Annotated in this window: 55 protein-coding genes and 1 tRNA gene (2 of these 56 cut by a window edge); 18 read left to right on the forward strand and 38 right to left on the reverse strand. The window is 63.8% G+C overall.

Annotated features, from left to right (window positions below; translation table 11 throughout):
• Window positions 1-377, reverse strand: the beginning of a protein-coding gene (locus tag SxD43FB_RS04355) for an acyltransferase (RefSeq protein ID WP_096061214.1). Its footprint begins 697 nt before the window's first position; 377 of the gene's 1,074 nt are visible here — the first part of the coding sequence; the start codon lies at window positions 375-377; its stop codon lies beyond the left edge, outside the window.
• Between the two features lie 235 nt (window positions 378-612).
• Here SxD43FB_RS04355 and SxD43FB_RS04360 point away from each other — a divergent pair, with 235 nt between their 5' ends.
• Window positions 613-2,268, forward strand: a complete 1,656-nt coding sequence (locus SxD43FB_RS04360) for an ATP-binding protein (RefSeq protein WP_096061130.1) — start codon at window positions 613-615, stop codon at window positions 2,266-2,268.
• Here the strand turns inward: SxD43FB_RS04360 and SxD43FB_RS04365 are convergent, their stop codons facing one another.
• The 6 genes from SxD43FB_RS04365 to SxD43FB_RS04390 all read right to left on the reverse strand — a co-directional run bounded on the left by SxD43FB_RS04365 (window position 2,269) and on the right by SxD43FB_RS04390 (window position 10,396).
• Window positions 2,269-3,720 carry an MATE family efflux transporter gene (locus SxD43FB_RS04365; protein WP_096061215.1) on the reverse strand — a complete coding sequence of 484 codons (1,452 nt, stop codon included), beginning with the start codon at window positions 3,718-3,720 and terminating at the stop codon, window positions 2,269-2,271.
• Between the two features lie 239 nt (window positions 3,721-3,959).
• Complete coding sequence (locus SxD43FB_RS04370; RefSeq protein ID WP_096061131.1) at window positions 3,960-6,920, reverse strand: valine--tRNA ligase; 2,961 nt, start codon at window positions 6,918-6,920, stop codon at window positions 3,960-3,962.
• Window positions 6,921-6,966: 46 nt separating this feature from the next.
• Complete coding sequence (locus SxD43FB_RS04375; RefSeq protein WP_176482672.1) at window positions 6,967-7,644, reverse strand: NnrU family protein; 678 nt, start codon at window positions 7,642-7,644, stop codon at window positions 6,967-6,969.
• Window positions 7,645-7,730: 86 nt separating this feature from the next.
• Window positions 7,731-8,270: a DUF2497 domain-containing protein gene (locus SxD43FB_RS04380; RefSeq protein WP_096061133.1), complete on the reverse strand. Its 540-nt coding sequence runs from the start codon at window positions 8,268-8,270 to the stop codon at window positions 7,731-7,733.
• A gap of 37 nt (window positions 8,271-8,307) precedes the next feature.
• Complete coding sequence (locus tag SxD43FB_RS04385) at window positions 8,308-9,678, reverse strand: TolC family outer membrane protein (protein ID WP_096061216.1); 1,371 nt, start codon at window positions 9,676-9,678, stop codon at window positions 8,308-8,310.
• A gap of 91 nt (window positions 9,679-9,769) precedes the next feature.
• The gene (locus SxD43FB_RS04390) at window positions 9,770-10,396 is read right to left on the reverse strand and encodes a protein-L-isoaspartate O-methyltransferase (RefSeq protein ID WP_096061134.1); all 627 of its coding nucleotides are present in this window, start codon (window positions 10,394-10,396) and stop codon (window positions 9,770-9,772) included.
• Window positions 10,397-10,601: 205 nt separating this feature from the next.
• On the opposite strand from SxD43FB_RS04390, the gene SxD43FB_RS04395 reads away from it, so the two are divergent.
• From SxD43FB_RS04395 to SxD43FB_RS04405, 3 genes are all read left to right on the forward strand, one after another.
• Window positions 10,602-10,675, forward strand: a tRNA-Cys gene (locus tag SxD43FB_RS04395).
• A 51-nt stretch (window positions 10,676-10,726) separates the two neighbouring features.
• A complete protein-coding gene (locus SxD43FB_RS04400; protein ID WP_096061135.1) occupies window positions 10,727-11,401 on the forward strand; it encodes a glutathione S-transferase family protein in 675 nt (224 codons plus the stop codon).
• Between the two features lie 4 nt (window positions 11,402-11,405).
• Window positions 11,406-12,050: a hypothetical protein gene (locus tag SxD43FB_RS04405; protein ID WP_096061136.1), complete on the forward strand. Its 645-nt coding sequence runs from the start codon at window positions 11,406-11,408 to the stop codon at window positions 12,048-12,050.
• A gap of 70 nt (window positions 12,051-12,120) precedes the next feature.
• Here the strand turns inward: SxD43FB_RS04405 and ndk are convergent, their stop codons facing one another.
• From ndk to SxD43FB_RS04420, 3 genes are all read right to left on the reverse strand, one after another.
• Window positions 12,121-12,543 (reverse strand): nucleoside-diphosphate kinase, encoded by a 423-nt coding sequence (ndk, locus tag SxD43FB_RS04410; RefSeq protein ID WP_096061137.1) that lies wholly within the window; start codon window positions 12,541-12,543, stop codon window positions 12,121-12,123.
• 91 nt (window positions 12,544-12,634) lie between these two features.
• The gene (locus SxD43FB_RS04415) at window positions 12,635-13,072 is read right to left on the reverse strand and encodes a DNA polymerase III subunit chi (RefSeq protein WP_096061138.1); all 438 of its coding nucleotides are present in this window, start codon (window positions 13,070-13,072) and stop codon (window positions 12,635-12,637) included.
• A gap of 97 nt (window positions 13,073-13,169) precedes the next feature.
• On the reverse strand, window positions 13,170-14,615 hold the full coding sequence (locus SxD43FB_RS04420) for a leucyl aminopeptidase (RefSeq protein WP_096061139.1): 1,446 nt from the start codon (window positions 14,613-14,615) through the stop codon (window positions 13,170-13,172).
• Between the two features lie 194 nt (window positions 14,616-14,809).
• Here SxD43FB_RS04420 and lptD point away from each other — a divergent pair, with 194 nt between their 5' ends.
• From lptD to rsmA, 4 genes are all read left to right on the forward strand, one after another.
• Entirely contained in the window at window positions 14,810-17,074 is a 2,265-nt protein-coding gene (lptD, locus tag SxD43FB_RS04425; protein WP_096061140.1) for an LPS assembly protein LptD, read from the forward strand.
• Window positions 17,075-17,159: 85 nt separating this feature from the next.
• A complete protein-coding gene (locus SxD43FB_RS04430; protein ID WP_096061141.1) occupies window positions 17,160-18,545 on the forward strand; it encodes a peptidylprolyl isomerase in 1,386 nt (461 codons plus the stop codon).
• Window positions 18,538-19,545, forward strand: a complete 1,008-nt coding sequence (gene pdxA / locus SxD43FB_RS04435) for a 4-hydroxythreonine-4-phosphate dehydrogenase PdxA (protein WP_255245599.1) — start codon at window positions 18,538-18,540, stop codon at window positions 19,543-19,545. The genes SxD43FB_RS04430 and pdxA overlap by 8 nt, the downstream gene beginning before the upstream one ends.
• Window positions 19,538-20,374, forward strand: coding sequence for a 16S rRNA (adenine(1518)-N(6)/adenine(1519)-N(6))-dimethyltransferase RsmA (gene rsmA / locus SxD43FB_RS04440; RefSeq protein ID WP_096061143.1), 837 nt, complete (start codon window positions 19,538-19,540; stop codon window positions 20,372-20,374). Before pdxA ends, rsmA begins: the two co-directional genes overlap by 8 nt.
• A gap of 10 nt (window positions 20,375-20,384) precedes the next feature.
• Here rsmA and SxD43FB_RS04445 read toward each other — a convergent pair whose 3' ends face one another.
• The 8 genes from SxD43FB_RS04445 to SxD43FB_RS04480 all read right to left on the reverse strand — a co-directional run bounded on the left by SxD43FB_RS04445 (window position 20,385) and on the right by SxD43FB_RS04480 (window position 26,436).
• Entirely contained in the window at window positions 20,385-21,899 is a 1,515-nt protein-coding gene (locus tag SxD43FB_RS04445) for a M56 family metallopeptidase (RefSeq protein ID WP_096061144.1), read from the reverse strand.
• Window positions 21,896-22,264 (reverse strand): BlaI/MecI/CopY family transcriptional regulator, encoded by a 369-nt coding sequence (locus tag SxD43FB_RS04450; RefSeq protein WP_069066995.1) that lies wholly within the window; start codon window positions 22,262-22,264, stop codon window positions 21,896-21,898. Before SxD43FB_RS04450 ends, SxD43FB_RS04445 begins: the two co-directional genes overlap by 4 nt.
• Before the next feature lie 164 nt (window positions 22,265-22,428).
• Window positions 22,429-22,761 carry a Grx4 family monothiol glutaredoxin gene (gene grxD, locus SxD43FB_RS04455; protein ID WP_069066020.1) on the reverse strand — a complete coding sequence of 111 codons (333 nt, stop codon included), beginning with the start codon at window positions 22,759-22,761 and terminating at the stop codon, window positions 22,429-22,431.
• Window positions 22,762-22,821: 60 nt separating this feature from the next.
• Window positions 22,822-23,055 (reverse strand): BolA family transcriptional regulator, encoded by a 234-nt coding sequence (locus SxD43FB_RS04460; RefSeq protein ID WP_096061145.1) that lies wholly within the window; start codon window positions 23,053-23,055, stop codon window positions 22,822-22,824.
• Between the two features lie 10 nt (window positions 23,056-23,065).
• Complete coding sequence (locus SxD43FB_RS04465) at window positions 23,066-23,389, reverse strand: DUF1476 domain-containing protein (protein ID WP_037475734.1); 324 nt, start codon at window positions 23,387-23,389, stop codon at window positions 23,066-23,068.
• 56 nt (window positions 23,390-23,445) lie between these two features.
• Window positions 23,446-24,039 (reverse strand): 3-isopropylmalate dehydratase small subunit, encoded by a 594-nt coding sequence (leuD, locus tag SxD43FB_RS04470; protein WP_096061146.1) that lies wholly within the window; start codon window positions 24,037-24,039, stop codon window positions 23,446-23,448.
• 109 nt (window positions 24,040-24,148) lie between these two features.
• A complete protein-coding gene (gene leuC, locus SxD43FB_RS04475; RefSeq protein WP_096061147.1) occupies window positions 24,149-25,600 on the reverse strand; it encodes a 3-isopropylmalate dehydratase large subunit in 1,452 nt (483 codons plus the stop codon).
• A gap of 149 nt (window positions 25,601-25,749) precedes the next feature.
• On the reverse strand, window positions 25,750-26,436 hold the full coding sequence (locus SxD43FB_RS04480; RefSeq protein WP_096061148.1) for a glutathione S-transferase family protein: 687 nt from the start codon (window positions 26,434-26,436) through the stop codon (window positions 25,750-25,752).
• Between the two features lie 170 nt (window positions 26,437-26,606).
• Between SxD43FB_RS04480 and SxD43FB_RS04485 the strand changes: the two genes are divergently transcribed.
• Window positions 26,607-28,415 (forward strand): DUF885 family protein, encoded by a 1,809-nt coding sequence (locus SxD43FB_RS04485; RefSeq protein WP_096061149.1) that lies wholly within the window; start codon window positions 26,607-26,609, stop codon window positions 28,413-28,415.
• A gap of 280 nt (window positions 28,416-28,695) precedes the next feature.
• On the opposite strand, the gene SxD43FB_RS04490 is transcribed toward SxD43FB_RS04485, so the two are convergent.
• Window positions 28,696-30,291 (reverse strand): isocitrate lyase, encoded by a 1,596-nt coding sequence (locus SxD43FB_RS04490; RefSeq protein WP_096061150.1) that lies wholly within the window; start codon window positions 30,289-30,291, stop codon window positions 28,696-28,698.
• 142 nt (window positions 30,292-30,433) lie between these two features.
• Here SxD43FB_RS04490 and SxD43FB_RS04495 point away from each other — a divergent pair, with 142 nt between their 5' ends.
• A complete protein-coding gene (locus tag SxD43FB_RS04495) occupies window positions 30,434-31,822 on the forward strand; it encodes a helix-turn-helix transcriptional regulator (RefSeq protein ID WP_096061151.1) in 1,389 nt (462 codons plus the stop codon).
• On the opposite strand, the gene SxD43FB_RS04500 is transcribed toward SxD43FB_RS04495, so the two are convergent.
• From SxD43FB_RS04500 to SxD43FB_RS04510, 3 genes are all read right to left on the reverse strand, one after another.
• Complete coding sequence (locus SxD43FB_RS04500) at window positions 31,819-32,013, reverse strand: hypothetical protein (protein WP_096061152.1); 195 nt, start codon at window positions 32,011-32,013, stop codon at window positions 31,819-31,821. The genes SxD43FB_RS04495 and SxD43FB_RS04500 overlap by 4 nt on opposite strands.
• Window positions 32,014-32,044: 31 nt before the next feature.
• On the reverse strand, window positions 32,045-32,983 hold the full coding sequence (locus tag SxD43FB_RS04505; RefSeq protein WP_096061153.1) for a right-handed parallel beta-helix repeat-containing protein: 939 nt from the start codon (window positions 32,981-32,983) through the stop codon (window positions 32,045-32,047).
• A 300-nt stretch (window positions 32,984-33,283) separates the two neighbouring features.
• Entirely contained in the window at window positions 33,284-33,577 is a 294-nt protein-coding gene (locus SxD43FB_RS04510) for a LysR family transcriptional regulator (RefSeq protein ID WP_096061154.1), read from the reverse strand.
• A 139-nt stretch (window positions 33,578-33,716) separates the two neighbouring features.
• On the opposite strand from SxD43FB_RS04510, the gene SxD43FB_RS04515 reads away from it, so the two are divergent.
• The gene (locus tag SxD43FB_RS04515; protein WP_096061155.1) at window positions 33,717-34,058 is read left to right on the forward strand and encodes a hypothetical protein; all 342 of its coding nucleotides are present in this window, start codon (window positions 33,717-33,719) and stop codon (window positions 34,056-34,058) included.
• Complete coding sequence (locus tag SxD43FB_RS04520) at window positions 34,055-34,795, forward strand: zeta toxin family protein (protein ID WP_096061156.1); 741 nt, start codon at window positions 34,055-34,057, stop codon at window positions 34,793-34,795. The genes SxD43FB_RS04515 and SxD43FB_RS04520 overlap by 4 nt, the downstream gene beginning before the upstream one ends.
• A 218-nt stretch (window positions 34,796-35,013) precedes the next feature.
• On the opposite strand, the gene SxD43FB_RS24620 is transcribed toward SxD43FB_RS04520, so the two are convergent.
• The 7 genes from SxD43FB_RS24620 to SxD43FB_RS04550 all read right to left on the reverse strand — a co-directional run bounded on the left by SxD43FB_RS24620 (window position 35,014) and on the right by SxD43FB_RS04550 (window position 42,523).
• Complete coding sequence (locus SxD43FB_RS24620; protein WP_141249455.1) at window positions 35,014-35,397, reverse strand: hypothetical protein; 384 nt, start codon at window positions 35,395-35,397, stop codon at window positions 35,014-35,016.
• 218 nt (window positions 35,398-35,615) lie between these two features.
• On the reverse strand, window positions 35,616-35,987 hold the full coding sequence (locus tag SxD43FB_RS04525; RefSeq protein WP_096061157.1) for a hypothetical protein: 372 nt from the start codon (window positions 35,985-35,987) through the stop codon (window positions 35,616-35,618).
• Between the two features lie 370 nt (window positions 35,988-36,357).
• The gene (locus tag SxD43FB_RS04530) at window positions 36,358-36,717 is read right to left on the reverse strand and encodes an argininosuccinate lyase (protein WP_096061158.1); all 360 of its coding nucleotides are present in this window, start codon (window positions 36,715-36,717) and stop codon (window positions 36,358-36,360) included.
• Window positions 36,718-36,807: 90 nt separating this feature from the next.
• Window positions 36,808-39,408 (reverse strand): methionine synthase, encoded by a 2,601-nt coding sequence (metH, locus tag SxD43FB_RS04535; protein WP_096061159.1) that lies wholly within the window; start codon window positions 39,406-39,408, stop codon window positions 36,808-36,810.
• Window positions 39,409-39,494: 86 nt separating this feature from the next.
• Window positions 39,495-40,541 (reverse strand): homocysteine S-methyltransferase family protein, encoded by a 1,047-nt coding sequence (locus tag SxD43FB_RS04540; RefSeq protein WP_096061160.1) that lies wholly within the window; start codon window positions 40,539-40,541, stop codon window positions 39,495-39,497.
• A 102-nt stretch (window positions 40,542-40,643) separates the two neighbouring features.
• Window positions 40,644-41,555 (reverse strand): methylenetetrahydrofolate reductase, encoded by a 912-nt coding sequence (gene metF, locus SxD43FB_RS04545; protein ID WP_096061161.1) that lies wholly within the window; start codon window positions 41,553-41,555, stop codon window positions 40,644-40,646.
• Window positions 41,552-42,523: a metalloregulator ArsR/SmtB family transcription factor gene (locus tag SxD43FB_RS04550; protein WP_096061162.1), complete on the reverse strand. Its 972-nt coding sequence runs from the start codon at window positions 42,521-42,523 to the stop codon at window positions 41,552-41,554. Before SxD43FB_RS04550 ends, metF begins: the two co-directional genes overlap by 4 nt.
• A 216-nt stretch (window positions 42,524-42,739) precedes the next feature.
• Here SxD43FB_RS04550 and SxD43FB_RS04555 point away from each other — a divergent pair, with 216 nt between their 5' ends.
• Both SxD43FB_RS04555 and SxD43FB_RS04560 read left to right on the forward strand, forming a co-directional pair.
• Window positions 42,740-42,958 carry a hypothetical protein gene (locus SxD43FB_RS04555; RefSeq protein ID WP_037475755.1) on the forward strand — a complete coding sequence of 73 codons (219 nt, stop codon included), beginning with the start codon at window positions 42,740-42,742 and terminating at the stop codon, window positions 42,956-42,958.
• A 266-nt stretch (window positions 42,959-43,224) separates the two neighbouring features.
• A complete protein-coding gene (locus SxD43FB_RS04560; protein WP_096061163.1) occupies window positions 43,225-43,467 on the forward strand; it encodes a hypothetical protein in 243 nt (80 codons plus the stop codon).
• A 49-nt stretch (window positions 43,468-43,516) separates the two neighbouring features.
• Here SxD43FB_RS04560 and SxD43FB_RS04565 read toward each other — a convergent pair whose 3' ends face one another.
• Window positions 43,517-43,945, reverse strand: coding sequence for a glycine zipper 2TM domain-containing protein (locus SxD43FB_RS04565; protein ID WP_096061164.1), 429 nt, complete (start codon window positions 43,943-43,945; stop codon window positions 43,517-43,519).
• A gap of 188 nt (window positions 43,946-44,133) precedes the next feature.
• Here SxD43FB_RS04565 and SxD43FB_RS04570 point away from each other — a divergent pair, with 188 nt between their 5' ends.
• Entirely contained in the window at window positions 44,134-45,117 is a 984-nt protein-coding gene (locus tag SxD43FB_RS04570; protein ID WP_096061217.1) for an esterase-like activity of phytase family protein, read from the forward strand.
• 184 nt (window positions 45,118-45,301) lie between these two features.
• On the opposite strand, the gene rpmB is transcribed toward SxD43FB_RS04570, so the two are convergent.
• Window positions 45,302-45,595: a 50S ribosomal protein L28 gene (gene rpmB, locus SxD43FB_RS04575; RefSeq protein WP_096061165.1), complete on the reverse strand. Its 294-nt coding sequence runs from the start codon at window positions 45,593-45,595 to the stop codon at window positions 45,302-45,304.
• Between the two features lie 142 nt (window positions 45,596-45,737).
• Between rpmB and SxD43FB_RS04580 the strand changes: the two genes are divergently transcribed.
• Both SxD43FB_RS04580 and SxD43FB_RS04585 read left to right on the forward strand, forming a co-directional pair.
• On the forward strand, window positions 45,738-45,959 hold the full coding sequence (locus SxD43FB_RS04580) for a hypothetical protein (protein ID WP_043151936.1): 222 nt from the start codon (window positions 45,738-45,740) through the stop codon (window positions 45,957-45,959).
• Window positions 45,960-45,999: 40 nt separating this feature from the next.
• Window positions 46,000-46,458 (forward strand): nucleoside deaminase, encoded by a 459-nt coding sequence (locus SxD43FB_RS04585; protein WP_096061166.1) that lies wholly within the window; start codon window positions 46,000-46,002, stop codon window positions 46,456-46,458.
• Here SxD43FB_RS04585 and SxD43FB_RS04590 read toward each other — a convergent pair.
• The gene (locus SxD43FB_RS04590; protein ID WP_096061167.1) at window positions 46,420-48,318 is read right to left on the reverse strand and encodes a hypothetical protein; all 1,899 of its coding nucleotides are present in this window, start codon (window positions 48,316-48,318) and stop codon (window positions 46,420-46,422) included. The two genes, SxD43FB_RS04585 and SxD43FB_RS04590, sit on opposite strands and share 39 nt — an antisense overlap.
• A gap of 46 nt (window positions 48,319-48,364) precedes the next feature.
• On the opposite strand from SxD43FB_RS04590, the gene SxD43FB_RS04595 reads away from it, so the two are divergent.
• Window positions 48,365-48,781 (forward strand): GtrA family protein, encoded by a 417-nt coding sequence (locus SxD43FB_RS04595; protein ID WP_096061168.1) that lies wholly within the window; start codon window positions 48,365-48,367, stop codon window positions 48,779-48,781.
• A 110-nt stretch (window positions 48,782-48,891) separates the two neighbouring features.
• Here SxD43FB_RS04595 and fdhD read toward each other — a convergent pair whose 3' ends face one another.
• From fdhD to SxD43FB_RS04625, 6 genes are all read right to left on the reverse strand, one after another.
• The gene (gene fdhD, locus SxD43FB_RS04600) at window positions 48,892-49,695 is read right to left on the reverse strand and encodes a formate dehydrogenase accessory sulfurtransferase FdhD (protein WP_096061169.1); all 804 of its coding nucleotides are present in this window, start codon (window positions 49,693-49,695) and stop codon (window positions 48,892-48,894) included.
• Between the two features lie 19 nt (window positions 49,696-49,714).
• On the reverse strand, window positions 49,715-50,020 hold the full coding sequence (locus SxD43FB_RS04605) for a formate dehydrogenase subunit delta (RefSeq protein ID WP_096061170.1): 306 nt from the start codon (window positions 50,018-50,020) through the stop codon (window positions 49,715-49,717).
• Window positions 50,021-50,030: 10 nt separating this feature from the next.
• Entirely contained in the window at window positions 50,031-52,877 is a 2,847-nt protein-coding gene (gene fdhF / locus SxD43FB_RS04610; protein ID WP_096061171.1) for a formate dehydrogenase subunit alpha, read from the reverse strand.
• On the reverse strand, window positions 52,874-54,508 hold the full coding sequence (locus SxD43FB_RS04615; RefSeq protein ID WP_096061172.1) for a formate dehydrogenase beta subunit: 1,635 nt from the start codon (window positions 54,506-54,508) through the stop codon (window positions 52,874-52,876). Before SxD43FB_RS04615 ends, fdhF begins: the two co-directional genes overlap by 4 nt.
• A complete protein-coding gene (locus SxD43FB_RS04620; protein ID WP_096061173.1) occupies window positions 54,505-54,957 on the reverse strand; it encodes a formate dehydrogenase subunit gamma in 453 nt (150 codons plus the stop codon). Before SxD43FB_RS04620 ends, SxD43FB_RS04615 begins: the two co-directional genes overlap by 4 nt.
• Before the next feature lie 253 nt (window positions 54,958-55,210).
• Window positions 55,211-55,991 carry the 3' portion of a LysR family transcriptional regulator gene (locus SxD43FB_RS04625; protein WP_096061218.1) on the reverse strand. Its footprint extends 122 nt past the window's final position, so 781 of the gene's 903 nt are visible here — the last part of the coding sequence; its start codon lies beyond the right edge, outside the window; the stop codon is at window positions 55,211-55,213.

A 55,991-nucleotide genomic window follows, 5' to 3' on the forward strand; every position in this document is an offset into this window, starting at 1 on the left:
CGCGGCACGGGGGCAGAAAGGCCGAGGGTCAGCGCCGCCCCCGACACCAGCAGGATCGCAATGCCATTCCACAGGATCATGGGCAGCAAGATCGTCCGCGCCTTGCGCCGGACATGCCCGCGCCAATTGCGCACACCGCTCGACCCCGCCACCAGCCAGCCCGATATCAGGCCCAGCAACGGCACGGCGCTACGCCCGAACAATTCCATCAACAGCCAGCGCAGGTTTTCCTGCACCGTCCCGCGCAAGGCATTGAGCGCTTCGCCGTTCAAGCCGGTCCAGGCATGGACATAAACCACGCCGAGGATGCAGATGACACGGGCTATGGCAATCGCGTCGGAGCGCCGCGCTCCATCGTCCGTCATCGTTTCGGGCACGAAAATATCCTGTTGTGGCGCAGGCTCAATGCCCCAAAGCCTGTCCTGTTCCCCGGCCCCGATCCGATCCGATCCGATCCGTTTCGGACCAACCGCTACCTTTTGGAAAGAAGCCATGCCCCAAATTGTCCGATCAAGCGATGATCGACCCATGCATAAGCTAATCTTTACCTTCGCCGCCTAGACGTCATGTGTTTGCCGGAAGTCTTTCCGGGCCAAGGGACGACAAAGGCTCATGACCCATATGCCGGGTGCGCATCACTTCACGCCGACAGCGACGCCCGCGTCCCTGGCCATGGCCCAATCGATGGGCATGGTGTTCCAGATCGCCGGGTCCAGTTCCAAGATCCTGATCGATCCGCAGCGTCTCGCCCTATTGGGGCAGGACATGGACCCTTGCACCGCGATGGCGGGCCAGGTCGGCAGCCAGGTCAAGATGCGCGTCGGCACGGTCTGGCTGGTTGCCAGCGTCCGCGCGATGGTGCTGGACCAGGCGAGCCAGAGCATCGTCGCGGACATCGACTTTCTGGGCGAAGGCGATGAGGAGAAACTGACCGGTCGCATCTTTCACTTCCGGCGCGGCGTCACCCGCTATCCAACACCCGGCACCGAGATTTTCCCGGTGTCGAGCAAGGATATGCAGCAGATCTACGCCGCCGATGACCGGCCGCATGTCCAGATCGGCACCGTCTATCCCACGACCGACACGCGCGCTGCGCTCTATGTCGATCAGATGCTCGGCAAGCATTTCGCGCTGCTTGGCTCCACCGGCACCGGCAAATCGACCAGCGCCGCTCTGATCCTGCACCGCATCTGCGACCTGTCGCCGCAGGGGCATATCGTGATGATCGACCCCCATGGCGAATATGACGCGGCCTTCGCCACCAATGGCGCGGTATTCGACATCAGCAATCTGGCGCTGCCCTATTGGCTGATGAATTTCGAGGAACATTGCGAGGTGTTCGTCACCTCCTCCGGCTCCGAACGCACGGTCGATTGCGACATTCTCGCCAAATGCCTGCTCGCGGCGCGCATGAAGAACAGGCTTGCCGAACAGATTGGTCGCCTGACCGTCGATTCGCCGATCCCCTATCTGCTCTCTGACCTGACCAACATTCTCCAGAATGAGATGGGCAAGCTCGACAAGGGCACCGGGTCGCTGCCCTATATGCGGATCAAGACCAAGATCGACGAGATCAAGGCCGACCCGCGCTACAGCTTCATGTTTTCAGGGATGCTGGTCGCCGACACGATGCAGGACTTCATCGCGAAGATTTTTCGCCTGCCTTCGGACGGCAAGCCGATTTCGATCATCGACGTGTCCGCCATGCCATCGGACATCACCTCGACCGTGGTGTCGGTGCTGTCGCGCCTTGTGTTCGACTATGCAATCTGGGCGCGCGACGAGCCGCAGCGACCGATCCTGCTCGTGTGCGAAGAAGCGCATCGCTACATCCCCAATTCGACCAGCGGTAACGGTCAGGCGGTGCGCAAAATATTGGAGCGGATCGCCAAGGAAGGCCGCAAATATGGCGTTTCGCTGGGCCTCATCACCCAGCGCCCGTCGGATCTGGCCGAAGGCGTGCTGTCGCAATGCGGTACGATCATCGCGATGCGCCTGAACAACGACCGGGATCAGGCCTTCGTCAAGGCCGCCATGCCCGAAGGCGCGCGCGGTTTCCTCGATTCGATCCCCGCGCTGCGCAACCGCGAAGCGATCATCTGCGGCGAAGGCGTCGCCGTGCCGATCCGCGTCGCGCTCGACAATCTGGAAGAACATCGCCGCCCAGCCTCCGGCGACCCCAGCTTCACCCAATTGTGGCGGCAGTCGGGCGATGAGCAAGCCATCCTCGACCGCACCATCACCCGCTGGCGCAACCAGGGGCGGTAATTATCCGGTCGGCGCGATCCGTCCAGCGGGTTCGGCGTCGCTGTTCACGCTCTCGCGGCATTCTTCTTCATGCACCGGCACCAGCAGCTTGGCCTTGCGCCAGCCGCCCTGGGCATAGACCAGATAGGCGAGCAGCAGCGAGACGAACGACCCAGCCGGAAAACTGAACCACAGCGCATCGGCACCGATCCGGGGGTAAGCGAGATAATAGAAGCCGATCCGCACCGCGAACAGGGTGAAGATCAGGATGATCAGCGGCTTTATCACCACGCCATTGGCGCGCATCACGCCGAACAGGATCATGGTGCAGCCAAAGGCGATAAAGCTCCAGCTTACCCGCAATTGCATGTGCCATGCTTCGGCGATCACGGCGTCATTGTCGCCCAGGAACAGCCCCAGCAACGCTTCGTGGAAGGTCAGCATCACCGCGACCATGGTGCCGGTGATCAGCAACTGATAGCCGATGCCATAGCCGGTAATGCGGCTGATCCGGTCCCACCGCCCCGCGCCGATATTCTGCGCCGCCATGGCGCTGACCGCGCCGCCCATCGCCATCGCCGGCATCTGCAGATAGGTCCATAGCTGCTGCGACGCGCCATAGGCCGCCGTCACCAGCAGCCCCTCCCGATTGACGAGGCCGATCATCACCAGCCCCGACGCCGACATAACGATCATCTGAAGACCCATAGGCAGCCCCTTGCCCAGCAGCACGCCCATCTGTTCGGCCACCGGGCGTAGATAGGCGAGTTCCACCCCGCGCAACCGCAGCGGCAGATCCTTGGCATAGGTATAGGCGATGATCCCGATCAGACTAACGAAACCCGCCACAGCGGTCGCTGTCGCCGACCCCGCAATCCCCATGGCCGGGAACGGCCCCAACCCCAGGATCAGCACGGGGTTCAATATCAGGTCCACCGCCACGCTGACGATCATGAAGATGAGCGGCGTGCGCGCATCGCCCACGCCGCGTAGGCCCATCATGATCATGACGGACAAGAGGGTTGCGGGCATGGCGATGAAGATGACGCGCAGATAGACGAGCGCCATGGCATAGGCTTCGACCGGGGTCGAAAGCAGCCGCAGCAGCGCGGGCGCACCCACCCAGCCGAGGGTCGATACGACAAGCGCCAGGCCCATGCAGAAGCCCACAGCCGACCCAAAGGCGCGACGCGCCGCGTCTAAGTCGCGCCGGCCCATGGCTTGGCCGATCATCACCGTGGACGCCATGCCGAAGCCAAAGACGACCGAGAACATGAGGAACATGATGATATTGGCATTGGCCGTCGCCGCCAGCGCCTCCGGCCCCAGAAAACGCCCGACCCAGATGGCGTTGATCGATCCATTGAGCGACTGGAGGATGTTCGACGCCAATGTGGGCATGGCGAACAACATCAGCGTGGACGCGATCGGCCCTTGCGTCAGGTCTTTTGCGCCCGTCTTGCCTGCCGCCATGCTCATTCCCCCGCCCCCAACTACATGACAAACATATTTATTGCAGGCCCGACCCCAAATTCCTCCCCTGTAAGGAGAGGAGAACCGCCGAAGGCGGTGGAGGGGTGTCACCCTATCGATAGGGCGACACCCCTCCGTCAGGCTTCGCCTGCCACCTCCCCTGTCAGGGGAGGATTAGGCTTTTCAACACGCCGCTATCGAATATGATCGCCTGTATCTCAAAACTCGCAGAGACCCACCTACCCCAGCCGGTCGAGCGCCGCCTGCAATCTCTCCGCCTCGGCACTCTTTTCGCCATGGTCCTCGCGTGCCTTGGCGACGGCTTCGGGCTTGGCTTTTTCGACGAAACTGGGGTTGGACAGACGCCCGCCCAGCGCATCGCGCTCCTTCTGCGCCGCGGCCAGCGCCTTGGCGAGCCGGGCCTTTTCCGCCGCGATGTCTATCACGCCTTCCAGCGGCAGGATGAAGGTCGCTTCATCAACAACGATCTGCGCCGCGCCGCCAGTCGGCGCTTCGCCAAAGGTCAGGCTCGCGATGCGACCCAGCCGCGCCAGCGCCGCACCCTGCCGATCGAGGCGACGATGCGTCTCCTCCGACCCGTCGCTCACCACCACCGGCAGCTTCGCGCCCGGCGGCACGTTGAGTTCGGTCCGCGCGGTACGGATGGCGCTCACCAGCCGGATCAACCAGTCGATCTCCGCCTGTGCGTCCGTATCCACCGCCGCCAGCGCCTGCGGCCATTGCGCAACGATCAGTTCGTTCGCGCGCGTACCGGTCAGGTGCCATAACTCTTCGGTGATGAAGGGCATGAAGGGGTGCAGCATCACCAATATCTGGTCGAATGCCCAGCCCGCAACTGCGCGCGTCTCGTCGTCCATCCCGCCTTTGGTCAGTTCGATATACCAGTCGCAAAACTGGTCCCAGACGAAATGATAGATGGCGTTGGCCGCCGCATCGAAACGCAGGTCGGCAAGCGCGCTGTCGATCGCCTGCACGGTCGCGACCGTCTCGGCGATGATCCAGCGGTTGACCGGCAGTTGTGCGGCGGGAGCCTCATGGCTGGTCGAGGCCGTCACGCCGTTCGACTGCAGGAAGCGTGCGGCGTTCCACAGCTTGGTCGCGAAGTTGCGATAGCCCTCGACCCGCTTCTCATCCATCTTCACGTCGCGGCCCTGGCTCTCCATCGCCGCCAGGAAGAAGCGCAGCGCGTCGGCCCCGAACTTGTCGATCAGGCCCAGCGGATCGACCACATTGCCCTTGGACTTGGACATTTTCTGCCCGTCCGCCGCCCGGACAAGGCCGTGGAGATAGAGTTTGCGCCATGGCACGTCACCCATGAACTCCATCCCCTGCATCGCCATCCGCGCGTCCCAGAAGAACAGGATGTCGAAGCCGGAAATCAGCAGGTCGTTGGGGTAGTGCCGGGATACCAAATCCTCCCCGGCACGGGGAGGGGGACCAGCCGAAGGCTGGTGGAGGGGGCTGGCGTCCTGGGGCAAAGTTGCGTCCATAAGCGCGCCCCCTCCGTCAGCGCTACGCGCTGCCACCTCCCCGTGCCGGGGAGGATTGTCGTTCGGCCAGCCCAGCGTCCCGAACGGCCACAGCGCCGAGGAGAACCAGGTGTCGAGGACGTCGGGATCGCGGACTAACGGAATTTTATGGCCATGCTGCTTGCGGAAATCCTCATCAAGCAACGAAAGCGTGAATGACCGCCAATCTTTCCAGCTATACAACTCGACAGGCTCACATTCCCCACCGTAATAATCATTTAGCTGCGGGATCAAATCCTCGACAGACTCAGCCACGAATGCCTTATTCTGACTTGTATCACTAATATTGGATGACAACTTATTGCCATCCTTCGCTGGCCCAAACCAAGCCGGAATCCGATGCCCCCACCAAAGCTGGCGACTCACGCACCAGGGCTGGATATTCTCCATCCAGTTGAAAAACGTCTTTTCCCACGTCTTGGGGACGATCTCGATCCGCCCGTCGCGCACCGCCTGCATCGGCGCGACGGCCAGTTTGGCGGCGTCGACATACCATTGGTCGGTCAGCCAGGGTTCGATCACCACGCCGGAGCGATCCCCGAACGGCGTCTGGATCACGCGCGGCTCGAAGTCGGCGACGACTTCCTCGCCTTCCTTATTCTTGGTGACATGCGGCACCAGGAAATCCGGTTTCAGCGCCTCGACAACCGCCGTGCGTGCCTCAAACCGATCCAGCCCCAGAAACGCCTCCGGCACCAGTCCGTCGGCGGTCTGCACCACCTTCGCATCCGCATCGAACATGTTGAGCATCTGGCCCGCCGCGATTCCCGCCCGCTTGCCGACCTCGAAATCGTTGAAATCATGCCCCGGCGTGATCTTGACCGCGCCGGACCCCAGTTCAGGATCGGCATAATCGTCGCCGACGATCCGCAACCGCCGCCCGGTAATCGGCTGGAGTATCTCCTTGCCGATCACGCTCTGATAGCGCGGATCATCGGGATGGACCGCGACCGCCATGTCCGCCAGCATCGTTTCGGGCCTCGTAGTCGCGACGACGATATGGTCCGCCCCGTCAGCCAGGCGAACGCCATCGGCCAGCGGATAGCGGAAGCGCCAGAAGCCGCCCTGCGTCTCCTTCGTCTCCACCTCCAGGTCGGAAATGGCCGACCGGAAATGCGGGTCCCAGTTCACCAGTCGCTTGTCGCGATAAAGCAGGCCGCGCTGGTGCAGTTCGACAAACACCTTGACCACGGCCTTGCTGAAATGCGGGTCCATGGTGAATTGTTCGCGGCTCCAGTCCATCGAACAGCCCAGCCGCCGCAGCTGGCCCGTGATGGTGCCGCCGCTTTCCTGCTTCCACTCCCAAACCTTGGCGATGAATTCATCGCGGCTATAGTCGGTGCGCTTTTCGCCCTTGGCGTTCATCTGCCGCTCGACCACCATCTGCGTCGCGATGCCCGCATGGTCGGTGCCGACCACCCACAAAGCATCCTTGCCGCGCAGCCGCTCGTAGCGGATCATGATGTCCTGCAACGTATTGTCGAGCGCGTGGCCGATATGCAGGCTGCCGGTGACGTTCGGCGGCGGATTGACGATCGTATAGGGCTGCGCGTCCGGCCGTTCGGGGCGGAACAGGCCTTTTTCTTCCCAATGGGCGTACCAGCGGGTTTCGATTGCGGCGGGGTCGAATGTTTTGGGCAGTTCGGTCATGGCACGGGCCTTAATGCGCCTTGCCGCCCCGTTCCAGCCGAAAAGATCAGCCCAACCAGCGCCATATGCCCGCAGGCCAGCCCGCGAGCGGCATATGCGCCCAGGTCGCCGCCAACCAGACGACCAGCCCGCCCGCCAGCGCATGCATCCCGAACTGCCCGAACCGCGCGCGCCCGGCCAGGATCGCGGCGAAGGGCCAATAGCTTGTCCGCGATTCCCAATGCTGCCAGGCCGCAGGGGTCAGCACTTTCTTCTTGCGGTCCTGCAAGGCGGCGCCGACCAGCGCCAGGAGGATGATCGCCGCCGATACGATGATATTCGCTGCCACGGGATAAACCAAGATATGCGCCAGTCCCCACATCGCGAAAGCCCACATCATCGGATGACGGGTGATGGCGAACACGCCCTTCGCCTCCGCCGGGACCATGATCCCGTCCGGGTTGGGCATGGCTGGATTGCCAACCAATGACCCCAGCAGCAGGATCGAGGCGACAAGCATGATGAGGGTCGCGATCACCCACAATCCATCGCCGACCGGCCACAGCAACGGCGTGACCGGCGCAGCGCGATAGGCGACGATCATCCAGATCAACGTAACCGCCGCAACCAGCGAATAGACGCCAAGAAAGCCCTTCTCCCCAAGGCGCGCCACCAGTGGCGCACGCAAGGGATGAGACAATATGAAATGCGTACCGACAAAGGCCGTCGCTGCGATCAGGACCATCATGCTGCCATCCCCCCAGCCATCAGAACCAGGTGGGATATAGCATGATAAAAGGAATTGCGTCAGCGCTTTGCGCTAGGACAGGATCAGCGCGCGGTAATCCGCGCAATCTCCTTGGCCACCATCTCTTCGACCAAGGCCGGCAACCGGGCGTCCAGCCATTCCTTGAGCATGGGCTTAAGCAGCGAGCGCACCAGCCCGTCGAGCGTATTGTCCCCACCATCCTGCGGCGCGACCAGCATCGACGACAAAGCGGAGAGCGAATGGCGCGCGGCGACTTCGCTTTCGACCGACAGGATCGCTCCTGTGGCCGCAGGCCCTGCGACGGGCGCGGCTGTCGGTTTCTGTGGGGCAGCAGCGGGCTTGGACGAAGCGGCTTTGGGCGCAGGCAAAACTTCCTCCACACCGATCTCCTCGGTCAGTTCCAATATTTCGTCGCCCATTTGCTCGCCTAGGGCGCCTTCATCCAACGCCTGTTCTACCGGTGGAGGAGCAGCAGGCTTGGCAGCTTCGGCGCGAACACGGCGCGGCGCGGCCAAGGCCGCCTCTTCGCCTTCTTCGGCGATGATCCGCTTGATGGACGAGAGTATCTCCTCCATCGACGGCTCCTTACTCATATCGCCCATCACGCCCCCTCGTTCGCCGACCCTCGACCGCTATCGATCAGGGCTGTCGTGCCATTTCAGGACTCACATTGGCGTTTTGGGGCACCGTGTCAACGGTGCGCGTCGCTACAGGCACCGGCGTCGGCCCATAATCCCAGTCGAACCATTTACCCCGCACCGCCTCATAAGGAACGATGGGATCGTATAGCGCGCCACTTGCCAGCCCCAGATCATCAGCTTCGGCATGGCCCATAGCCGCCAGCAAGCTGAACCCGGCAACATAAGCGTTGCGCCGAGCGGTTACGAGCTGAACACGCGCATTAAGTGCTTCCTGCTCGGCATCCAGAATATCCAGAATGGTCCGGCTACCCACCGAATTTTCGGCGCGCACGCCTTCCAGAGACAAGCTCGACGCATCGACCGCCGTCTGGTTGGATTGGATCGTCTGCAAGGACGCCTGCCAACTTGCATAGGCGGCACGCGTCTGGGCGATGACGCTGCGCTCAATTTCGATCGTCTGTTCGATTGCCTGCGATTCCTGCGCCTGGCGCTGACGCACTTGCGCGGCGGGACGCCCGCCCTGATAGAGGGGTAGGTTCAGCGTCGCGCCAACGGCGGCCTGCTTATTCTCTCGAATATCGGGGTCCAGATAATCGGTATAGCTGCCCTGGGTAAAACCGCTCAGCGTCGGCAGCGTGGCTGCCTTGGCAACCTTTACGTCATAGCGTGCAGCCTCCCGCGCCTTCTGCGCGGCCAGAATGTCGGGATTGTCCGCCAGCGCGATCTGCACCGCCGTATCCGGCGATGCAGGCAAGCCCGGCAAGGCCGGTGGCGCTTCCAGCGCATCAGGGGCATCACCCACCAACGCGATGTAATTTTCGCGGCTGGTGATCAGATTGGATTCCGCAATCTGCAAATCCGAGCGCGCCAGCGCCAACCGGGATTGCGACTGGGCAACGTCGGTGCGGGTCAGGTCGCCGACTTCGAACCGATCATTGGTCGCTTGCAGATTGACTTCCAATACCTGCACATTGGCACGGTTCAGAGACACGATCGCACTGTCGCGGATCACGTCCATATAGGCACCCACCACCTGCGAAAAAATGCTGGCTTCGGTTCCGCGCAAATTCGCCTGCCCCGCTTCCACACGGGTTTTAGCGGCCTTCACACCATTGCGAACCGCTCCGCCCTGATAAATAGGCACATCGATACTGACGCTTGCGCTGGCGGAGCGATGCGGTGCCAGGAAGCTGTTGGACGGACGCACAACCAGTTCCTGAAATTGTAGCTGCGATTGGGCGGTGGGACGTCCGCTTGCCTTCTGAAGCGGCACATTCTCGTCCGTCGCCCGCTGCCCGGCGCGCGCGCCGGTCAGCGTGGGATTAGAGGCATAGGCCTTGGCCAGCGCACCCTGCAGGGTTTCGGCCATGGCCTGTCCCGACAGGCTGGTGGACAATAACAGCAAGGCTGTAGCGGTGACCCGCCCAAATGATGGTCGCTTTGCTGTCATGATCCCTGTCTCAAAAAACAAACTGTTTCGGCGTGGCAAAACCCGGCAGCACCACCATTTCGAGGTCAGCGATGCTGGACAGACCCAGCACGCCGCCCACGACGCGACCGCTGCACAGGCGCGTCACGCCGCGCTCGACCAGGCCGGTCACCACCCGTCCACCATCGACAAGCTGCTGAACGAGCGTCGCGGGCACTTCCTCTACCGCGCCATCTATGACCAGAAGGTCATAGGGTGCGCCATCGGCCGCCCCGGCGCTCAGCGGCCCGCGCGTAACCGCAGCGCCAACGCTCTCAGGCCCGCCCTCTTCCTCGACAGCAACCACCTGCGCGCCCATTTCGGCCAGCAGCGCGGCGCAATAGCCGGTCGCCGCCCCGATCAGCAGCACCTTGTCACCCGGCGCGACCTGCGCCTCGGTCAGCAGGCGGCCGGTGGCCAGCGGCGGGTTGATCGCCCGCCCGCCATCCAGCGGAATGGCGCGGTCGATATAGGTCATGGCGCGGCGATGCGCGGGCACATAATCCTCGCGCGGCACCTTCGCCATCGCCGCGATCACGCGCGGGTCGTTGACGTCGCTGGTGCGCAACTGGCTTTCGACCATGGCGGCCCGCATCGAAGAATGTTTCTGCTCGGTCACGATAGTTTCTCGCTTGGTCCAGTGGGCTTGGCACAACTGTATTGGCAATGCAATACAGTAAGGGGATCAACGGACCTCTAAATCAGCACGCGCCCCGCGCCAAGCAGCTTTGCATGGCGGCGTGCGAGATTCTTGGGGTAAGCTGCTGCCCTACCGCTTGACTTTGCCGCCAAAGCCGCACATTTGCGGCCACCCACTTGACTGAGGCCCGATGGCGGAGTGGTTACGCAGAGGACTGCAAATCCTTGCACGCCGGTTCGATTCCGGCTCGGGCCTCCAACTCCTTCTTCCTGCTCGACTTGCCGCGCCGCTCCCGGCTAAGAGGGGCGCATGATGAAGCTGTTTATCGGTAACAAGGCCTATTCGAGCTGGTCGCTGCGTGGCTGGCTGGCGTGCAAGCTGTCGGGCCTACCCTTTGAGGAAGTCGTGGTCCCCCTCTATGACGAGGCGTGGGAGAAGCGGCGCGAGGGCGACGAGTTCGCGCCCTCCTCCGGCAAGGTGCCGATCTTATGGGATGGCGACGATATCGTTGTGTGGGACAGCCTCGCCATCATCGAATATCTCAATGAAAAGACCAGCGGCGACCTGTTCTGGCCGACCGACCCTGCCGCGCGCGCCATGGCCCGCTCTATGGCGGCCGAAATGCATAGCAGCTTCGCCGCTTTGCGTCGCGAGCATAGCATGAACATCCGCCGCATCTACGACGCCGTGCCACCCTCCGAAGCGGTGGCGCAGGATATTTTCCGCATGATGCAGCTCTGGGCGCAGGCCCGTGCGCGCCATGGTGGCGAGGGCGAATTTCTGTTCAGCGCGTTCAGCGCGGTCGACGTGATGTTCGCGCCGGTCGTCACCCGCTTCATCACCTACCAATTGCCGGTCGCCCGCTTTGCCCAGGCCTATATGCAGGCGATCATCGCGCATCCCTGGATGCAGGAATGGATTGGCGGGGCGCAGGCGGAAGACTGGGTAATCGACAAGTTCGAGGTGCCGCCGCAGGTGGCGTGAGGCAATGACGGAAACGCCCGACACCCCCACCGAACAACGCGCCGCTGAAGCCGCTGCGATTCGCCGTCGCTGGATCACGCTCGGCGAAATGCTGGCGCTGCTGGCGGTCAGCATTTCCGGGTTGACCCTCTATCTCAACTGGTCGGACAAGCAGGATGAGCGCGCGGACAAGGCGATCGCAAGCCGTCAGGCCTCAGTCCGCGCCGCCAAGCTGGTGCTCAATGCCCGCGCGGATGGCGACGATCGGCTGATACTGACCCCGGCCGCTGCCGATCAGATCGTGCAAAGCCAGACCTTTGTCTTCCCCACCGCGCTGGATATTGCGCCCGTATCGACCACGGGCGAAGCGCGGATCGAGGCCCGCTGGTTCGATAATGCGCTCAAGCGGGCACGGGACAAGGCCAAGCTGCCCGACAATAGTGTGGGCGACGAAAAGCTACCCGTGTTCATCACCACCCGCTTCGTGGTGAATGGCGAAGCGCGCGAAGATCGCGCCATCTATGATATCGGCTATGGCATTTCGGGCCGCTGGCTGTCGGGCCATGACGTAGCGCTGCGCGGCCTGTCGCTGGTCACGCGGGAAACCGGCAAGTCCCCCGCCGCGACCGTCGATGCGCGCTGGGCGGCCGTCGTCACCGCGCGCAACTGACCCGCTCCCACGAAAAAGCCCGGCCCTTCATGGAAGGACCGGGCGTTCTTCGCTCGAAAGAATCGGGGCTTTAACCGACGATTTCTTCCGGCTTAAAGAAATAGGCGATTTCGGTCGCGGCATTTTCTTCGCTGTCCGAGCCATGGACCGAATTGGCTTCGATCGATTCGGCCAGTTCCTTGCGGATCGTGCCAGCGTCTGCATTGGCGGGGGTGGTCGCGCCCATGATGTCGCGGTTGCGCTGCACGGCATTTTCGCCTTCCAGCACCTGGACGACGACCGGGCCGGAAATCATGAAGGCGACGAGGTCGGCGAAGAAGGGGCGTTCCTTGTGGACGCCATAAAAGCCTTCTGCCTGTTCGCGGCTCATGCGGATGCGCTTGGAAGCGACGACGCGCAGGCCGGCTTCCTCCAGCATCTTGGTGACGGCGCCGGTCAGGTTGCGACGGGTCGCATCGGGCTTGATGATGGAAAAGGTGCGCGTGACGGCCATGGCCCTCGATACTCCGAATGGGTGGAAATGCTGGCCGCGCCTTTAGACGGGGCCGTGCTGCGCTGCAAGAGGCTTGAAGCCTGCGGCGACGCTATGGCCCCTGCACCCATTTGCGGCCCTCCTGCCGCCAGAAGCGCGGCTCGACGCCCTCGCGCTTCGACAGCGTCCGCCAACTCGCGCGCGCGCCATCGATCGTATCGGCATCGAAAAAATAAAAGGCGCGCTCGAATCCCAGCGCTTCGTCGCGCCATACACCATCGGCCAGCGCGACATGCCGCGCACCATTGGTGGCGTCGCAGGTCGGGGCGAGCAGGATCGGCTGTATCGCCTCACGCCCCTCGCCCACCTGTCCATGCGCCAGGAAGCTCTCAGGCGGCCCGGCCCACAGGCCTTGCGATATGCGCTCGCGCCGATCGGCCGTATCCGCCACCACCAGCAGCCGCGCGCCCAGCCCCAGGATGCGCGCCGCGATGGCGGGCAACACCTGTTCGACCGGATCGCGGCTTAGCTGGTAGAAATCGACCTGCATCTCCAACCCTCTTCCGTTCGGGCTGAGCCTGTCGAAGCCCCCCACTTACCTCAAAAGAACAGCCCTTCGACAAGCTCAGGGCGAACGGCGTTGGGTGTTATCTCTCGAACTTGTCCGCCACCAGCTGGTCGATCAGGCGCACGCCATAGCCGGTCGCGCCCTTGTCCCATGTTGCGCCGGGCTTGTCGGACCATACCATGCCGGCAATGTCGAGATGCGCCCATTTGACGCCATCGTCGATGAAGCGCTTCAGGAACTGCGCGGCGGTGATCGACCCGGCATAGCGCCCGCCGATATTCTTCATGTCGGCGATCGGGCTGTCGATCAGCTTGTTATAAGCGTCGGACAGCGGGAAGCGCCACAATTCGTCGCCGCTCGCTTTGCCCGCCGCAATCAGGTCGTCGGACAGGCCATCGTCGTTCGAGAAGAGGCCCGCATATTGGTCGCCCAGCGACACCAGGATCGCGCCGGTCAGGGTAGCCAGATCGATGACGACCTCCGGCGCATAGGTCTTCTGAGCCCAGGTCAGCGCATCGCACAGCACCAGCCGCCCTTCGGCGTCGGTGTTGAGCACTTCGATCGTCTGCCCCGACATGGAGGTGACGATGTCGCCCGGCCGCTGCGCATTGCCGTCGGGCATATTCTCGACCAGGCCGCAAATGCCCACGACATGCGCCTTGGCCTTGCGCCCGGCCAGCGCCTTCATTGCGCCAGCGACCGCGCCAGCGCCGCCCATGTCCCACTTCATGTCCTCCATGCCGGCCGCCGGCTTGATCGAGATGCCGCCGGTGTCGAAGGTCACGCCCTTGCCGACGAACACGACCGGCTTGTCCGAAGTGCCGCCAGTGCCGTCCCATTCCATCGCCAGCAGTCGCGCTTCGCGCACCGACCCCTGCGCCACGCCGAGCAGCGACCCCATGCCCAATTCTTCCATCGCCGCGCGGTCGAGCACGCTGATCTTGATGCCGAGGTCCGCCAGGTGGCGGCAGCGCTCCACGAAGCTTTCGGGGTAAAGGATGTTGGCGGGTTCGGACACCAGTTCACGGGTGAAGGCGACGCCCGCCGCCACCGCTGCCCAACGATCCCAGGCCGCGCCTGCATCGCTCGACACGATCGTCACCGTCTCCAGCGTGGGCTTGGCCTTTTCGGCCAATTTGGTGCGATAGGTATCGATCCGCCAGCTACGCAGCAGGGCGCCGAAGCCGAGGCGCGCCGCGCCTTCGCCCGTCACGTCGCCGACGAACTCCACCGCAACATGAGTCGCGCCGCTACTCAGCAGCTTGGCCGTCAGCGCGCCACCCGCCCGCTCCATGTCGGCGTCGCTGCCGCTGCCGGTGCCCACCAGCACGACGCGCACTATTTTGCCGCCTTCTTCCACGAAACTCTCGAAGCTCGACCCGGCTTCACCCGTAAAGCGCGCGGCGGCGGCGCCTGCCACCAGCGTCGCGGATGCGGCGAGCGGCAGGCTGGCCAGCGCGCCCTTGGCTACGGCAAAGGCCAGGCTGTCGGTGTCGGGACGGGTCGGGCTGAAGGCGATATCCATGGATGGACCTTTTCTTGCTATGGGGACGGCTTTGGGGGCGTCTGGCCCGCTGATGTTCGTCAGATAGTGCGGCGAACCGTGTCTGGCAAAGCCGTTCGACCGATTTACCGCAAAAGACCATGGTCGCATGATTGCGGCGCGGGCGAAGCAATGCGATAGGCGAGACGATATGCGCCCCCGTTTTGAGGCTCTTTTTGTTGGTCACGCCCCTTTTCCCCTTTCGTTCCGCTTTGTTGCTGGGCAGCGCTTTGCCCCTGCTGGCGCTGGCCCCGCAGGCTTTGGCCCAGCAACTCAACGAGCCGCCAACGCCCATCAGCGCACCCGATGCGCCCGTGCCCACCAATGACGACCAGATCGGATTCGCCGCCGACGCGCTGGAATATGACAGCAATCAGGAAGTCGTCACCGCCAGCGGCAACGTCCAGTTGCTGCGCGAAGGCAACCGCCTGCGCGCCGACAAGGTGGTGTGGGACCGCGATACCGGCAAGGTCGAAGCGCTGGGCAATGTCTCGCTCACCGATGCGGAGGGCAATATCGCCTATGGCGACCGGTTCGACGTAACCGACACGCTCAAGGACGGCATGGTCGACAATATGCTGCTGGTGCTCCAGTCGGGCGGGCGGCTGGCATCGGCGACGGGCACGCGCGTCAACGGCGTCTATACGCTCAACCGCGCCGCCTATACCGGCTGCGCAGTGGAAGACAGCAAGGGCTGCCCCAAGGAACCCACCTGGCAGATCAATGCGGTCAAGGTCATCTACGATCCGAGGCGCGAACGGGTCAGCTATACTAACGCCAATATCGAATTGTTCGGCCTGCCGCTCATCCCGCTGCCAGGCCTCTCCCATCCGGTCGGCGAAGCGGGCGGCAGTGGTCTTTTGATGCCCAATCTGCGCTATGACCGCAATAACGGCTTCGAAGTCGCGCTGCCCTATTTCTTCAAGCTCGCGCCCAACCGCGACCTGACGCTGACGCCGCATATCTATACCAATGCGCTGCCGATGCTGGAGGCGAACTACCGCCATCTCTATGATCGCGGCGCCTATCAAGCCACCGGCTTCCTCACCTATGGCAGCCGTGTGGCGACCGGCGATAGCCCGATCGGCACCACCCCGGTCGACGCGCAAAAAGATATTCGTGGCTATATCGACGCCACCGGAGCGATGCAGCTGACGCCGGAATGGAGCCTGGACGGATCGATCCGCTTCGCGTCCGACCGCACCTTCCTGCGCCGCTACGACATCAGCCGCGACGATCGGCTCCGTTCGACCCTTGGCGCACAACGGATCGGCGACAACAGCTATTTCTCGATTCGCGGCTGGGCCGTGCAAACGTTGCGCGCAGGCGATTCGCAAGGCCAGACCCCGATCGCCCTGCCGCTGATCGACTATCGGCTGCGGCTGAAAGACCCGCTGCTGGGCGGTGTGCTGCAGTTGCAGGCGAACACATTGGCCATCACGCGCACCCATGGGCAGGATACGCAGCGCGCCTTCGCCGCAGCGGAATGGAATCTGCGCACCTTGACCGGCCTTGGCCAGGAAGTGACCTTCACCGGCTATCTGCGCGGCGACGTCTATCATAGCAGCGACAATGATCTGACCACCGTCGACACCTATGCGGGCAGTCCGGGCTGGCAGGGTCGCGGTATTGCGGCGGCCGCCGTCGATATGCGCTGGCCCTTCGTGGGCGAAGCCTTTGGCGGGGTTCAACGCATCGCGCCGCGCATCCAGATCGTCGCTGCGCCACGTCTCGCCAATCTGTCGCTGCCCAATGAAGACGCCCGCGCCGTCGACCTGGAAGACAGCAACCTCTTCGCGCTCAATCGCTTCGCCGGCTATGACCGGTTCGAGGATTCGACGCGCATCACCTATGGCCTGGAATATGGCCTGGATCTCCCCGACTTCTCGCTCCAGAGCATCGCCGGGCAAAGCTATCGCCTGGACAGCCGGGAAAATATCCTGCCCGACGGCACCGGCCTGTCGGGTCGCACATCCGACATCGTCGGCCGCGTGACCGCACGCTACAAGGATTTCATCAGCCTCACCCACCGCTTCCGCGCGGACAAGGACAATCTGGCGGTCCGCCGCAACGAAGTCGATGCGACGGTCGGCAGCAAAAGCACTTATTTCATGGTCGGCTATCTGCGCCTCAACCGCGATGCCGACGACACGCTGGAGGATTTGCAGGACCGCGAGGAAGTGCGGCTGGGCGGCCGGGTGCAGTTTGCGCGCTTCTGGTCGGTGTTCGGATCGACCGTCATCGACCTGACCGATGCCAAGGAAGATCCGTTGAGCGCGGCGGACGGCTATGAGCCGGTACGCCACCGGCTGGGCGTCGCTTATGAAGATGATTGCCTGACGCTTGGCCTCACCTGGCGCCGCGATTATGTGGCCAATGGCGACGCGCGAAAGGGCAATGGCTTCCAGCTACGGCTAGCTTTCCGCAATATTGGCATATAAGGATCAGCCTTCCCGCGTCCCGTCAGGACTGGTTAAGGCGGCCCCGCGCATTGGCGCAGGACCGTATTGGAGATTTTTGCCGACGATGCTGCCCCTGGTTCCCCTGCCTTACCGCATCCGCCATTCCCTGCGCTCCGGCCTGCGCACCGCGCTCGCCTCCAGCGCGCTGTTCAGCATGGGGGTTCAGGGCGTCGTCGCACAGACCGTCGATGACGGCGGCGAAGTCGCGAACCAGCAACTCAATCTGCCGAAGGAAGTTACCGTCTTTGGCAAGAGCGACCCCAATGTCCGCAAGGCAACGGCGATCATCAACGGCCGCATCCTGACCGGCACCGACATCGACCAGCGCCTCGCGTTGATCATCACCGCCAATGGCGGCAAGGTCGAAGCGGAAGAAAAGGAGCGGTTGCGCCTGCAGGTGCTGCGCAACCTGATCGACGAAACGCTCCAGATCCAGGAAGCCGCCGCCAACGACATCAAGGTCGACCCCGCCGAAATCCAGCAAAGCTATGAGCGGGTCGCGGCGAATTTCCGCCAGTCGCCTACCCAGTTCGACGCCTATCTGCGCACGCAGGGCAGTTCGTCGGCCAGCATCAAGCGCCAGATCGAGGGCGAACTCGCGTGGAGCCGCCTGCTCCGTCGCAATGTCCAGCCCTTCGTCAACGTGTCGGAAGACGAAGTGCAATCGGTCATCGACCGGCTGAACGCGGCCAAGGGCAGCGACGAATATCGGATCGGCGAAATCTATCTGTCGGCAACGCCGGAAAATCGGGCGCAGATCATTGCCAATGCGCGCAACATCATTCAGCAGATTCAGCAGGGCGGCAGTTTCCCCGCCTATGCCCGTCAATTTTCCGAAGCCTCGACGGCGGCGGTCGGTGGCGACCTCGGCTGGGTTCGCCCCGCCCAGCTGCCCCCCGAACTGGCGCAGGCAGCGGCCGAAATGCAGGTCGGACAGATCGCTGGCCCGATCGAAACCGTCGGCGGCGTGTCGCTGCTCTATGTCATGGACAAGCGCAAGGTGCTGACCGCCGATCCGCGCGATTCGCTGCTTAGCTTGAAGCAGCTTTCGGTCCTCTTCCCCAGGGGAACGACCAAGGAACAGGCCAGCACAAAGGCCGCCAGCTTCGCCGCCGCGATCAAGGAGATCAAAGGCTGCGGCCAGGCGAACGAAGTCGGTGCGCGGATCGGGGCCGACGTGGTCGACAATGACAATGTGAAGATCCGCGATCTTCCACCTCAGTTGCAGGACATTTTGCTCAACCTCCAGGTCGGCGAAGCCACCCCGCCCTTTGGCTCCATCACCGAAGGTGTGCGCGTGCTGATCGTTTGCGGTCGCGACGATCCAGCATCGGCCAATGCGCCCAATGCCGAACAGATCCAGGCGCAACTGGAAGAGGAACGGGTCAACCGGCGCGCGCGCATCTATCTGCGCGATCTGCGTCGCGATGCGGTGATCGAATATAATTGAGGCCGTCCCTTTAGCACCCTTTGCGGTGCCGCTGGGCGATCCGGCCGGGATAGGGCCGGAGATCGTCGCCAAAAGCTGGGTCATGCGTGAGGCACGCGGCCTTGCCCCCTTCTTCGCGGTGGGCGACCCCGCTGCCCTGCGCGCCGTCTGGCTCGGCCCGATCATCCCGATCAGCGCGCCAGAAGAAGCGACGGCGGCCTTTGCGACCGGCCTCCCCTGTCTCGAAATCGCCAAGGCGGGCGAGATCGTGCCGGGGTCGCCCAGCGTCGATGGCGCGCGCATTGCGTTTCAGGCACTCGAAGTCGCGGTTGGCCTAGCCCGTTCAGGCTCAGCCGCCGGCATCGTCACGGCGCCGGTGGGCAAGGAACAGCTGTATGGCGTGGGCTTCACCCATCCGGGCCAGACCGAATTCGTCGCCGAACGCTGCGGCGTGTCCGCCCATAATGCCGTGATGATGCTGGCCGGGCCGTCGCTCAAGGTCGTGCCGATCACCATCCATATCGCGCTGGCCGATGTCCCCGCCGCGCTCACCATCGATCTGATCCGCGCCCGCGCCATCACCACGGCGAAGGGGATGCAGAAGAATTTCGGTATCGCCCGACCGCGCCTCGCGGTCGCTGGGCTTAACCCCCATGCCGGGGAAAATGGCGCGTTGGGCCGTGAAGAGATCGAGATCATCCGGCCTGCCATCGAGCAATTGCGCGCCGAAGGTATAGACATTGTCGGCCCCCTGGCGGCCGATGGCATGTTCCACGCCCGCGCGCGCGAAACTTACGACGTGGCATTGTGCATGTATCATGATCAGGCGCTGATCCCGATCAAGACGCTGAATTTCGACGATGGCGTCAACATCACGCTGGGCCTGCCGATCGTCCGCACCTCGCCCGACCATGGCACAGCCTTCGGTATCGCTGGGACCGACAGCGCAAATCCGGGCGCAATGATCGCCGCGATCCGCATGGCCGAAGCCGCCGCCCGCGCCCGCATCGCTTATGGTTGAAACACGTCCGGCATTGCCGCCCCTGCGCGACGTGATCGCGCGCCATGGCCTCGCCGCCAGCAAGGCTCTGGGTCAGAATTTCCTGCTCGACGAACAATTGCTCGACCGGATCGCCGCCATTCCCGGCCCCTTGGATGGCCAGCCTGCCTTCGAGGTCGGCCCCGGCCCCGGCGGCCTGACCCGCGCCATCCTGCGTGCCGGGGCACGGCTCGTCGCGGTCGAGCGCGACCATCGCTGCCTGCCTGCGCTTGCCGAACTGGAGGAGGCTTTTCCCGGCCAGTTGCGTGTCCTGTCCGGCGACGCCATGGAAGTGGATGCCCGCGCCGAGGCTGGCGAGGGCGCGCATATCATCGCCAACCTGCCCTATAATGTCGGCACGCCCCTGCTCGTCGGCTGGTTGTCCGCGGCGTGGGAGCCGCTGCCCTGGTGGTCTAGCTTGACGCTCATGTTCCAGATGGAAGTGGCCGAACGCATCGTCGCCCAGCCCGGCACCGACCATTATGGCCGCCTTGCCATCCTGTCGCAGTGGCGCAGCGAGGCGCGGATCGCGATGAAGGTGCACCGCAGCGCCTTTACCCCGCCCCCCAAGGTCATGTCGGCGGTCGTGCATATCACCGCGAAACCCGCGCCGGACGGTGTTCAACTCAAGATGCTGGAACGCCTAACCGCCGCCGCCTTCGGCCAACGCCGCAAGATGCTGCGCCAGAGCCTCAAAGGGCTACCCGGCGCGCTCGATGCGCTGGCGGAGGTCGGCATCGATCCGCAACGCCGCGCCGAAACCGTCAGCGTCGAGGATTTCGTAGCCGTGGCCCGCATCCTCAGCCGCTGACGGCGCGCGATCAGTCGCGCTGACCGTCGATCTGCGCGATTTCCTCGTCCAGGTCGCGCAGTACGTCGGCGCGAATACGATCGGACATATGCGTTGCCCGTTCCACCCTCGCCCGCGCCTTCATCAACCCCGCGCGCGCCGATCGCAGCGCCTGTGCTTCGATCTGCGCCTCGCAGATGCGGATGCGGATGGCGCGGCGACCATTGCTGTCCACCGTCTCGCGCTGGCTGACCGTGCGGTCGCCATCGCAACCCTTGCGGACATCCACCACCGGCACCATCCGGGCAATGTCCGCCTCGGTCGGGATAGCGGGCGCCTGCCCCCACTGGTTGGCACGACTTGCGCTGATACGCGCCTTTTCCTCGCGCCAGGTCACCGGCGGCGCGGGGGGCACGGGCGGCACCGGCGCGATCATGTCGGCGGCAGGCACGATCGGCTCTGGCGGCACGGGCGTCATCGGCGCGGTTTCGGCCGCGATGGTCGCAGCGGTCGGCACGTCGGGGACGGTTGCAACGGCTGGCACCTCCGGCACGGTGGCGGCGGCGGGCCGGGCGACCAGATCGCCCAGCCGGGCCAGATCAGCGGATTCGACGGTCTCGCTGATCGCCGCCATTTGCTGCGCGGCGCGGCTGCCCGATGCGGTGAGCGCGAGGCCGGTGGCGGTGACGATGGCGACAGCCGCCATGCCCCAGCTGATCCGCTGGAGCGAGATTTCATGGTGCGAAAGCATGGCAAGCCTCCCCTTGAGTGTAGCAATGCGATTGAGATGACAGGCGGCGACAAATTGCCGTCCGCCTGCGGCTTTGAGGATGGCGCGGCCATAAGCATGGGCCTGATCGCGGCCATAGAGAGAGAGGACGCGCGCATCGCACGCGGTTTCCTGGTCGGCGCGATAGGCGCGGTAGGCGATCCAGGCGATCGGATTGCACCAATGAATGCCAAGCAGCAGCAGCGCGATCATATTGGCCAGCAGGTCGCCGCGCTCATGATGGGCGCGCTCATGCGCCACCGCCATTTCCTGCTCCAGATCTTCATAGCGCTGCGCGAAATCGACCGGCAGGACGATCATCGGCCGCAACACGCCAAAGGCCAGCGGCCCCGATGCCTGCGGGCTGGCGATCGTGCGGATACGCCCCTCCTGCCCCAGCAAAATAGAGCCATCGAGCATATGGCGACGGAAACGGATATAGCCCACCGCCTGGAACAGCAGAAACGCCAGCAACCCGATGAACCAGAGCGCAATCCCCGTTTCCAGCCATGGGAAACCTGATGCCGAGGCCGCTTGCGGGTTATTTGAAAGCGCCAGCAATCCGGGCAGACCCGACTGGTCGACCGCGATATGCAGCGGCGAAGGCGCCGCCACCTCCTGCGGCAGCACCGGCAAAACCATGCGCAGCAACGGCAAGACCCAGAGGCTGTACGCCGCCCCGGCCCCCAGCCAGCGCGCGACCGGGCGGCGTAGCAGCATCACCAGCGCCATCAGCAAGCTGGTGGCGATCAGCGTTTCGACGATCCAGACGCTCATGATTTCAGCCCCTTAAGGATATCCTCCAGCTCGGCGATATCCTCCGCCGTCAACTGATCCTGGCTCGCCAACTGCGCGACCAGCGGCGAAATGCGACCGCCGAACAGGCGATTGACCAGTCGCCCCGACTCGCCCGCGACATAATCATCGCGCGCCACCATCGGCCGATAAAGAAAGCGGCGACCATCCTGGTCGGCGGCAATGATATCCTTGGCCATCAGCCGCGACAGCAAGGTCTTGACCGTCTGAACGCTCCAGTCGCGCGCGGCCGCGACGCGGTCGGCAACATCGGTGGCAGTCTGCGGCGACTGTTCCCACAGAGCCTCCATCACCACCAGTTCGGCTTCGCTGATCTTGTCGCCTATGTCCGCCACGCGCCCGCGCCTCCCGTTCAACTACATCTGTAATCGCATCGATTACATGCGTAGTCAATGGAGAAATGCGAAGAAGCGGCGGCCAATCCCCTCAGCCACAAAAAAAGGCGGCCCGAACCGGACCGCCCCCTCCAATTTCGCTGTATCCGTCGCGATCAACTCGCGGCGGCGACGCCCTGATCGGTCATCAGCTGGTGCAGTTCGCCCGCTTCATACATTTCCATCATGATGTCGCTGCCGCCGACAAATTCGCCCTTCACATAAAGCTGGGGAATGGTCGGCCAATCGGAAAAAGCCTTGATCCCCTGCCGTACGGCCTGATCCTGTAGCACATCGACCGTGTCATAGGCCACGCCCAGATGCTCCAGGATCGCAATGGCGCGGCTCGAAAAGCCACATTGCGGAAAGAGCGGCGTGCCCTTCATGAAAAGCACCACGTCATGGGCACCCACAAGTTCGGCGATCCGCTGATGCACGGCGTCGGTCATGATCGAAAGTCCATTCCTGTCTGGCGTCGCGATAGCCCGACGCATACTATCCATGCGATCTTAGTTGGGAACCGCCGTGGTCAGTTGCAAGGCATGCAGTACGCCCCCCATCCGCCCGTCGAGCGAAGCATAGACGGCGCGTTGCTGCGCCACCCGGCTCATCCCCCGGAAACTTTCCGCCACCACGCGCGCGGCATAATGGTCGCCGTCCCCCGCCAGGTCGGTAATCTCGACCTGCGCGTCGGGAATGGCGGCGCGGATCATGTCGGCAATTTCGTCGGCGTCCATCGGCATCGCGGCGGCCTTACTGCGCTTCGATGAACATGCGGCGCGCGACGACCGCCTGCTCTTCCAGCGCGGCGCGCACACCCGGCTCGTCAATCTCGATCCCGGCCGAGGTCATATCACCCACCAGCTTGCGGATCACATCCTCGTCGCCCGCTTCCTCGAAATCGGCCTGTACGACGGCCTTGGCATAGGCGTCGGTCTCTTCAGGCGTCAGGCCCATCTTCGCAGCGGCCCATTCGCCTAGCAGACGGTTGCGGCGTGCCTGGATGCGGAACTGCATTTCCTGGTCATGCGCGAACATATTTTCGAATGCCCGTTCGCGATCGTCGAAAGTCGTCATGCCCAAAAGCCCTGTTCAAAGCGGATATCGAAAATCAGATAGGCAGAAGCGCGCGATTACGCAACGGCAGGGATCATCCAGGGGCGATCCTGCGCAACGCTCTTTTCATAGACAGCAATCCCGTCTGCATCGCCCAGCGTCAGGCCGATCTCATCCAGACCACCCAGCAGGCAATGTTTGCGGAAAGGATCGATCTCAAACGCGAAACGGTCCTGAAACTGCGTCGTGACCGTCTGCTGCTCCAGATCGACATGGATCTCGTCGGTGCGCGCAACCTCCATCAGCCGGTCGATCGCAGCCTGCGGCAGCACCACGGTCAATATGCCATTCTTGAACGCATTGCTGGAGAAGATGTCGGAAAAGCTCGGCGCGATCACCACCTTGATGCCCAGGTCACCCAGCGCCCAGGCAGCATGTTCGCGGCTCGACCCGCAACCGAAATTGTCGCCCGCGATAAGGATCGGGCTGCCCGCATAGGCCGGATCGTCGAAGACATTGCCCGGTTCCTTGCGCAACACCTCGAACGCGCCCTTGCCAAGGCCCGTGCGCGAAATGGTCTTGAGCCAGTGCGAGGGGATGACGATGTCGGTGTCGACATTCTTCATCCCGAACGGATAGGCCTTCCCCTCGACGGTCGTCAGCGTCTCCATCAGCGCGCCTGCTTGGCTTCCGCTGCGGTCAGATCTTCGGCCCGGCCGAGCGTGGCAGCCATCGCGGCACTTGCCAGCGCGCCCAGCGTCAGCAGCCAGAATATCTTTTTCACAACGTCATCCCCTCTCGGTCTTTCAATAATTCGCGCACGTCGGTCAGCCGCCCGGTGAGCGCCGCCGCCGCCGCCATGGCAGGCGACACGAGATGCGTGCGCGCACCCGGTCCCTGACGGCCCATGAAATTGCGGTTGCTGGTCGATGCGCAGCGCTCGCCCGCAGGCACCTTGTCCGGGTTCATGCCCAGGCATGCCGAACAGCCCGGCTCGCGCCATTCGAACCCGGCCGCCACGAAAATGCGGTCCAGCCCTTCGGCCTCCGCCTGTCGCTTGACCAGGCCAGAGCCTGGTACGACCATGGCATGCTTGATCCCGCTGGCGATCCGCCGACCGTCCAGCAACGCCGCCGCCGCACGCAGATCTTCGATCCGGCTGTTGGTACAACTGCCAATGAAGATATGCTCCACCGCCACGTCGGCCAGCCGTTGCCCGGCGGTAAGGCCCATATAATCGAGCGACTTTTGCGCGGCCGCCCGCTTGGACGCATCCTCGAAACTGTCGGGGTCGGGCACCACGCCCGTCACCGCAACCACATCTTCAGGGCTGGTGCCCCAAGTCACGGTCGGCACGATATCGGCCGCGTCGATCACCACGATCTTGTCGAAGACAGCGCCCTCATCGGTGACGAGCGTGCGCCACCAGGCGACCGCCGCGTCCCAATCCGCACCCTTGGGCGCCATCGGACGCCCGTTCAGATAGGCAAAGGTCGTCTCGTCCGGCGCGAACAGGCCCGATCGCGCACCTGCCTCGATCGACATATTGGCGACGGTCAGCCGCCCTTCGATCGACATGTCGCGGAACACGGACCCGCGATATTCCATGACATAGCCGGTGCCGCCCGCGGTGCCGATCCGCCCGCAAATCGCCAGCGCGACATCCTTGGGCGTAACACCAAAGCCCAGTTCGCCTTCGACCACGACCGCCATCGTCTTGGACTGTTTGAGCAGCAGGGTCTGGGTCGCCAGCACATGCTCGACCTCCGACGTGCCGATCCCGAACGCCAGCGCGCCCAAGGCCCCGTGCGAACTGGTATGGCTGTCACCGCACACCAACGTCGTGCCCGGCAGGGTAAAGCCCTGTTCCGGCCCCACCACATGGACGATGCCCTGTTCGACATCGGCGTCACCGATCAAGCGGACGCCAAATTCCGGCGCATTGCGTTCCAGCGCTTCCAACTGCTGCGCGCTCTGCGGATCAGCGATCGGGATGCGCTTGCCATCGGCGTCGCGACGCGGGGTCGTGGGCAGATTATGATCCGGCACTGCCAGCGTCAGATCGGGCCGCCGCACCTTGCGCCCGGCAAGACGAAGCCCCTCGAATGCCTGCGGGCTCGTCACTTCATGGACGAGATGCCGGTCGATATAGATGAGGCAAGTGCCATCCGGGCGACGCTCCACGACATGCGCGTCCCAGATCTTCTCATAGAGGGTGCGGGGTTTAACCATAGTGGCTCCCCCCTAGACCCGGAATGGCAGGGGGAAAAGGGGGAAGCGCGCCGCAATATGCCCTTTTATCTATCTGGCGGGCAAGAATGTTACGATTGAGGCGGTGGACAGGCATAATTCATCCTCCCCCGGCGGGGCAGGGGAGGATTTTATGAGGCGCGATAATCCGCCACGACGCGGCCGGCCGCGCCGATCTCCGCCTCATGGCTATCCTCGCGCCAGGTTTCGGCGAGCGCCGCGGTCTCCCACGCCTGCATCGCGGGCAGCGCCAGCATATGCTCGACCCAGGCCTGCCCCGCCGGGCCGACATCCAGCCCATAGGTCCGCACCCGATAGGCAACCGGCGCATAAAAAGCATCGACGGCGGTGAAGCCCCCCCCCGCCAGAAACGGTCCTCCGAAGCGGGTTAGCCCCTCCTCCCAAAGCTCGGTCAGCCGGGCGATATCCTTGTTGAGCGCGGGCGAGGGCAGATGCGGCTCCACCCGCACACCGACGTTCATGGTGCAATCATTCCGCAGCGTCGCAAAGCCGCTATGCATCTCGGCCGCCGCGCACTGCGCCCAGGCCCGCGCCGCTTCGTCGCGCGGCCACACTTCGGCATGGCGATCGGCGAGATAGAGGATGATCCCCAGCGAATCCCACACCGTCCGCTCGCCGTCGATCAGCGCAGGCACCTGCCCCGTTGGCGAAAAACTGCGGAAGGCGGCATAGTTGGTCGGCTGCAAAAACGGCTCGATCCGGTCGATGAACGGGATGCCCAGCGCGGTCATCAACACCCAGGGGCGCAGCGACCAGCTGCTATAATTGCGGTTCGCGGTGATCAGCGTGTAGGCCATGGCAAGTCTCCCTTGGAAGCGCGGGTCGCTTATCCCATCGACATCGCAGCGTATAGCGCCAGTGGCTTTGCACCGGACTGCCCCTAGCCAAGCCCTTGGGATCGCGGCACAAGGGGACATCGCGGGCGACGCCCCTCGCCGCCCTTCCCCGATTTGTGGAGCCCATAGTCGTGAACCGACGCCAATTTCTCGCCACCAGCGGCGCCACCGCGCTGACCACCGCCGCCTCCCCCGCCCTTGCCCAAGCTGGCAGCGCCGACGCACGGCTGCGCGCCATGCTCGACGGCTTCTTCTACGAACGGCTCGCCGACTCGCCCGAACAGGCGACCCGCCTCGGCCTCGATACCGGCGAGCGCGCCGCGCTGCGCGGCAAACTCAGCGACACCTCCGCCGCCGGGGTCGCCCGCGACCTCGCACGCAGCAAGGCGCAGGCAAGGCAACTCGCGACCATCGACCGCAATTCCCTCAGCGACACGTCCAAACTCGATTATGACGTCGTCACCTATCAGCTTGACCGCACGGTCGGCGGCGAACGTTTCGGCTATGGCGAGACAGCGGGCCGCTACGCCCCCTATGTGTTGAGCCAGCTCACCGGCAGCTATCGCGAGATCCCCGACTTCCTCGATTCGCAGCATCGCGTCGCCAACGCCGCCGATGCCGACGCCTATCTCGCCCGCCTCGAAGCCTTCCCGGCCGCCATGGACGGCGAACTGGCCCGGCAGAAGGAGGATGCGGCCAAGGGCGTGTTCGCGCCCGACTATATTCTCGACACGACGCTCAAGATGCAGGCGTCGCTGCGCGATCAGCCCGCCGCGCAGACCGTCCTGGTCGCCTCTTTCGTAAAGAAACTCGCCGCCGCCGGCCTGCCACCCGAACGCGCCGCGCAGGCCGAAAAGATCGTCACCGATAAGATTTTCCCCGCGCTCGACCGCCAGCGCGCCCTGGTGCAAGACCTCCGCGCCAAGGCGACCCATGACGCGGGCGTGTGGCGTCTACCCGAAGGCGAGGCCTTCTACGCCGCCGCCGCCGAAGCGGCCACCACCACTGCGCTCACCGGCGATGAAATCCACCAGATCGGCCTCGATCAGGTCGCGCAGATCAGCGCCCGGATCGACACGATCCTGAAAGGCGAAGGGATGAGCCAGGGGACGGTGGGCGATCGCCTCGTCGCGCTGAACAAGCGCCCCGACCAGCTTTTCCCCAATACCGATCCCGGCCGCGAAGCGCTGCTCGCCCAGCTCAATGTCCAGATCATCGCCATGCAGAAGCGCCTTGGCGAAGCCTTCAACACCGTGCCCAAGGCCCCGGTCGAGGTCCGCCGCGTGCCAGTCACCATCCAGGCGGGCGCACCGGGCGGCTATTATCAGAACGCCTCGCTCGACGGCTCGCGCCCGGCCATCTATTATATCAACCTGCGCGATACGTTCGACCGGCCCAAATTCGGCCTTGCGACCCTGACCCATCATGAAGCCGTGCCGGGGCATCACCTCCAGGTGTCGGTCGCACTGGAATCGGACGCCATCCCGATGATCCGCCGACGCGGCGGCTATAGCGGCTATAGCGAAGGCTGGGCGCTCTATTCCGAACAGCTCGCCGACGAAATGGGCATGTATGACGGCGATCCGCTGGGTCAGGTCGGCTATCTCCAGTCGCTCCTCTTCCGCGCCACCCGCCTCGTCGTCGACTCCGGCATGCACGTCAAACGCTGGAGCCGCGAAAAGGCGACCGATTATCTGATCGCCACCACCGGCATCGCCCGCGGCCGCAGCCAGGGCGAAATCGACCGCTATACCGTCTGGCCGGGTCAGGCCTGCAGCTACAAGATCGGCCACACCGTCTGGAACGACCTGCGCGCCGAAGTGCAGAAGAAGCAGGGCGACGCCTTCGACATCAAGGCTTTCCATGATGTGCTGACGCTGGGCGCGATGCCGCTCGACATATTGAAGCAGACTGTCCGGCAGCGGGCGGGGATAGCATAGCGACTGCCGTTCGCTTCGAGCGAAGTCGAGAAGCCAGCGCGCGACATTCGTGAAAAAACGGCCCGGCAGTTTCCCGCCGGGCCGTCCAGTCCTTCCACCCAAACCCGCGAAGGGAGTGTCGAATTCCCCGCGAGCTGGCCCGTAAAGCGGCCGTCATCCCCGCGCAGGCGGGGACCGATCTCCCGACATAGCCCCCCAACGGAGCGCCGGAGATAAAGCCCCACCCTTGCCGCAATCACGCGAAAGAGTGTCAGGCCGCAAACTGATTCCTCCGCAGCATTTATGCTGCAAATTGATTCATCGTATTGTGCGCGCCACCGGCCTTCAGCGCCGCTTCACCCGCGAAATACTCCTTATGATCATCGCCAATGTCGCTGCCCGACATATTCTGATGCTTCACGCAGGCGATACCCTGGCGGATTTCCTTGCGCTGGACGCCCTCGACATAGCCCAGCATCCCGGCCTCACCGAAATACTCCTTCGCGAGATTATCGGTGCTGAGCGCCGCCGTATGATAGGTCGGCAGGGTGATGAGGTGATGGAAAATCCCCGCCCGCGCCGCCGCATCCTTCTGGAAGGTGCGGATGCGGTCGTCGGCTTCCCGACCCAGATCGGTGGCATCATAATCGACGCTCATCAGGCGCGCCCGGTCATAGCCGCTGACATCCTTGCCCGCCGCTTCCCACGCATCATAGACCTGCTGGCGGAAATTCAGCGTCCAGTTGAAGCTGGGCGAATTATTATAAACCAGCTTGGCATTGGGGATGACCTCACGGATGCGATCGACCATCGATGCGATCTGCTCGATATGCGGCTTCTCGGTCTCGATCCACAGCAGGTCCGCGCCATTTTGTAACGACGTGATGCAGTCCAGCACGCAGCGATCCGCGCCGGTGCCTTCGCGGAACTGGAACAGGTTGCTCGGCAACCGCTTGGGGCGCAGCAGCTTACCGTCGCGGTTCAGGATGACATCGCCATTCTTCGCCGTCGCCGGGTCGATCTCTTCGCAATCGAGAAAGCTGTTATACTGGTCGCCGATATCGCCCGGCTCGTTGCTGACCGCGATCTGCTTGGTCAGGCCAGCACCCAGCGAGTCCGTCCGCGTGACGATGATGCCATCATCGACGCCGAGTTCCAGAAAGGCGTAACGGCAGGCGCGGACCTTTGCCAGGAAGTCCTCATGCGGCACGGTGACCTTGCCGTCCTGATGGCCGCATTGTTTTTCATCCGACACCTGATTTTCGATCTGGAGCGCGCAGGCCCCCGCCTCGATCATCTTCTTGGCGAGCAGATAGGTCGCTTCCGCATTGCCGAAGCCCGCATCGATGTCGGCGATGATCGGCACGACATGGGTTTCGAAATTGTCGATCGCATGCTGCGCTTTCTGCGCCTTGACCTCGTCCCCCGCCGCGCGCGCCGCGTCGAGATCGCGGAACAGCATCCCCAATTCGCGGGCATCAGCCTGCTTCAGGAAGGTGTAAAGCTCTTCGATCAGCGCTGGAACGCTGGTCTTCTCATGCATCGACTGGTCGGGCAGCGGGCCGAAGTCGCTGCGCAGCGCCGCAACCATCCAGCCCGACAGATAGAGATATTTGCGCTTGGTCGTGCCGAAATGCTTCTTGATCGCGATCATCTTCTGCTGGCCGATGAAACCGTGCCAGCAGCCCAGCGACTGGGTGTAGTCGGCCGGGTCCGCATCATAGGCGGCCATGTCGCGGCGCATGACGCCAGCGGTATATTTGGCGATGTCGAGCCCCGTGTTGAAGCGGTTCTGCAATTTCATCCGCGCGACCGATTCCGCATTGATGCCGTCCCATGTGCCGGGATGGCTGCCGATCAGCGCCTGCGCCTTTGCGATATTTTCCTGGTAGGACATGGGCCGTTCCCTCGTGAGCTATGGGCTTGATGCACAGCCCCTACCCCCCGCCCACACGGCGCGGCAGCCCTTGTGAAGTTCAGTTGTCGATCTTTACAAAAATATGGTGTAAAGTTGTAAAGCCTGCACAGGAGTCGGCCCGATGCGTAAAGACAGCCCGGTCTATATGGGGCCGCGCCTGCGGCGGCTCCGCCGCGACCTTGGCCTTACCCAAGCCGACATGGCCGCCGACCTGGACATTTCCGCCTCCTATGTCGCGTTGCTCGAACGCAACCAGCGGCCGCTGACCGCGGACATGCTGCTGCGCCTCGCGCGCACCTACAAGCTCGACATGGCGGAGGTGGCGGGCGACGGCGGCACTGAACAGACCGCGCGGCTCCACGCCGTCCTCAAAGACCCGATGTTCGCGGATCTCGATCTGCCTGCCCTCGCCACCGGCGACGTCGCGGTCAATTATCCCGGTATCACCGAAGCGCTGCTGCGCCTCTATACCAGCTATCGCGAGGAGCATCTGGCGCTCGCCGACCAGGGCACCGCCCCTGATGACGCGCCCGATCCGGTCGCCGAATCGCGCCGCTTCCTCGCCGCTCGCCGCAACAGCTTCCCGATGCTGGACGACATGGCCGAAAAACTGGCCGCCGATGCCGAGACGGAAGGCGGCCTCACCGGCTGGCTGCGTGCCCGGCATAGTCTCCGCGTTCGCCGCTTGCCTGCCGACGTCATGGCTTGGTCGCTCCGCCGCTATGATCGGCATCGCGACGCGGTGCTGCTCGACGACACGCTCGACACTGCCAGCAGCCAATTTCAGCTCGCACTCCAGATTGCCTATCTGGAGATGCGAAAGACGTTCGACGCCATTTTGAAGGACGGCCAGTTCACTACCGAAAGTAGCCGCAGCCTCGCCCGCCGCGCGCTCGCCAGCTATGGGGCCGCCGCGATCCTCATGCCCTATTCCGCCTTCGCCAAAGCGGTCGAAGCGCGGCGCTATGATGTCGAAGCGCTCGCCCGCCAGTTCGGCACCAGTTTCGAACAGACCGCCCACCGCCTCACCACCCTGCAAAAACCAGGGCAGGAGCGCGTTCCCTTCTTCTTCCTCCGCGTCGATCCGGCCGGCAATGTCTCCAAGCGGCTCGACGGCGCAGGCTTCCCCTTTGCCCGACATGGCGGCTCCTGTCCGCTCTGGTCCGTGCATCGGGTGTTCGAGACGCCCCGGACGGTCATCACCCAATGGCTCGAACTACCCGATGGCCAGCGCTTTTTCTCGATCGCCCGCACGGTTACCGCTGGCGGCGGCGGCTGGGGATCGCCCAAGGTCGACCGCGCCATCGCACTCTGCTGCGCCGCGGACCATGCCCACCGCCTGATCTACACACAGGGCAGCCCGCCCCCGGACCCTACCCCCATCGGCGTCACCTGTCGCCTCTGCCACCGCCCCCACTGCCTCGCCCGCTCTGCCCCGCCGATCGGCCGCGACATGCTGCCCGACGATTATCGCGGCACTAGAGCGCCGTTCGGCTTTGCCGATGGTTAGCCGTCGATCAAATCCAGATAGGCCACCACATCATTGTCGGTCGCCAGATAGAGGCCGTCCTGCATCTCCGTCGGCTGCTGCTCCGCGACGTGGAGCGCCTGGCTCAGTGGCCCATACATGATTGTCATGGCCGCGCCGTCATCGCCCAGATGATAGAGGCGGACGGTGGCATCGTCATAAGTGCTGCGCATCGTTCTCTTCTACCCCATCGGTGGCACAAAGTCAGCGCCGGTCCTTCACTTTCATGCTTGGCGCCAGTTGGTTCGCGCCGATCTTCACCGCGTCGTCGGTGAAGTTGGCGACGAAGGTGGAGCCGCGTTCCAGGCCCGGCACGAAGCCGGCCTTGTTGCCTTCGATCACCAGTCCGCTGCTGTCATGCTCGCGGCCTTCGGGGGCGATGGTGATGAAGGCGGACCAGTTGTCCTTATCCTTGCCCTGCACCATCTCATTGCCGCGAATGAGGCCGCTCGCGCCGTTGGACAGGTCGATCATATAGTTGGTCAGCGTGCCGCCGCTATCATCGAAACTATTGCCGGTGATGGTGACGCGGGCGGTGCGCGTTTTCAGATAATGGCCGCCATCGCCGAGGTCGAAACGGCTGTTGGTGACGGTCAGGCTGTCGAGCCGCCCGATATAGATGCCATGCGCGCAATCCAGGTCGCGGTCGCAGCGGCCCAAGTGGCGGAAGGTCGACTTGTCGATGCTGACCTGGCCGCCATCATAGTCGCCGGTCAAAATCCCTTCCTCGCTGTTGCGGAACAGGCTGTTGCGGACGGTGAGGCTACCACTTTCGAGGCGGATGCCCGCGCCATTGCCGTCGGGCACGCGGATATTCTGGAAGATGATGCCGTCCACCACGCTCGCCCGGCCGCGCAGGACGAACGCGCCCTTGCCCTCGCACGGCACGCCGTCGAAGATGACGCTGCCCGGCGTCGCGGCGCGGATGGTGACGTCGCCACCCTGCTGCACCGCGCATTGGCGATAGGTGCCAGGGGCCACGACCACCGTGCCGCGCCCGTCGCCGATCGCGCCCAACGCATCGGCCAGCGACCCAAAGGCGCGGCCCGATTCGGCAACGGTGAAGGGGGCGGGATTGCCCTGTGCCAGCGCGGTCGAGGCGATGGCGAGGGAGACGAGCAGGCTGGTGGACAAGATGCGCATGCAACGCACGATAGGCGCGGGCGACGCGCCGACCAAGGCGAGAAGGGGGTTAATGGCGCGCTGCCCCGCTATGGGACAGATGAGAGGGCAAAGCTTGCGAGCGGCGGTTGCGGTTGCCGGTCCCTTGCCCGTCAGCCCGCCCATCAGGGTCACAGCCACGCGACGGCGGGGAAGTTCACACCGTTGCAGCACCCTGTTTTCGGGCGAATCCAGGCGTAAAGTGCCGATAAAGCCCTTCCGACGCGACGGTGACGCGCCTGTTGGGTCACAGCGACGCGACAGGGACGCGCCACCCACGCCTCAGCGACGCGCCGCCGTGGGGGCGGGCGGCGGGGCGAAGGGATTGCCCAGGCTTTGCGCATGGAGCGCCAGCGCGCGATCCCATGTCCGGTCGAACGGCGTGCCCGCGAGGCGCTGCCGCAACCGATGCGCGCTGGCGCGCGACATGCCCGCAGTGCGGGCGGCGTGCGTGACATTGCCGGTGGCGAGCAGGGTGGCGAGGAAAAGCCGCTGCTTGTCCGGCGTCCAGCGGGCGCGATCGGTGGAGGCGGGCGCGGGGCGCGCGGGCGGATGGGGGGTGGGGTGCTGGTCCATCTATGAGGATAGACCAGAGGATTTCCTACATTGGAAGGGGGATTTTGAAGGGGCGGGGCGACCGGGATGCACGGCGCAGAACAAGGAGGAGGCGCTTGAAACGGTAGCGAGGCGCGATGATTTTCGCTATATAGGGGGCATGGCCAAGCAACCTCCTTCCAAGCGCTCCTCGTCCGATGGCAAGGTCGTCGCGATCAAAGCTATCGGCAGCAAAAGGAATGTGACGACGCGCCTTGGCAATGTCACGGTCAGCGGGCAACGGCCGAGCGCCGATGTCGTGCGATCGAACGTGGCCGCCAGCACGGCGGCGCTGGCGCGAGTGGGTATCAAGCTGATCAAGCCGGGCGTGCATCTGCCACCCAAGAAGGGCGTGCCGCGCTATTCCGCCGATGAAAATAATCCCGGTGTCTTCATCCGGCGGCTGGACGGGAAGATCACGACTGGCAGACTTCAAAACGGCCAATTCGTCGAAGCCGAGTGACAAGGCTTGGGGATGCGGTCGAGCAGATACTCGACGCCCAGAAGCGGACCAAAAAGCCGTTAGCCATCATCCTGGCGGGCCATAACGGGTCCGGCAAATCGACCATGTGGCGCAAGTCCCTTTCGGGCCAATTGCAAATCCCGCTGCTCAACGCCGACCGCATGATGCTGTCGATCCTTCCAGAAGCCGACAGTAGCGGCGCGCTGGTCGATTGGGCGCAGGCGCTGCGCGACACCGACCTTGGGTGGATGCAGGTCGCCCAATCCGGGGTCAAGGCGTTCGCCGCCCATGCCATGGCGGCGAAGGTGCCGTTTGCGATGGAAACGGTCTTCTCTCACTGGGATGTGCAGGCGGATGGTAGCGTCAAATCCAAGATCGACCTGATCACCGATTTGCAGGACGCGGGCTATTTCGTTCTGCTGTTCTTCGTGGGGCTGGCGAATGTCGATCTGTCCATCCTGCGCGTCCTGTCCAGAGTGGCGGACAATGGGCATGACGTGCCACAGGACAAACTCCTCGCGCGGTTCCCGCGAACGCAGCTTGCCATTCGCGAAGCCGCCAAGGTGGCCGACGCCACGATCCTGACCGACAATAGCCGGGACGACCGACAGGCCTTTACCGTATGCCGCTTGCAGTTGGGCGAGCAGGCGATCTTTGATGTGCGCGCGGGCGGCGGGGTTGTTGCGCCTGTTATTTTGGAGTGGCTTGATAGGGTTAGCCCTGTTGAGGCTGTTTAATGGCACGGGGCAATCATCGTGGTGATTGGTTGGGCGGGTAATTTACAGCGGGATTGCGCCACTTGTCGCAGCTCGGCGACGAATTTCGCTTTCCAGAAAACTGCCGTTCGTTCAGATTTTAATCATACACCGGATGACGGAAAAGCAGCCGATCGGCCGTCGAGCATTCTTTGCCCCTTAACAGCCAAAGAAAGCTCCTAAAAAGGAGACTTTCCACCTCAGCAAAATGTGATGTTTATGAGCGTGGGATGCTTTGATTTACGAGCGATGCGATTGGCTTCTGGAGCAGCCATGGCGCGGAAAGAGGCTATCTTCTCAAATTCGATTTCGTCGGAAGTCGCCGACCTGACCGTCCCTCGAATATGCCACATTGAAGCGCCTTGGCATTCTTGTCCTTGAGATGCCGATTTCCAACTTCGCTCAGAAAAATTACGATAAGATTGTGGACCACCCTTCATAATTTGCGCGCCTGAGAAGGTTTCATCTTTCGAAAAAAGTCCGGTCCCGGATACCTGAACAAGATAACCGCTTTCTTCTGAGGTATGGAGCGAACAGGCCGATAGGGTTCCTGCATAAGCAGCGATAAAGAAAATCTCTTTCATAGATGCTCGGCTTTAGTGGGCGTCGATCAGACGTTATCAATGTCCGTTATATCAGTCCAATGAACTGGAAGCCGACGTTCCGCTAACCACCCATCCCGGCGATTTGACCGGGGCAAAGGCGTGGAGAGTCGCGCCGGTGCTGCCGGTCCGGTCTATATCCGAATGAAATCGAACGCGAGAACGGCGCTGGCGGTTGGAAAGCTGCCGCTAAACAATCCTCAGGGAACGTGAACGGAATCAATTTTCAAGCGCGAGCAATCTGCCTCGTAGACTTCGGCGTGCAGAGTGAGGTCGCTTACCGGCTCACTTACTGTCGAGAGGTCCACCAGCACCTCCCAGTAACCGCCCGCGCTCGTCCAGCGATAGATGGAACGATGCCAAGTCGCTTCGTCGAGCGGTGCGAGGCGATCTCCATACGCGGCAACGTTCCCAGCTATATGGTCGGCAGTCTCCTGATCGACCGGCTCAACCCCTTCGACGTGCGACTTGCAGAATTGGAAGTCGCCAGCGGCGAAGGCAGCAGCAATCTCTGCGAACTTGGCGCGCCATAGCTCTGGGACCGGATGCTCGGCACCATCCATCAACACCATTAGCTTACCTCCAGAAGAGAGTTTTGCATGACAGGCAAATGACTTCAATGGCGTCGATGGGCGACAGGCAGCTATTTCCGCCCACGATCGTGTCGCCCGCCCTAAAGAGGACCGGCGGCTATCCCGTCTTACCCACCGGTAACCCGACATTCCGAAATCGGCCAAAAATGGCGATTTTAGCTTCACGATGGATGCTGAGCCGAAGGCCAGCGTCGCTAAACAAGTTCAGCATGACGGTGAAGGGTGGCACAGGTCTGTGTGCCATCGCACCTCCCTAGAAGGTGGGTGAGCAGGGCACATTCTCGCTGATTGATGGTAAACACCGCTCCCTACCAAACCAACCAACACATCCCCATTCACTCCCGCCCATTCACTCCCACTTTGCCGTCGCCTTTTGCGTCTTGGCGTTCCAGAAGATTTGGATCTTGCTGATCGTGCAGAGGTCGAAATTGGTCCACTGGGCTTCGTCGCCATCGGTGAAGATGACTTTGAGGTCGTAGTTGCAGACAGAGTTCTTGGCGTTGAAGGTGATGGGGACCGAGGCGGTGTCTTCCAGCACTTCGTCTTCCATCACGTCGTCGCCCCAGGCCTTGGCATCGGCGGGCGAGACATAGACTTCGGCGATGTCGTAGCCGGTCTTGTTGAACAGGGTGAAGTCCTGGTCCCCGGCGATGGCGGGCGCAGCGAGAAACAGGGCGCAGGCGCCCAGGATGGTGGCAATCGGTTTCATGAATAATCCCCCCCGTGCCGATGCATATCATCGGCGCGGGGTGGGTGTAGGATATTGTGCCGACCGTAACAAGCGGCTGTTTTGGGGCGCTTAATCCAGATTGGGACGCAGATAGCGTTCGGCCGTTTCCAGGTCGATGCCGCGCCGTCCCGCATATTCCTCCAACTGGTCGCGGCCGACGCGGGCGACGCCGAAATATTCCGATTGGGCGTGGCCGAAATAGAAGCCGCTGACCGCCGCCGTGGGGAGCATCGCGAAGCTCTCGGTCAGGGTGATGCCGGTCGCGTGATGGGCGTCAAGCATGTCGAACAGGATCGTCTTGAGGCTATGTTCCGGGCAGGCTGGGTAGCCCGGCGCGGGACGGATGCCGCGATATTGTTCCTTGATCAGCGCTTCGTTGGTCAGTTGTTCGCCCTCGGCATAGCCCCAGAGCGCGGTGCGGACATAATGGTGGAGGCGTTCGGCGAAGGCTTCGGCCAGACGGTCGGCCAGGGCTTTCAGGAGGATGTCGGAATAATCGTCGATCGACGCCTTGAAGCGGGCCAGATGCGGCTCGATGCCGTGGATGCCGACCGCAAAGCCGCCCATCCAGTCGCCATCATGGCTGATGAAATCGGCGAGGCACATATTGGCGCGGCCTTCGCGCTTCTGAATCTGCTGGCGCAGCATGGGGAGGGTGTAGTGTTTCTCATCCTCGACATGGACGATGATGTCGTCGCCCTGACGGCGGCAGGGCCACAAGCCAGCGACGCCGCGCGCGGTCAGCCATTTTTCGGTGACGATCCGGTCGAGCATCGCCTGCGCATCAGCGAAGAGGCTGGAGGCGCTTTCGCCGACGACTTCGTCGGTCAGGATCGCGGGATAATTGCCCGCCAGTTCCCAGGCGCGGAAGAAGGGGGTCCAGTCGATATATTGGACCAGATCCTTCAGATCCCAGTCGGGGAAGCGATGAACGCCGGGCAGGCGTGGGCGCGGGGCCTTGAGGCTTTCGTCGATTTCGAAGGCGTTGGCGCGGGCGTCCTCTATGCTGACGAGCGCGCTTTGGCCTTTGTTGGCGCGGGCGACGCGGACATGCTCATAATCATCCTTGGTCTTCTGGACGAAGGCGGTCTTTTGCGTGTCCGAGACGAGGGCGGTGGCGACGCCGACCGCGCGGCTGGCGTCGAGCACATGCACGACCGGGCCGGTAAAGGCCGGGTCGATGCGCAGCGCGGTGTGGACGCGCGAGGTGGTCGCGCCGCCGATCAGCAGCGGCATGGTCATGCCCGCGCGCTGCATTTCGGTGGCGACCGTCACCATCTCGTCCAGCGAGGGGGTGATGAGGCCCGACAGGCCGATCATGTCGGCGTCATTCTCGTTCGCGGCCTTGATGATGTCCTGCCAAGGGACCATCACGCCCATGTCGATCACGTCAAAGCCGTTGCATTGCAGCACGACGCCGACAATATTCTTGCCGATGTCGTGGACGTCGCCCTTGACCGTGGCCATGATGATCTTGCCCTTGCCCTTGGCGCCGGGTTCCTTGGCGGCCTCGATATAGGGGAGGAGGTGAGCGACGGCCTTCTTCATGACGCGGGCGGATTTGACGACCTGGGGCAGGAACATCTTGCCCGCGCCGAACAGGTCGCCGACGACGTTCATGCCGTCCATCAGCGGGCCTTCGATCACTTCGATCGGGCGGGCGGCGACGAGGCGGGCTTCCTCGGTATCCTCCACCACATACATGTCGATGCCCTTGACCAGGGCATGTTCGAGGCGACGGGCGACGGGCCAGCTGCGCCATTCCTGCGCGGCTTTTTCGGTGGCGGCGTCGGTGCCGCGATATTTCTCGGCCAGGGTGACGAGGCGGTCGCCAGCTTCGGGATCGCGGTTGAGCAGCACATCTTCGCAGGCGGTGCGCAGCGCGGGGTCGATCGCGTCATAGACGTCGAGCTGGCCGGCGTTGACGATCGCCATGTCGAGCCCGGCGGGGATGGCGTGGTAGAGGAAGACCGAGTGCATCGCCCGGCGGACGGGTTCGTTGCCGCGGAAGGAGAAGGAAAAGTTGGACAGGCCGCCCGAGATATGGACGTGTGGGCAGCGCGCCTTGATCTCGCGGCAGGCTTCGATGAAGTCCAGGCCGTAATTATTATGTTCCTCAATCCCCGTCGCCACCGCGAAGATATTGGGATCGAAGATGATGTCTTCGGGCGGGAAGCCGATGCCCATCAGCAGGTCATAGGCGCGGGCGCAGATTTCGACTTTGCGCGCTTTGGTGTCCGCCTGGCCGGTTTCGTCGAAGGCCATGACGACCACCGCAGCGCCATAGGCCATGCATTTGCGGGCGTGGAAGAGGAAGGCCTCCTCGCCTTCCTTCATGCTGATCGAATTGACGATCGGCTTGCCGGATACGCATTTGAGGCCGGCTTCGATCACCTCCCATTTGGAGCTGTCGATCATGACGGGGACGCGGCTGATGTCGGGTTCCGAGGTCATGAGCTTGAGGAAGGTCGTCATCGCCTCGACCGCGTCGAGCAACCCTTCGTCCATGTTGACGTCGACGATCTGCGCGCCATTCTCCACCTGCTCGCGCGCAATGTCGATCGCGGCGGCATAGTCGCCCGCCATGATCAGCTTCTTGAACTTGGCTGATCCGGTGACGTTGGTGCGTTCGCCGATGTTGACGAAGGTGGCGGTGGATTTCTGGGTCATATTTTCAGGGTCCGTTCGCTTCGAGCGAAGTCGAGAAGCATTCGCGCCCGTGCCTCGACTACGCTCGACACGAACGGAGGTTGGGTTCAGGCGGCGATGTGCATGGGTTCTAGGCCAGCCAAGCGCGTGACGACTTCCAGTTTTGGCACTACGCGCGGCTTCTCGCCCGCCAGCGCCCTGGCCACCGCACCGATATGTTCAGGGGTCGTGCCGCAGCAGCCGCCGACCATGTTGACCAAGCCTTCATCCACCCACTGGCGGATCAGCTTTGCGGTGGTTTCGGGCAGTTCGTCATATTGGCCGAGTTCGTTGGGCAGGCCTGCATTGGGATAGGCCAGGATCAGCGTGTCGGCATTCTTCGACAGGTCGGCGAGATAGGGGCGCAGCAGGTCCGCGCCGAACGCGCAGTTCACGCCGATGGTCAGCGGCTTGAGATGCCGCATCGAATACCAGAAGGCGTTGATGGTGTGGCCCGACAGGTTGCGGCCCGACATGTCGGTGATGGTGAAGCTGAGCATCAGCGGGACCGGGCGGCCCGCCGCTTCCTCTGCTTCCCGCGCGGCCATGCCTGCGGCCTTGGCATTCAGCGTATCGAAGCAGGTTTCGACCAGCAGGAAATCGACGCCGCCCGCGATCAGCGCGTCGCATTGCTCGCGATAGTCGGCCTTGAGCGTGTCATAATCGACCTCGCGATAGGCGGGATCGTTGACGTCGGGAGAGATGGACAAAGTCTTGTTGGTCGGCCCGATCGAGCCGCACACGAAACGGGGTTTGCCATCCGCTGCCGTCGCCGCGTCGCAGGCGTTGCGCGCGAGCGTGGCGGCGGCGATATTGATGTCCCACACCAGATGTTCGCAGCCATAATCGGCCATGGCGATCTTGGTCGAACTGAAGGTGTTGGTTTCGATCATGTCCGCGCCCGCCGCCAGATAGGCGGCATGGATGCCCTGCACGATGTCCGGCCGGGTCAGGCAGAGCAGGTCGTTATTGCCCTTCTGATCCTTGGGCAAATCGAGGGTGCCGCGATAATCGGCTTCGGTCAGGCCATGTTTCTGGATCGACGTGCCATAGCCGCCGTCGAAGATCAGGATTTTTTCGGCGGCCAGGGCGCGTAATTGGTGTTCAGCGGTCATCAGTCAAACTCCGTTCGCCCTGAGCCTGTCGAAGGGCCCCACTTAACTTCAAGAAGGATTGGGCTTCGACAAGCTCAGCCCGAACGGGGAGGGACATCATCGTCATGCCGCAACGTCCGCTGTCGCCTTCGCCCGCAGCCCCAGCAAATGGCAGATGGCGAAGCTCAATTCAGAGCGGTTGAGCGTGTAGAAGTGAAAGTCGCGCACGCCGCCTGCATAGAGTTTCTGGCACAGTTCCGCCGCGATTGTCGCCGACACGAGTTGGCGCGAAGCGGGGTGATCGTCCAGCCCTTCGAACAGGCGCGCCATCCAGCTGGGCACTTGCGTATTGCACATGGCGGCCATCCGCTGGGTCGCGGCGAAATTGCTGACCGGCATGATGCCGGGCACGATGTCGGCGGTGATGCCCGCCGCCAGCACCTTGTCGAGGAAGCGGAAATAGGCTTCGGGCGTGAAGAAGAATTGGGTGATCGCGCGGATCGCCCCGGCATCCAGCTTGCGCTTGAGATTATCCAGGTCGCTTTGCGCGCTGGCGGCTTCGGGGTGGACTTCGGGATAGGCGGACACGGAGATTTCGAACGGGTGGCGCTTGATCAGGCCTTCGACCAGTTCGGCTGCGCCCTTATAACCCAGAGGGTGCGGTTCGAACGTGCCACCGACTTCGGGCGGGTCGCCGCGCAGCGCGACGATGTGGCGCACGCCCGCGTCCCAATAGGCATCGGCGATCTCGCCAATCTCGTCCTTGCTTGCGCCGACGCAGGTCAGGTGCGCGGCGGCGGCCAGCGGCGTTTCCTGCGCGATCCGTGCGACCGTGTTGTGGGTGCGTTCGCGGGTCGACCCGCCCGCGCCATAGGTTACGGACACGAATTTGGGGGCGAGCGGTGTCAATGTCTCGATCGCGGACCAGAGTTGCGCTTCCATCTTTTCCGACTTGGGCGGGAAGAATTCGAAGCTGACCTGGCAGTCGCCCGCAAGGTCGGCGTAGAGCGGGGCGGCAGGATCGTTCAGGGTCATGCGGAAATCCGTCCTTCGATGGGCAGGATGCGCGCGCCCTTGCGCCGCCCCAGCCAGAGTTGCACCGTCAGTTCCTGGCCAGGCAAAGTCTCCACCCGCTCCAGCACCAGCCCTGCGGCCGCGAACCAGCCGTCGATCTGATCGTCGGAAAAGCCGAGGCGGGCATGCTGGTCGCGCAGGCGCAATTCCTCACGCTCATGCGGGGCAAAGTCGGCGATCAGGACGCGGCCATCAATCGCCGTCACGCGCGCGGCTTCGGCGATCACCTGTTCGGGCGCCTGCGCATAATGCAGCACCTGATGCAGCACGACCGTATCGACGCTGCCCGGTTCGAGCGGCAGGTCGAGGAAATCGCCCAGCAGCAGCGCATATTTGTCGCCGGCATCTTCGGGCAGCTTGGCGCGCGCCAGCCGCAGCATGTCCGGGCTGCGGTCGATCGCGGTCACGGCGCGGGCGGCGGGACCGAACAGTTCGACCATCCGGCCGGTGCCGGTGCCGATGTCGAGCAGATGGCCGATCGGGGCGCTGGCGAGCAGCGCGGTCATCGCGTTTTCCACCTGCGCCTCGGCAACGTGGAGCGAGCGGATCGCATCCCATTCCTCGGCATGGTCGGCGAAATAGCTTTCGGCGGCGCGGGCGCGATCGGCGCGCACGGCAGCAAGGCGCGCCAAATCAGCCTGTTGCCATAATTTTTCGGCGTCGGATGGCGTCAGATGATCGAACAGCGCGATGAAGGGGGCGAGGCCTTCGCCTTTGCCGAGGCGCAGGAACACCCAATTGCCCTCCTTTCGCCGCTCGACAAGACAAGCCTCGGCCAGGATGCGGACATGGCGCGATACGCGCGGCTGGCTTTGCCCCACGACCTGCGCGATTTCGCCGACCGCCAGCTCCATTGCGCGCAGCAAATGAATGATCCGCAAGCGGGTCGGATCGCCAAGGGCGCGGAAAATGTCGAGCGAAGCTGCCATGCCAGCATCATATAAAGAAATCTTTATATGCGTCAACAACTCTCATTTTCCGGCTTTTGACCGGCAAAAGCATGGGCCTATCGCCTTGCTGTTGCATGAATGGGATTGCCTTGCCCCGTCCAAGGCATTACGAATCGCCCCGCAGGCGCAATGGGGGGTGAGCTTTTCTCCGAGAGTGGTCTGCACCGTTTTTTTCTCAGAGAGGGGTTTTTGCCCATGACCAAGTCTATCGCTCTTTCGCTCGTTCTTGCCGCTTCGCTCGGCCTGGCTGCCTGCTCGGGCGCCGAAACCGAAAACACCGCGAACAACGCCGCCAACTCGGCCGAGAACGCGTCGAACGCTGCCGACAACGCCATGAACGCGGCGATGAACGCTGCCGACAACGCCGCCAACGCTGCGTCGAACGCCACCAACAACGTCGCCAACGCGATGTAAAACCCGCAAGGGTTTGTTGGACGAATGTGATGGGGGGTCGCACCGGCAACGGCGCGGCCCCTTTTCTATGGCGATTTTGGTGTTTGCACCGCTACTCATTCCTGCCCTGTTAGGGGAGGTAGCTGGCCAAAGGTCAGATGGAGGGGTTTCGTGCTATCGAGGCGGTGACACCCCTCCACCACGCCTTCGGCGCGGTCCCCCTCCCCTTGCAGGGGAGGATTTTAATGTGCGAATTACAGGGTCGCTTTTCGATTGGGGATAGAGAGATGATCCGCGCCTTATTCATCGCAACAGCGCTGCTATCGCTTGGTGCCTGTGGTTCAGAGCCGTCCGATGGTGTCGGCGGCGTGAGCGCCAGTGAAGCGAGCGCGCTGAACGATGCGGCCGCGATGCTCGATGCGCAGAGAGGCGTGGCGCAGAGCGGCGATGCTGGCCTTAATCCCGCAGCCAGCGCGGCCGCAGGGGCCGATCGGGGCCGGGTTGCGCCGCAGCCTGATCCCAAACCTTGACGCAAAAAGGCCGACCCGGACGGGACGGCCTTTTCACTTGGCTCAGAATTCAGCAGTTGCGGTCGATCGCCCGGCCGGCGAGGGCACCGACGCCTGCGCCAATGATCGCGCCGGTCGTGCCGTCACCGCGACGGCCATAGCGGCCCGAACCCTTGCCGACTTCATTGCCGAGCAGGCCACCGGCGATCGCGCCGATGATGGTGCCGCCCGTGCCATTGTCGCGGCAGCGATAGCCGCCCCGATAGCCATTATTGCGATAATAGCGGTCGCCGCGATAATATTGGTTACGGTTGCCGCGATAGCCACGGTCACCCCGATAGCCGCGATTGTCGCCGCGATAATAATCGCCGCGCTCATAGCCACGGTCGTAACCGCGATAATAGCCATTTTGCGCCATTGCGGGTGTGGCGGTCGCCACCATGGAGGCTGCGCCCATTGCCAGGGCTGCGCCCAAATTCAAAAGAAACTTCATCTTCATCGCGCTTCTCCTTCCTGTGTCAGCATCAGAGGGGCGATGTCCGATTACGGGATTGCCCATCGAGTGACGTCTTTATGGCCGATTCGGGTTGAGCCATCCCTGAATGGCGATGACAGCCATTGTTCACATGGCCACGGCGCACCATTGCCGTGCTGCGCTTCGTCGACAGAGCCGCTATGGCGGGCGGGATGACGCGAATCCTGATCGTGCTGGCGCTGGCCATCCTGCTGTTGCCAGCCCCGCATCCCAGCAAGCCGGAAGCGGTGCAGGCAGGCGCGTTGCTGGTATCGGCGCGCGCGCTACCGCTGAGCAGCATCGATCCTGCGCTGCGGCGCGTGGGGGCGCTGGAATATCTCGGCGGTTGGGAATTACGCAGCGCCAATCCGGGCTTTGGCGGTATTTCGGCGCTGCGGGCGACCGGCGGGGGCGACATATTGGCGCTGAGCGATTCCGGCATCCTGATGGGTTTTCATGTGGGGTCGGGCGAGGCGTCGCGACGGCCGTTCATCGCGCCCTTGCCGGTGCGACCCAAGGACCGGGACCGGCCCTGGTGGGCGTGGGATTCCGAAGCGCTGACCTATGATCCGGCGACCGATCGCCATTGGGTGGGGTTCGAGCTGCAACAATCGATCTGCCGCTATGCGCCCGGTTTCGCGCGGGTGGAGGCGTGCCGCGTGTGGCCCGCCATTCTGGGATGGCCCAAGACAGGGTCCATCGAATCGCTCGCCCGGTTGCCCGATGGCCGGTTCATCGCGATTGCGGAGATGGGGATGACGCCGGACGGAGCGCATCAGGCGCTGCTGTTCGCGGGCGACCCGGCCGAGAGTGCTACGCCTGCGCCCATTCCCCTGCGCTACACGCCGCCGCAGGGCTATCGGCCGACCGATGCGGTGGCGCTGGACGATCGGCACCTGCTGGTCGTCAATCGTCGCCTGACGCTGCAGAACCTCTTCACCGCGACCATCGCCATCGTCGACCTGCCGGTGACGCTGGAACCGGGCGCGACGCTCAAGGCGCGGACCTTGGCGCGCCTCGCGCCGCCACTGCTGGCCGATAATTTCGAGGGGATCGCGATCAGCCGGGAGGGCGAGCGGACGATGCTATGGGTCATCTCCGACGATAATCACGAATTTTTCCAGCGGACATTGTTGCTGAAGTTCGGGCTGGATTAGCCTCTCACTTGCCCCAACCTCCGTTCGTTTCGAGCGAAGTCGAGAAACCTGTGCGCCCCGTTTCTCGACTTCGCTCGAAACGAACGGATCAATGCGCAGTTCGCGGGCTATGCTGCGCCAAATTCGAACGCAAAAAAGCGGCCCGTTGCGGGGCCGCTTCTTATGCCGAAACGAATCGATGAAATCAGGCGGCGGAGGCGGCCTGCTTCTTGACGATATCGCGCTTGAGGCGACGGGCCTTGAGCGACAGCTTGTCGTCGCTGGTCTTGACCAGCCAGTTGTCGAGACCGCCATTATGTTCGACCGAACGCAGACCATGAGTCGACACGCGCAGCTTGAAGCTCGATTCCAGTGTTTCGGAGATCAGCGAAACATTCTGCAGATTGGGCAGGAACACCCGCTTGGTCTTGTTATTGGCGTGGGAAACATTGTGACCCACCTGGCGACCCTTGCCGGTCAGCTCGCAAATGCGCGACATAGTCAATCAACCTTGTAATTCGGGTTCGTTCGGAAAGTCGCGCCGATAATGGGATTCACAGCTCCCGTCAACCCGCGCGCGTTCGATGCAACCCTTTGGGTGAGGCCTGCGTTGATCCGTTGTTATCCTAAGGGAGGTCGAAATGCGATTCATTGGTGGTCTACTCGTCATTATCCTGCTGGTCCTGGCCGGAGGCATCGCCACGGGCTTTATCGACCTGCAAAAGACCCGCGACGGCCAGCTGCCGCAGATCGCGGTCAAGGAAGGCACGCTGCCCAAATATGAGGCCAATGTCGCCAAGGTCGATGTCGGCAGCCGCACCGAAACCGTCGAAGTTCCGACGGTGGACGTCAAGAAGCCCTGATTCTTCCCCTCCCCTGCCTGATCCTGTAACGGGCGGAGCCATGGCTCCGCCCTTTCCCTTGCCCGCCCCCATGCGCCGCGCGCTTGATCTTGCCCGTTTGGCCGAGGCGGCGGGCGAAGTGCCGATCGGTGCGGTCGTGACGAGGGACGGCGTGATCATCGGCGAGGGCGAGAATCGCAATCGGCGCGATTGCGACCCGACCGCCCATGCCGAAATCGTGGCGATGCGGGCGGCGGCGGCGCATCTCAATGACTTTCGCCTGACCGGCTGCGACCTGTGGGTGACGCTGGAGCCCTGCCCGATGTGTGCGGGGGCCATCTCCCACGCGCGAATCGCCCGGCTCTATTATGGGGTGGGCGATCCCAAGGGCGGCGCGATCGAGCAGGGACCGCGCCTGTTCGCTCAGCCGCAATGCCTGCACCGCCCGGACGTCTATGGCGGCTTGGCCGAAGCGGAAGCCTCAGCGCTGTTGCGGGACTTTTTCGCCGCTCGGCGCTGAATAATCGATGCGGTAGAGCTGATAGGGCAAGGTCATGCCCGTGTTCAGCGGCACCGGCACCAGCCAGTTGGGTAATTTGTCCCGCATCAGGTCGGCATAGAAGCCCGCAGGATTGCGCGACTGATAGATGGTGCCTTCGGGGAACCAGGGACAGACCAGCAGATAGGTCGCATGATGCTTCGCCGCGATGGCGCGGAAGTCGCGCGCCGGGCCGTCGAACGCGTGGTGAATGTCGAGGATCGTCGCGCCGTTGCGGTGATAGGGTCCGGCGAGCGCGCTATGATGCGTCGTTGCGATCAGACGCGGCCCCAGATCGACCATGGTGAAGATGGTCGCGGGCGGGAGTTGATCGAGCACCGCGAGCGCGGGCTGGGTCCGGCAGCGCCCGTTCGCTTTCTTGATCGCATCGTTGCGCGCCACGGCGGACGGGCGCCAGGGACGCGGCGTCTTACCGGTCGCCTGTTGATAGAGTTTCAACGCCTGCGGATAGAGCGGATAGGCGCAGGCGATCGCTACGAGCAATGCCGCCCCTGCCCCGCCTGCAATCTTCGCCCGGCGCGATCCGGTCAGGATGGCTGCGACCAGACGATGCGCAGCCCATGCGGCGGGCGGGATCGCCAGCAATTGCGCTGCTGGTCCTGCGCGCAACTGCCAGAAGAGCAACGCGATGGCGAAGATCATCATCAGCCCCACGGTCGCCCAGGCCCAGAGCCGCTCAGCGTCGCGCCGCGCATCCCACAAGGCCCAGAGCAGCCCGACCAGCCCGGCGAGCGGAACCGCCAGCAGCGGCACCACCATCGATTGGGCCTGCGCGGTGATCGGCTTGGCCTCGCGGATGTTGGCGAGCCACAGCCGTTCCAGTTCGGGCGAAATCTGATAGGGGCTGAGGCATTGGGGCCAGTTGAGCCAGAAGAAGAGCGCCACCGCCCCGCCCACGATGACGCCCGCGCTCAGCCGCGCGATCCAGCCGCGCAAGGGGGCGAGCGCCAGCAGCACCATGCCCGCCGACGCCGCGCCGAACACCGCGACCCAGATCGGCGAGAGCGCGTCGCATACCTGTTCTCGGTTGGCGGTGCTGGCGAAGACCAGATAGCAGAGCGAGGTCGCGCCACCGAGGCTGAGCGCATAGGGCAGCATCCGCCGCTCCGCGCCGTCGCGAAACACCCAGCGCAGCGCAATCAGCCCGCCGCCCGCCGCCAGATAGACGATCATCTCCATGCCGATCGTGATCGACAGCGCGCTGCTGACCCCGGCCATGATGCCACCGCGCAGCCGGTTGGTGTCGATCACCCCGGCCAGCATCGTCAGCGCCAGTGCCAATTGCCAGCCATGATGGTCGATCCGCATCGGCGCATACATGCCAAAGCCCATTTGCGCCGCCAGCGGCGCCAGTACGGCCAGCAACCAGCCATTCGGCCCCGCCAGCCGCCGCCCGATGAAGCCGAGGCTGAGCATCAGCAGCAAGAGCGGCAGCAAGGGCGCGACCCCGCAGGCCAGCCGATCGGCCATGCCCTGATCGACGAAGGCACGGAAGAACAGCATCAGTCCGGCGAGCGGGATATCCACCAGCCGCGACCAGTGGATATTCGCCCCGCCCGGCGGATCGAGCCGATATTGGCGCAGGTCGTACCAGCCCTGCCCCGCCAGCCAGTCCTTGACCTGGACATAGCGGATATTGTCGTCGGTATCGCCCAGCACCAGCCAGTGGATGGCGGACCAGCGCGTCGCCACCATCGTCACCGCAATGGCGATCCAGATCAGGAAGGTCAGCCATTTCCAATGGCGTGCGCCATAGGCGGACAGGAAGGCCGCGATGTGGCAGGCGCGGGCGCGCAGGGTTTCGCCGCTATGCAAGGTCATGCCCGTGGATTAGAGGCTGCGCATCAAAGCGCAACGGGGGCCAGCCATGAAATTCGCGCAACGCGTGTCGCCGCAGCACCGGGCGCTGTTCTGGCAGATCCTGCGCTATGGCGTCACCGGCCTGTTCGTCACCGCCTGCCAGGCGGCGATCTACTGGTCGCTGGCGACCTATGCCGGGCTGCATGTCCAGATCGCCAATCTGATCGGCTATGGTGCAGCGGTGGTCATCGGCTATATCGCGCACAGCACCTTCACCTTTCGCGGTCACGGGGCGAATGACGGCCATGCGACGCGCGGGGCGAAGTTCGTTGCCGTGTCCTTGGTCAGCTATGCGCTCAATGCGCTGTGGGTGTGGCTGTGCGTCACCCATATGGGCTGGCCCGCCTGGTCGCCGATCCCGGCGATGCTGTTCGTGACGCCGGCGCTGGTGTTTGTCCTCAATCGGCAGTGGGTGTTTCGGTGATCGGTAATCCTCCCCTGTAAGGGGAGGGGGACCGCCGAAGGCGGTGGAGGGGTGTCGCCCTATCGATGGGGCGACACCCCTCCGTCTGGCCTACGGCCAGCCACCTCCCCTTACAGGGGAGGATTTTTGGAGTTACGCACCAACACCGCATCAGCGCGCGCCAGGACGACCAGTGGCAGGCCCGCCGCCGCCGCGCGGTCTGCCGCCAACTGGGTTGGGGCGGAGATGGTGACGAGCAGGGGGCAGTTGGCCAGCACCGCCTTTTCCACCAGTTCATAGGAACAGCGTGACGAGAGCAGCGCGAAGCCGCCGCCCCAGTCCGCCCCCCTGCGCGCCATCGCGCCGATCAGCTTGTCGAACGCGTTGTGGCGCCCGACATCCTCGCGCACCAGCCGGATCGCGCCGTTCGCGCCCACCCAGGCGGCGGCATGGACCGCGCCGGTCGCGGCATTTAACGGCTGATGATCGCCCAGCGCCGCCAGCGCGCGGAAGATTGCCGCCCGGTCTGCCCTGCCCTGCGCCGTCACGCGCGGCAGCGGCCGGATCGCCTGTTCCAGATTTTCGATGCCACACAGGCCGCAGGAGGAATCCGACGCGCGATGGCGCACCCGGTTCAGCAGCCGCTCGACGCGTTCGGGTGGCAGGGTGGCGCGCGCCACCAGTCCTTGCGCCGTTGCATGGACATCAACAGCGAACGCCCCGTCGCCCGGCTCGATCAGCCGCTCGGCCAGCGCAAAGCCCAGCACCAGATCATCAATGTCCGCGGGTGTCGCCATCAGCACCGCATAGCCGATACCACTAAACTCGATCGCAACCGGGACTTCCTGTGCCAGCGCGCGATCGATCGGCTGCGTCGCGCCATCGGGCGTCAGCCGGTCGAACCGCATCGTACTATTGTCCGCGTGGCTGTCCATCATCGCGGGGTAGCGATGGTCAGCCTGCGTCGCAATGCCCCGCCTCATCCACCGCGTTGAACGGCGTCGCCTGATCCTGCGGCACCGGCCTGCCGCCTGCAAGCCGGGCGACGGCCGCCGCAACGATGGGCGAAAAGCGGTCGGGCTCTTCCTGCGCCATGGCGATGATCCGCTCTTTCATCCGGGGATCCCAGAAGCTCGCCAGATGCTCGGCCAGGGTTTCGGTCGCCTTGGCCTCGCCCATCGTCGCCAGATTGCGGGCGATTTGATGCGCCATATAGACCAGCCGGTCGGCGGTGGACATGATCTGGGGTTCGTCGCTCATCGGCCTGGTCCTATTCCGCCGCTTCGAGCGGCGCGATGCGACGGCTCCTCTGCGCCTGGCTGGCATAATCCTGCTGCCAGTCGCTGGGGCCATTGGATGGCATCACCTGCACCGCCGTCACCTTATATTCCGGGCAGTTGGTGGCCCAGTCGCTATAGTCGGTGGTGATGACGTTCGCCTGCGTCTCTGGATGGTGGAAGGTCGTATAGACGACGCCCGGCGCGACCCGCTCGGTCACCTGCGCGCGCAATGTCGTTTCGCCCGCGCGGCTGCGCAATATGACCCAATCGCCATCCTTGAGGCCGCGATTGTCCGCGTCGGACGGATGGATTTCCAGCCGGTCCTCCGGGTGCCAAGCGGTGTTGGCCGTGCGCCGCGTCTGCGCCCCGACATTATAGTGGGACAATATGCGCCCGGTGGTCAGCAGCAGCGGGAAGCGCGGGCCGGTCTTCTCGTCGGTCGGCACATAATCGGTGACGACGAACTTGCCCTTGCCGCGCACGAAGCCATCGGCATGCATGGTCGGCGTGCCGTCGGGCGCGGCGTCATTGGCGGGCCATTGCAGCGACCCTTCCGCCTCCAGCCGGTCATAATGGACGCCGGCAAAGGTCGGGGTGAGCGCTGCAATCTCGTCCATGATTTCCGACGGATGGCTGTAGGTCCAGCCCAAGCCCATGGCGTTGGCGACCAGTTGCACGATCTCCCAATCGGCATGGCCGTTGAGCGGAGCCATCACCTTGCGCACCCGCTGGATGCGCCGTTCGGCATTGGTGAAGGTGCCGTCCTTTTCCAGGAAGGTCGATCCGGGCAGGAAGATATGCGCATAATTGGCGGTTTCGTTGAGGAACAGATCCTGCACCACCACGCATTCCATCGCCGCGAGGCCCGCCGCGACATGATGGGTGTTGGGGTCGGACTGAAGGATGTCCTCGCCCTGCACGAACAGGCCCTTGAATGTCCCGTCGGTCGCGGCGTCGAGCATGTTGGGGATGCGCAGGCCGGGCTCGGCGTCGAGCGACACGCCCCAGGCCCGTTCGAACAGGCTGCGCGTCGCGGTGTCGGAGACATGACGATAGCCGGAAAATTCATGCGGGAAGCTGCCCATGTCACACGCCCCCTGGACATTATTCTGGCCGCGTAGCGGATTCACGCCCACGCCCTCGCGCCCGACATTGCCGGTCGCCATGGCGAGATTGGCGATCGCCATGACGGTGGAGCTGCCCTGACTATGTTCGGTGACGCCAAGACCATAGTAAATGGCACCGTTGCCGCCGGTGGCGTAGAGCCGCGCGGCCGCGCGCACCTCGTCCGCGTTTACGCCGGTCAGCGGCTCGATGGCTTCGGGGGAGCGGGCGGGTTGCGAGACGAACTCGGCCCAGTCGGCAAATTCATCCCAGTCGCAGCGTTCACGGATGAACGCTTCGTCGTACAGTTTCTCGGTGACGATCACATGCGCCATCGCGGTCAGCATCGCGACATTGGTGCCGGGGCGCAGCGGCAGGTGGTGATCCGCCTCGACATGGGGCGATTTCACCAGATCGGTGCGGCGCGGGTCCATGACGATCAGCTTCGCGCCTTGGCGGAGGCGCCTTTTCATGCGGCTGGCGAACACCGGATGCCCGTCCGTGGGATTGGCGCCGATCACCAGGATCACATCGGCCTGCATCACGCTGTCGAAATCCTGCGTGCCCGCCGAGGTGCCGAAGGTCTTGCTCAAGCCATAGCCGGTCGGCGAGTGACAGACGCGGGCGCAGGTATCGACATTATTATTGCCGAACCCCTGCCGGATCAGCTTTTGAACCAGGAAGGTTTCTTCATTGGTGCAACGGCTCGACGTGATGCCGCCGATGGAGCGGGTGCCGTACTTCGCCTGGATGCGGCGAAATTCGCTTGCGGTATGGGCGATGGCCTCGTCCCACGATACTTCGCGCCAGGGCTCGCTGACCGAGGCGCGGATCATGGGATTGAGGATGCGGTCCTGATGCTGGGCATAGCCCCAGGCGAAGCGCCCCTTGACGCAGCTATGGCCGCGATTGGCCTTGCCGTCCTTCCACGGCACCATCCGCACCAGTTCCTCGCCCCGCATTTCCGCGCGGAAGGTGCAGCCGACGCCGCAATAGGCGCAGGTGGTGACGATGGCGCGATCGGGCGTGCCTACTTCGACGACCTTCTTTTCGATCAGCGAGGCGGTCGGGCAGGCCTGAACGCAGGCGCCACAGGAGACGCATTCGGAGCCGAGAAAATCTTCGCCCTGCGACGCGGCGACCTTCGAGTCGAACCCCATCCCCTCGATGGTCAGCGCGAACGTCCCCTGCACTTCGTCGCAGGCGCGGACGCAGCGCGAACAGACGATGCATTTGCTGGGATCGAAGTCGAAATAGGGGTTCGACTGGTCCTTCGCCTGTCCCATGTTGGTCGCGCCGTCATAGCCATAGCGCACCTCGCGCAGGCCGACGGCGCCTGCCTGATCCTGCAATTCACAATCGCCATTCGCGCCGCAGGTCAGGCAATCGAGCGGATGGTCGGAGATATAGAGTTCCATCACCCCGCGCCGCAGCTTTTTCAGCCGCTCGGTTTGCGTGCGCACCACCATGCCTTCGGCGACCGGCGTGGTGCAGGAGGCGGGATAGCCGTTGCGGCCCTCTACTTCGACCAGGCAGAGGCGGCAGGAGCCGAAACTCTCGACATTATCGGTCGCGCACAGCTTGGGGATGGAGCCGCCCAGCAGCGATGCGGCGCGCATGATGCTGGTGCCTTCGGGCAGGGTCACAGCCTGCCCGTCGATGGTCAGTGACACGCTTTTGCCCGTGGCGATTGCCGCCGGGGTGCCATGATCGGTTTCGCGGGTGTAGGTCATTCCGCAGCCTCCTGAACGGACGGGGTCAGCCCGAAATCCTCTGGAAAATAGTCGAGCGCGCTCAGCACCGGATAGGGGGTGAAGCCCCCCAGCGCACAGAGCGAGCCATATTTCATCGTATCGCACAGGTCGCGCAACAGGTCGGATTGCGCGTCGAGGGAGGTGTCGATGCGGGATGGGGAACGGGAATAAAGGGCTTTATCGATATACCCCTCCCCCGTTCGCCCTGAGCCTGTCGAAGGGCCTTCCTTTCTTGAAGAAAAGGATAGGGCTTCGACAGGCTCAGCCCGAACGGATTGAGAGGATGGTCGTGCCGCCATGATCCGATCGACAATCTCCACCCCCCGCGTCGATCCGATGCGGCAGGGCGTGCATTTGCCGCAGCTTTCCACCGCGCAAAATTCCATCGCGAAGCGCGCCATGTGCGCCATGTCTACACTATCGTCGAACACCGTGATCCCGGCATGGCCGATAAGGCCCCCGGCTGCCGCAAAGGCCTCATAATCGAACGGCAGATGAAACATGGACGGTGGGAAATAAGCGCCGAGCGGCCCGCCCACCTGCACCGCGCGGACCGGGCGTCCGCTGGCGGTGCCACCGCCGATATCGTTCACCAATTCGCCCAGCGTGATGCCGAAGCCGATTTCGTAAAGTCCGCCATGGCGGACATTGCCCGCCAGCTGCACCGGCATGGTGCCGCGCGACTTGCCAAAGCCAACCGCCGCATAAGCCTCCGCCCCCTCCGAGAGGATAAACGGCACGGCGGCCAGCGACAGCACATTGTTGATGACGGTCGGCTGGCCAAACAGCCCTTTCAGCGCGGGCAAGGGCGGCTTGGCGCGCACTTGGCCGCGCTTGCCCTCGATCGAATCGAGCAAAGCCGTTTCCTCGCCGCAGACATAGGCCCCGGCCCCTTCGCGCACTTCCAGCGTGACCGGGGCGATCCGCTGCGCCGCGCGTTCGATCGCCAGCCGCATCGTGTAGATGGCGAACGGATATTCGGAGCGGATATAGATATAGCCATGGTGCGCGCCGACGGCATGGGCGGCGATCGCCATACCCTCGATCAGGCAATAGGGGTCGCCCTCCATCAGCATTCGGTCGGCGAAGGTGCCGCTGTCGCCTTCATCGGCGTTGCAGACGATATATTTCGCGTCGCCGAGCGCATCCAGCACCGTCTGCCATTTGATGCCGGTCGGAAAGCCCGCCCCACCGCGCCCGCGCAGGCCCGACGCCTTGACCGCATCGACCACCGCCTGGGGAGCAAGCGCGCGCGCCGCGTCCAGGCCTTTCCATCCACCGTGCGCGGCATAATCGTCCAGGCAAACCGGATCGATTACGCCACAGCGGGCAAAGGTGAAGCGCTGCTGCCCGGCAAAGAAGGGCAGCGCGTCGATGCGTCCCAGCAGGTTGGGGTGGGTGCCGTCCAGCACCGCCGCCACATCGCCCGGCCCGACCGGGCCATAGCCGATCCGGCCGTCCGCCGTCTCGACCTCGACCAGCGGTTCGATGCTGAACAGCCCGCGCGATCCGGTGCGGATCACGTCGCACCCGGCCTCCGCAAAGGCGTGGGCGACATCATCAGCGCCCAGCGCGACCGAGGCCATGTCGCGGCTTATATAGATTTTCATGCCGCCACCTCCGCCGCGATCCGCTCCAGCGCTGCGCCGTCGATCCGCGCCACCGGGCGGCCATCAACCAAAGCATTCGGCCCGATCGCGCAGAGACCCAGGCAATAGACCGGCTCCAGACTGACCGCGCCATCGCCGCGCGTCTGCCCCATCGCCACGCCCAGCCGCTGCGCCGCCGCCGCCTCGATCGCCGCGCCGCCGCGCGCCTGGCAGCTTTCGGCGCGGCACAGTTTGACGACATGGCGGCCCTGCGGCGTCCGGCGGAAATCATGATAGAAGGTGACGACGCCATGCACATCGGCGCGCGACAGGTTCAGCGCTTTAGCGATGACCGGCACGACCGCATCAGCAATATGCCCGGCCTCTTCCTGCACGGCATGGAGCAACGGCAATAGCTGGTCGCGCGTCGCGCCATGCTGCGCCGTCCAGCCTTCGATAAACTCGTCCATCCCGATACCCTGCCTTATGGCCGCAATTTTGCGCCATAGTGGGGCGGCGGGGCGCGTCGGTCAAATCGAAGCCAGCGATGCTTGATAGGGATACTCTATCAAGCATCGGACGCGCCCACATCATCTTCCACCGGCGGGGGAGGTGGCTGGCCGCAGGCCAGACGGAGGGGTGTCACCTTATCGAGAGGACGACACCCCTCCGTCACGCGCTTCGCGCGCGCCACCTCCCCTTGCAGGGGAGGATTGTTCTGCCCTAAATCGTCGTAAAGCCCGGCGGCAGGCGCAGTTCCCGCGCCAACGCCAGCACCGCCTGCGCCAATGGTCCCATCGGCGCGCTGTCGGATACGATTACGCCGACCCGGCTGCCCTCCCCCATGTCGGGCAGGGGCGCGGTGCGCGCCCAGCGGAGCCCGTCCAGCAGCGCGGCATGGCTGTCGGGAATGATCGAACAGAGTCGCCCCTGCTGCACCAGCCCCAGCAGCGCGACATAGCTGTCTGCCGTGACCAGCGGTCGCAGCGCCAGCCCGCGCTCGGCGAGCCGCGCGTCCAATATCCGCCGGTTCTGCATCCCCTGATGCAGCAGGCAGAGCGGCAGGCCGGCGAGATCCGCCCAGTCGATGACGGCGGGGATCGGTACGCCGCCCACCGCGCTTACCAGCATTGCGCGCTCGGCATAGAGCGGCACCGACAGCGCATGGGCGGGCGGCTCGAAATCGAGATAGGTGAGGCCCGCGTCCAGCTCGAACGCCGCCAGTTCGCGCTCGATCTGGCGCGATGTCAGTGCCCGCACCGAGATGTTCAGCCCCGGATAGCGTTCCAGCATCGCCGTCGCGAGGCAACCGATGGCGGGCATGGCGGCGGGGATCGCGCCTAGCCGCAACTCGCCCCGCAACGGCCCGCGCGCGGTTTCCGCCGCCTGCCCCAGCGCCTCGGCCGCCGCCACCAATTGCCGCGCCCAGGGCAGGATCGCTTCGCCTTCCGGCGTCAAACCGCCATATTTGCGATCGCGGCGGATGAGGCGCTTGCCCAGTTGC

Source organism: Sphingobium sp. D43FB (genome assembly GCF_002312805.1).
In the GTDB taxonomy this organism is placed as follows: domain Bacteria; phylum Pseudomonadota; class Alphaproteobacteria; order Sphingomonadales; family Sphingomonadaceae; genus Sphingobium.

Bases quoted from the DNA above. Each gene is read 5' to 3' on its own strand.
- SxD43FB_RS04510 (WP_096061154.1), bottom strand. From the start codon at position 33,577: ATGGACCAGCACCCCACCCCCCATCCGCCCGCGCGCCCCGCGCCCGCC.
- rpmB (WP_096061165.1), bottom strand. From the start codon at position 45,595: ATGTCGCGCATTTGCGAGCTGACCGGCAAGGGTCGCCAGGTGGGTCAC.
- SxD43FB_RS04565 (WP_096061164.1), bottom strand. From the start codon at position 43,945: ATGAAGATGAAGTTTCTTTTGAATTTGGGCGCAGCCCTGGCAATGGGC.
- SxD43FB_RS04380 (WP_096061133.1), bottom strand. From the start codon at position 8,270: ATGGGCGATATGAGTAAGGAGCCGTCGATGGAGGAGATACTCTCGTCC.
- ndk (WP_096061137.1), bottom strand. From the start codon at position 12,543: ATGGCCGTCACGCGCACCTTTTCCATCATCAAGCCCGATGCGACCCGT.
- SxD43FB_RS24620 (WP_141249455.1), bottom strand. From the start codon at position 35,397: ATGAAAGAGATTTTCTTTATCGCTGCTTATGCAGGAACCCTATCGGCC.
- SxD43FB_RS04615 (WP_096061172.1), bottom strand. From the start codon at position 54,508: ATGAAAATCTATATAAGCCGCGACATGGCCTCGGTCGCGCTGGGCGCT.
- leuC (WP_096061147.1), bottom strand. From the start codon at position 25,600: ATGGTTAAACCCCGCACCCTCTATGAGAAGATCTGGGACGCGCATGTC.
- SxD43FB_RS04490 (WP_096061150.1), bottom strand. From the start codon at position 30,291: ATGTCCTACCAGGAAAATATCGCAAAGGCGCAGGCGCTGATCGGCAGC.
- SxD43FB_RS04515 (WP_096061155.1), top strand. From the start codon at position 33,717: ATGGCCAAGCAACCTCCTTCCAAGCGCTCCTCGTCCGATGGCAAGGTC.
- fdhF (WP_096061171.1), bottom strand. From the start codon at position 52,877: ATGACCTACACCCGCGAAACCGATCATGGCACCCCGGCGGCAATCGCC.
- metF (WP_096061161.1), bottom strand. From the start codon at position 41,555: ATGACCCTGAACGATCCTGCCGCCCCGCTCTACGCCGACCTTGCGGGC.
- metH (WP_096061159.1), bottom strand. From the start codon at position 39,408: ATGACCCAGAAATCCACCGCCACCTTCGTCAACATCGGCGAACGCACC.
- SxD43FB_RS04500 (WP_096061152.1), bottom strand. From the start codon at position 32,013: ATGCGCAGCACTTATGACGATGCCACCGTCCGCCTCTATCATCTGGGC.
- SxD43FB_RS04365 (WP_096061215.1), bottom strand. From the start codon at position 3,720: ATGGCGGCAGGCAAGACGGGCGCAAAAGACCTGACGCAAGGGCCGATC.
- leuD (WP_096061146.1), bottom strand. From the start codon at position 24,039: ATGGAGACGCTGACGACCGTCGAGGGGAAGGCCTATCCGTTCGGGATG.
- SxD43FB_RS04385 (WP_096061216.1), bottom strand. From the start codon at position 9,678: ATGGCCGAAACCCTGCAGGGTGCGCTGGCCAAGGCCTATGCCTCTAAT.
- fdhD (WP_096061169.1), bottom strand. From the start codon at position 49,695: ATGGACAGCCACGCGGACAATAGTACGATGCGGTTCGACCGGCTGACG.
- SxD43FB_RS04405 (WP_096061136.1), top strand. From the start codon at position 11,406: ATGACGGAAACGCCCGACACCCCCACCGAACAACGCGCCGCTGAAGCC.
- SxD43FB_RS04620 (WP_096061173.1), bottom strand. From the start codon at position 54,957: ATGGACGAGTTTATCGAAGGCTGGACGGCGCAGCATGGCGCGACGCGC.
- SxD43FB_RS04360 (WP_096061130.1), top strand. From the start codon at position 613: ATGACCCATATGCCGGGTGCGCATCACTTCACGCCGACAGCGACGCCC.
- SxD43FB_RS04570 (WP_096061217.1), top strand. From the start codon at position 44,134: ATGACGCGAATCCTGATCGTGCTGGCGCTGGCCATCCTGCTGTTGCCA.
- SxD43FB_RS04400 (WP_096061135.1), top strand. From the start codon at position 10,727: ATGATGAAGCTGTTTATCGGTAACAAGGCCTATTCGAGCTGGTCGCTG.
- SxD43FB_RS04605 (WP_096061170.1), bottom strand. From the start codon at position 50,020: ATGAGCGACGAACCCCAGATCATGTCCACCGCCGACCGGCTGGTCTAT.
- SxD43FB_RS04445 (WP_096061144.1), bottom strand. From the start codon at position 21,899: ATGAGCGTCTGGATCGTCGAAACGCTGATCGCCACCAGCTTGCTGATG.
- SxD43FB_RS04480 (WP_096061148.1), bottom strand. From the start codon at position 26,436: ATGGCCTACACGCTGATCACCGCGAACCGCAATTATAGCAGCTGGTCG.
- SxD43FB_RS04505 (WP_096061153.1), bottom strand. From the start codon at position 32,983: ATGCGCATCTTGTCCACCAGCCTGCTCGTCTCCCTCGCCATCGCCTCG.
- SxD43FB_RS04530 (WP_096061158.1), bottom strand. From the start codon at position 36,717: ATGAAACCGATTGCCACCATCCTGGGCGCCTGCGCCCTGTTTCTCGCT.
- SxD43FB_RS04525 (WP_096061157.1), bottom strand. From the start codon at position 35,987: ATGGTGTTGATGGATGGTGCCGAGCATCCGGTCCCAGAGCTATGGCGC.
- rsmA (WP_096061143.1), top strand. From the start codon at position 19,538: ATGGTTGAAACACGTCCGGCATTGCCGCCCCTGCGCGACGTGATCGCG.
- SxD43FB_RS04375 (WP_176482672.1), bottom strand. From the start codon at position 7,644: ATGGTCCTGATCGCAGCGACGGCCTTTGTCGGTACGCATTTCATATTG.
- SxD43FB_RS04590 (WP_096061167.1), bottom strand. From the start codon at position 48,318: ATGACCTTGCATAGCGGCGAAACCCTGCGCGCCCGCGCCTGCCACATC.
- SxD43FB_RS04370 (WP_096061131.1), bottom strand. From the start codon at position 6,920: ATGACCGAACTGCCCAAAACATTCGACCCCGCCGCAATCGAAACCCGC.
- SxD43FB_RS04585 (WP_096061166.1), top strand. From the start codon at position 46,000: ATGGCTCCGCCCTTTCCCTTGCCCGCCCCCATGCGCCGCGCGCTTGAT.
- grxD (WP_069066020.1), bottom strand. From the start codon at position 22,761: ATGACCGACGCCGTGCATCAGCGGATCGCCGAACTTGTGGGTGCCCAT.
- SxD43FB_RS04595 (WP_096061168.1), top strand. From the start codon at position 48,365: ATGAAATTCGCGCAACGCGTGTCGCCGCAGCACCGGGCGCTGTTCTGG.
- SxD43FB_RS04540 (WP_096061160.1), bottom strand. From the start codon at position 40,541: ATGACCGCTGAACACCAATTACGCGCCCTGGCCGCCGAAAAAATCCTG.
- SxD43FB_RS04550 (WP_096061162.1), bottom strand. From the start codon at position 42,523: ATGGCAGCTTCGCTCGACATTTTCCGCGCCCTTGGCGATCCGACCCGC.
- SxD43FB_RS04580 (WP_043151936.1), top strand. From the start codon at position 45,738: ATGCGATTCATTGGTGGTCTACTCGTCATTATCCTGCTGGTCCTGGCC.
- SxD43FB_RS04555 (WP_037475755.1), top strand. From the start codon at position 42,740: ATGACCAAGTCTATCGCTCTTTCGCTCGTTCTTGCCGCTTCGCTCGGC.
- SxD43FB_RS04465 (WP_037475734.1), bottom strand. From the start codon at position 23,389: ATGACGACTTTCGACGATCGCGAACGGGCATTCGAAAATATGTTCGCG.
- SxD43FB_RS04415 (WP_096061138.1), bottom strand. From the start codon at position 13,072: ATGCAGGTCGATTTCTACCAGCTAAGCCGCGATCCGGTCGAACAGGTG.
- SxD43FB_RS04430 (WP_096061141.1), top strand. From the start codon at position 17,160: ATGCTGCCCCTGGTTCCCCTGCCTTACCGCATCCGCCATTCCCTGCGC.
- SxD43FB_RS04460 (WP_096061145.1), bottom strand. From the start codon at position 23,055: ATGCCGATGGACGCCGACGAAATTGCCGACATGATCCGCGCCGCCATT.
- SxD43FB_RS04495 (WP_096061151.1), top strand. From the start codon at position 30,434: ATGCGTAAAGACAGCCCGGTCTATATGGGGCCGCGCCTGCGGCGGCTC.
- SxD43FB_RS04420 (WP_096061139.1), bottom strand. From the start codon at position 14,615: ATGGATATCGCCTTCAGCCCGACCCGTCCCGACACCGACAGCCTGGCC.
- SxD43FB_RS04560 (WP_096061163.1), top strand. From the start codon at position 43,225: ATGATCCGCGCCTTATTCATCGCAACAGCGCTGCTATCGCTTGGTGCC.